Origin of the sequence: Pragia fontium DSM 5563 = ATCC 49100 (assembly GCF_900112475.1) — a bacterium.
In the GTDB taxonomy this organism is placed as follows: Bacteria; Pseudomonadota; Gammaproteobacteria; order Enterobacterales; family Enterobacteriaceae; genus Pragia; species Pragia fontium.
Genome location: NZ_FOLW01000008.1, coordinates 1 through 57,671, shown reverse-complemented (window position 1 = coordinate 57,671; position 57,671 = coordinate 1). Strand labels below are relative to the sequence as shown.

57 protein-coding genes, 2 pseudogenes and 1 other annotated feature (1 of these 60 running past the window's edge) are annotated in these 57,671 nt (G+C 45.4%); of the genes and pseudogenes, 32 read left to right on the top strand and 27 right to left on the bottom strand.

Going from position 1 to position 57,671, the window contains the following annotated elements:
- Both fabA and BMZ28_RS12245 read right to left on the bottom strand, forming a co-directional pair.
- On the bottom strand, nucleotides 1–160 hold the start of the coding sequence (gene fabA / locus BMZ28_RS12250; RefSeq protein ID WP_047781295.1) for a bifunctional 3-hydroxydecanoyl-ACP dehydratase/trans-2-decenoyl-ACP isomerase. It extends 359 nt beyond the left edge of the window; 160 of the gene's 519 nt are visible here — the first part of the coding sequence; it begins with the start codon at nucleotides 158–160; its stop codon lies off the left edge, out of view.
- 99 nt (nucleotides 161–259) lie between these two features.
- The gene (locus BMZ28_RS12245; protein ID WP_074823545.1) at nucleotides 260–2,011 is read right to left on the bottom strand and encodes an AAA family ATPase; all 1,752 of its coding nucleotides are present in this window, start codon (nucleotides 2,009–2,011) and stop codon (nucleotides 260–262) included.
- 195 nt (nucleotides 2,012–2,206) lie between these two features.
- Here BMZ28_RS12245 and matP point away from each other — a divergent pair, with 195 nt between their 5' ends.
- Nucleotides 2,207–2,662 (top strand): macrodomain Ter protein MatP, encoded by a 456-nt coding sequence (gene matP / locus BMZ28_RS12240; RefSeq protein ID WP_047781293.1) that lies wholly within the window; start codon nucleotides 2,207–2,209, stop codon nucleotides 2,660–2,662.
- A gap of 108 nt (nucleotides 2,663–2,770) precedes the next feature.
- Here matP and ompA read toward each other — a convergent pair whose 3' ends face one another.
- Nucleotides 2,771–3,847 (bottom strand): porin OmpA, encoded by a 1,077-nt coding sequence (ompA, locus tag BMZ28_RS12235; RefSeq protein ID WP_074823542.1) that lies wholly within the window; start codon nucleotides 3,845–3,847, stop codon nucleotides 2,771–2,773.
- 800 nt (nucleotides 3,848–4,647) lie between these two features.
- A complete protein-coding gene (locus BMZ28_RS12230) occupies nucleotides 4,648–5,142 on the bottom strand; it encodes a cell division inhibitor SulA (RefSeq protein WP_053007614.1) in 495 nt (164 codons plus the stop codon).
- Between the two features lie 235 nt (nucleotides 5,143–5,377).
- On the opposite strand from BMZ28_RS12230, the gene BMZ28_RS12225 reads away from it, so the two are divergent.
- Complete coding sequence (locus BMZ28_RS12225) at nucleotides 5,378–6,022, top strand: TfoX/Sxy family DNA transformation protein (protein ID WP_047781291.1); 645 nt, start codon at nucleotides 5,378–5,380, stop codon at nucleotides 6,020–6,022.
- Nucleotides 6,023–6,173: 151 nt separating this feature from the next.
- Here the strand turns inward: BMZ28_RS12225 and yccS are convergent, their stop codons facing one another.
- Both yccS and BMZ28_RS12215 read right to left on the bottom strand, forming a co-directional pair.
- Nucleotides 6,174–8,315: a YccS family putative transporter gene (gene yccS / locus BMZ28_RS12220; RefSeq protein WP_047781290.1), complete on the bottom strand. Its 2,142-nt coding sequence runs from the start codon at nucleotides 8,313–8,315 to the stop codon at nucleotides 6,174–6,176.
- Nucleotides 8,316–8,358: 43 nt separating this feature from the next.
- On the bottom strand, nucleotides 8,359–8,808 hold the full coding sequence (locus BMZ28_RS12215; RefSeq protein ID WP_047781289.1) for a YccF domain-containing protein: 450 nt from the start codon (nucleotides 8,806–8,808) through the stop codon (nucleotides 8,359–8,361).
- A 222-nt stretch (nucleotides 8,809–9,030) separates the two neighbouring features.
- Between BMZ28_RS12215 and helD the strand changes: the two genes are divergently transcribed.
- Nucleotides 9,031–11,085, top strand: a complete 2,055-nt coding sequence (gene helD / locus BMZ28_RS12210; RefSeq protein ID WP_074823540.1) for a DNA helicase IV — start codon at nucleotides 9,031–9,033, stop codon at nucleotides 11,083–11,085.
- A 51-nt stretch (nucleotides 11,086–11,136) separates the two neighbouring features.
- Here the strand turns inward: helD and BMZ28_RS12205 are convergent, their stop codons facing one another.
- Nucleotides 11,137–11,595, bottom strand: a complete 459-nt coding sequence (locus BMZ28_RS12205) for a methylglyoxal synthase (RefSeq protein WP_047781287.1) — start codon at nucleotides 11,593–11,595, stop codon at nucleotides 11,137–11,139.
- Nucleotides 11,596–11,779: 184 nt separating this feature from the next.
- On the opposite strand from BMZ28_RS12205, the gene BMZ28_RS12200 reads away from it, so the two are divergent.
- The 21 genes and pseudogenes from BMZ28_RS12200 (at nucleotide 11,780) to yeiB (ending at nucleotide 31,436) form a co-directional block, all read left to right on the top strand.
- On the top strand, nucleotides 11,780–12,196 hold the full coding sequence (locus BMZ28_RS12200; RefSeq protein ID WP_074823537.1) for a CoA-binding protein: 417 nt from the start codon (nucleotides 11,780–11,782) through the stop codon (nucleotides 12,194–12,196).
- Between the two features lie 279 nt (nucleotides 12,197–12,475).
- Nucleotides 12,476–13,081, top strand: a complete 606-nt coding sequence (locus BMZ28_RS12195) for a TetR/AcrR family transcriptional regulator (protein ID WP_114986751.1) — start codon at nucleotides 12,476–12,478, stop codon at nucleotides 13,079–13,081.
- A gap of 30 nt (nucleotides 13,082–13,111) precedes the next feature.
- Nucleotides 13,112–13,924 (top strand): winged helix-turn-helix domain-containing protein, encoded by an 813-nt coding sequence (locus BMZ28_RS12190; RefSeq protein ID WP_074823535.1) that lies wholly within the window; start codon nucleotides 13,112–13,114, stop codon nucleotides 13,922–13,924.
- Nucleotides 13,925–13,927: 3 nt separating this feature from the next.
- Entirely contained in the window at nucleotides 13,928–14,443 is a 516-nt protein-coding gene (locus BMZ28_RS12185; RefSeq protein WP_053007613.1) for a FidL-like protein, read from the top strand.
- Between the two features lie 1,381 nt (nucleotides 14,444–15,824).
- Complete coding sequence (locus BMZ28_RS12180; protein ID WP_004249182.1) at nucleotides 15,825–16,103, top strand: BMC domain-containing protein; 279 nt, start codon at nucleotides 15,825–15,827, stop codon at nucleotides 16,101–16,103.
- Between the two features lie 24 nt (nucleotides 16,104–16,127).
- A complete protein-coding gene (locus tag BMZ28_RS12175; protein WP_047781282.1) occupies nucleotides 16,128–16,412 on the top strand; it encodes a BMC domain-containing protein in 285 nt (94 codons plus the stop codon).
- Between the two features lie 12 nt (nucleotides 16,413–16,424).
- Nucleotides 16,425–16,703: a BMC domain-containing protein gene (locus tag BMZ28_RS12170; protein WP_047781281.1), complete on the top strand. Its 279-nt coding sequence runs from the start codon at nucleotides 16,425–16,427 to the stop codon at nucleotides 16,701–16,703.
- 62 nt (nucleotides 16,704–16,765) lie between these two features.
- On the top strand, nucleotides 16,766–18,385 hold the full coding sequence (locus tag BMZ28_RS12165) for an acetaldehyde dehydrogenase (acetylating) (protein ID WP_074823532.1): 1,620 nt from the start codon (nucleotides 16,766–16,768) through the stop codon (nucleotides 18,383–18,385).
- Nucleotides 18,386–18,426: 41 nt separating this feature from the next.
- Complete coding sequence (locus BMZ28_RS12160) at nucleotides 18,427–18,684, top strand: EutN/CcmL family microcompartment protein (RefSeq protein WP_047781280.1); 258 nt, start codon at nucleotides 18,427–18,429, stop codon at nucleotides 18,682–18,684.
- A 15-nt stretch (nucleotides 18,685–18,699) separates the two neighbouring features.
- Nucleotides 18,700–19,848: a 1-propanol dehydrogenase PduQ gene (locus tag BMZ28_RS12155; RefSeq protein ID WP_047781279.1), complete on the top strand. Its 1,149-nt coding sequence runs from the start codon at nucleotides 18,700–18,702 to the stop codon at nucleotides 19,846–19,848.
- A 118-nt stretch (nucleotides 19,849–19,966) separates the two neighbouring features.
- Nucleotides 19,967–20,167, top strand: a pseudogene (locus BMZ28_RS17740) (hypothetical protein); the annotation flags it as partial.
- 111 nt (nucleotides 20,168–20,278) lie between these two features.
- A pseudogene (gene cutC, locus BMZ28_RS12150) lies at nucleotides 20,279–23,395 on the top strand (choline trimethylamine-lyase); the annotation flags it as partial.
- 99 nt (nucleotides 23,396–23,494) lie between these two features.
- On the top strand, nucleotides 23,495–24,445 hold the full coding sequence (gene cutD / locus BMZ28_RS12145) for a choline TMA-lyase-activating enzyme (RefSeq protein WP_047781277.1): 951 nt from the start codon (nucleotides 23,495–23,497) through the stop codon (nucleotides 24,443–24,445).
- Between the two features lie 19 nt (nucleotides 24,446–24,464).
- A complete protein-coding gene (locus BMZ28_RS12140) occupies nucleotides 24,465–24,899 on the top strand; it encodes a BMC domain-containing protein (RefSeq protein ID WP_373876071.1) in 435 nt (144 codons plus the stop codon).
- A 49-nt stretch (nucleotides 24,900–24,948) separates the two neighbouring features.
- Nucleotides 24,949–25,590 carry a phosphate propanoyltransferase gene (pduL, locus tag BMZ28_RS12135; RefSeq protein WP_074823528.1) on the top strand — a complete coding sequence of 214 codons (642 nt, stop codon included), beginning with the start codon at nucleotides 24,949–24,951 and terminating at the stop codon, nucleotides 25,588–25,590.
- Nucleotides 25,565–26,305 carry a hypothetical protein gene (locus BMZ28_RS12130; protein ID WP_126467723.1) on the top strand — a complete coding sequence of 247 codons (741 nt, stop codon included), beginning with the start codon at nucleotides 25,565–25,567 and terminating at the stop codon, nucleotides 26,303–26,305. Before pduL ends, BMZ28_RS12130 begins: the two co-directional genes overlap by 26 nt.
- Before the next feature lie 77 nt (nucleotides 26,306–26,382).
- Entirely contained in the window at nucleotides 26,383–26,739 is a 357-nt protein-coding gene (locus BMZ28_RS12125) for a DMT family transporter (RefSeq protein ID WP_047781273.1), read from the top strand.
- A 14-nt stretch (nucleotides 26,740–26,753) separates the two neighbouring features.
- The gene (locus BMZ28_RS12120; protein ID WP_047781272.1) at nucleotides 26,754–27,083 is read left to right on the top strand and encodes a DMT family transporter; all 330 of its coding nucleotides are present in this window, start codon (nucleotides 26,754–26,756) and stop codon (nucleotides 27,081–27,083) included.
- A gap of 389 nt (nucleotides 27,084–27,472) precedes the next feature.
- Nucleotides 27,473–29,296 carry a polyurethane esterase gene (locus tag BMZ28_RS12115; RefSeq protein WP_047781271.1) on the top strand — a complete coding sequence of 608 codons (1,824 nt, stop codon included), beginning with the start codon at nucleotides 27,473–27,475 and terminating at the stop codon, nucleotides 29,294–29,296.
- A 274-nt stretch (nucleotides 29,297–29,570) separates the two neighbouring features.
- Entirely contained in the window at nucleotides 29,571–30,239 is a 669-nt protein-coding gene (folE, locus tag BMZ28_RS12110) for a GTP cyclohydrolase I FolE (RefSeq protein WP_047781270.1), read from the top strand.
- Between the two features lie 15 nt (nucleotides 30,240–30,254).
- A complete protein-coding gene (yeiB, locus tag BMZ28_RS12105) occupies nucleotides 30,255–31,436 on the top strand; it encodes a DUF418 domain-containing protein YeiB (RefSeq protein WP_232036552.1) in 1,182 nt (393 codons plus the stop codon).
- Here yeiB and sanA read toward each other — a convergent pair.
- From sanA to BMZ28_RS12085, 4 genes are all read right to left on the bottom strand, one after another.
- Nucleotides 31,420–32,187, bottom strand: a complete 768-nt coding sequence (gene sanA, locus BMZ28_RS12100; RefSeq protein WP_074823709.1) for an outer membrane permeability protein SanA — start codon at nucleotides 32,185–32,187, stop codon at nucleotides 31,420–31,422. The genes yeiB and sanA overlap by 17 nt on opposite strands.
- A 161-nt stretch (nucleotides 32,188–32,348) precedes the next feature.
- On the bottom strand, nucleotides 32,349–34,046 hold the full coding sequence (locus BMZ28_RS12095) for an NAD-dependent malic enzyme (RefSeq protein WP_047781269.1): 1,698 nt from the start codon (nucleotides 34,044–34,046) through the stop codon (nucleotides 32,349–32,351).
- Nucleotides 34,047–34,397: 351 nt separating this feature from the next.
- The gene (locus BMZ28_RS12090; RefSeq protein ID WP_047781268.1) at nucleotides 34,398–35,081 is read right to left on the bottom strand and encodes a CidB/LrgB family autolysis modulator; all 684 of its coding nucleotides are present in this window, start codon (nucleotides 35,079–35,081) and stop codon (nucleotides 34,398–34,400) included.
- Nucleotides 35,081–35,482, bottom strand: coding sequence for a CidA/LrgA family protein (locus BMZ28_RS12085; protein WP_047781267.1), 402 nt, complete (start codon nucleotides 35,480–35,482; stop codon nucleotides 35,081–35,083). Before BMZ28_RS12085 ends, BMZ28_RS12090 begins: the two co-directional genes overlap by 1 nt.
- Nucleotides 35,483–35,936: 454 nt before the next feature.
- Here BMZ28_RS12085 and BMZ28_RS17385 point away from each other — a divergent pair, with 454 nt between their 5' ends.
- Both BMZ28_RS17385 and BMZ28_RS12080 read left to right on the top strand, forming a co-directional pair.
- Entirely contained in the window at nucleotides 35,937–36,149 is a 213-nt protein-coding gene (locus tag BMZ28_RS17385; RefSeq protein ID WP_126467717.1) for a hypothetical protein, read from the top strand.
- Complete coding sequence (locus BMZ28_RS12080) at nucleotides 36,139–37,557, top strand: APC family permease (RefSeq protein ID WP_047781266.1); 1,419 nt, start codon at nucleotides 36,139–36,141, stop codon at nucleotides 37,555–37,557. Before BMZ28_RS17385 ends, BMZ28_RS12080 begins: the two co-directional genes overlap by 11 nt.
- A gap of 847 nt (nucleotides 37,558–38,404) precedes the next feature.
- Here the strand turns inward: BMZ28_RS12080 and BMZ28_RS12075 are convergent.
- From BMZ28_RS12075 to sbcB, 3 genes are all read right to left on the bottom strand, one after another.
- On the bottom strand, nucleotides 38,405–38,716 hold the full coding sequence (locus BMZ28_RS12075; RefSeq protein WP_074823525.1) for a hypothetical protein: 312 nt from the start codon (nucleotides 38,714–38,716) through the stop codon (nucleotides 38,405–38,407).
- 16 nt (nucleotides 38,717–38,732) lie between these two features.
- Nucleotides 38,733–39,638 carry an EamA family transporter RarD gene (rarD, locus tag BMZ28_RS12070; protein ID WP_047781265.1) on the bottom strand — a complete coding sequence of 302 codons (906 nt, stop codon included), beginning with the start codon at nucleotides 39,636–39,638 and terminating at the stop codon, nucleotides 38,733–38,735.
- Nucleotides 39,639–39,764: 126 nt separating this feature from the next.
- Nucleotides 39,765–41,195: an exodeoxyribonuclease I gene (gene sbcB, locus BMZ28_RS12065; RefSeq protein ID WP_074823521.1), complete on the bottom strand. Its 1,431-nt coding sequence runs from the start codon at nucleotides 41,193–41,195 to the stop codon at nucleotides 39,765–39,767.
- A 207-nt stretch (nucleotides 41,196–41,402) separates the two neighbouring features.
- Between sbcB and BMZ28_RS12060 the strand changes: the two genes are divergently transcribed.
- From BMZ28_RS12060 to BMZ28_RS12045, 4 genes are all read left to right on the top strand, one after another.
- Nucleotides 41,403–42,245, top strand: a complete 843-nt coding sequence (locus BMZ28_RS12060; RefSeq protein WP_074823520.1) for an ion transporter — start codon at nucleotides 41,403–41,405, stop codon at nucleotides 42,243–42,245.
- A gap of 29 nt (nucleotides 42,246–42,274) precedes the next feature.
- Nucleotides 42,275–42,775: a DUF3828 domain-containing protein gene (locus tag BMZ28_RS12055; protein ID WP_164720456.1), complete on the top strand. Its 501-nt coding sequence runs from the start codon at nucleotides 42,275–42,277 to the stop codon at nucleotides 42,773–42,775.
- Nucleotides 42,776–42,908: 133 nt separating this feature from the next.
- Nucleotides 42,909–43,433, top strand: a complete 525-nt coding sequence (locus BMZ28_RS12050; protein WP_074823517.1) for a GNAT family N-acetyltransferase — start codon at nucleotides 42,909–42,911, stop codon at nucleotides 43,431–43,433.
- A 117-nt stretch (nucleotides 43,434–43,550) separates the two neighbouring features.
- Nucleotides 43,551–44,303: an SDR family NAD(P)-dependent oxidoreductase gene (locus BMZ28_RS12045; protein ID WP_074823516.1), complete on the top strand. Its 753-nt coding sequence runs from the start codon at nucleotides 43,551–43,553 to the stop codon at nucleotides 44,301–44,303.
- Nucleotides 44,304–44,549: 246 nt separating this feature from the next.
- On the opposite strand, the gene hisIE is transcribed toward BMZ28_RS12045, so the two are convergent.
- Genes hisIE through hisG form a run of 8 tightly spaced genes read right to left on the bottom strand, consistent with a single transcriptional unit; the run spans nucleotide 44,550 to nucleotide 51,590 of the window.
- Entirely contained in the window at nucleotides 44,550–45,161 is a 612-nt protein-coding gene (gene hisIE / locus BMZ28_RS12040; protein WP_074823513.1) for a bifunctional phosphoribosyl-AMP cyclohydrolase/phosphoribosyl-ATP diphosphatase HisIE, read from the bottom strand.
- Entirely contained in the window at nucleotides 45,155–45,931 is a 777-nt protein-coding gene (gene hisF / locus BMZ28_RS12035) for an imidazole glycerol phosphate synthase subunit HisF (protein ID WP_047781259.1), read from the bottom strand. The genes hisIE and hisF overlap by 7 nt, the downstream gene beginning before the upstream one ends.
- Complete coding sequence (gene hisA, locus BMZ28_RS12030) at nucleotides 45,913–46,650, bottom strand: 1-(5-phosphoribosyl)-5-[(5-phosphoribosylamino)methylideneamino]imidazole-4-carboxamide isomerase (RefSeq protein ID WP_074823512.1); 738 nt, start codon at nucleotides 46,648–46,650, stop codon at nucleotides 45,913–45,915. Before hisA ends, hisF begins: the two co-directional genes overlap by 19 nt.
- A 5-nt stretch (nucleotides 46,651–46,655) precedes the next feature.
- Entirely contained in the window at nucleotides 46,656–47,243 is a 588-nt protein-coding gene (gene hisH / locus BMZ28_RS12025) for an imidazole glycerol phosphate synthase subunit HisH (RefSeq protein WP_047781257.1), read from the bottom strand.
- Nucleotides 47,243–48,310 carry a bifunctional histidinol-phosphatase/imidazoleglycerol-phosphate dehydratase HisB gene (gene hisB / locus BMZ28_RS12020; RefSeq protein ID WP_047781256.1) on the bottom strand — a complete coding sequence of 356 codons (1,068 nt, stop codon included), beginning with the start codon at nucleotides 48,308–48,310 and terminating at the stop codon, nucleotides 47,243–47,245. Before hisB ends, hisH begins: the two co-directional genes overlap by 1 nt.
- 14 nt (nucleotides 48,311–48,324) lie before the next feature.
- Complete coding sequence (gene hisC, locus BMZ28_RS12015) at nucleotides 48,325–49,380, bottom strand: histidinol-phosphate transaminase (RefSeq protein ID WP_047781255.1); 1,056 nt, start codon at nucleotides 49,378–49,380, stop codon at nucleotides 48,325–48,327.
- Nucleotides 49,381–50,685: a histidinol dehydrogenase gene (hisD, locus tag BMZ28_RS12010; RefSeq protein WP_074823509.1), complete on the bottom strand. Its 1,305-nt coding sequence runs from the start codon at nucleotides 50,683–50,685 to the stop codon at nucleotides 49,381–49,383.
- 5 nt (nucleotides 50,686–50,690) lie between these two features.
- On the bottom strand, nucleotides 50,691–51,590 hold the full coding sequence (gene hisG / locus BMZ28_RS12005) for an ATP phosphoribosyltransferase (protein WP_047781253.1): 900 nt from the start codon (nucleotides 51,588–51,590) through the stop codon (nucleotides 50,691–50,693).
- 47 nt (nucleotides 51,591–51,637) lie between these two features.
- Nucleotides 51,638–51,764: a sequence feature (His leader region), on the bottom strand.
- Between the two features lie 278 nt (nucleotides 51,765–52,042).
- Between hisG and BMZ28_RS12000 the strand changes: the two genes are divergently transcribed.
- Nucleotides 52,043–52,870, top strand: coding sequence for an SDR family oxidoreductase (locus BMZ28_RS12000; protein WP_074823506.1), 828 nt, complete (start codon nucleotides 52,043–52,045; stop codon nucleotides 52,868–52,870).
- 343 nt (nucleotides 52,871–53,213) lie between these two features.
- Here the strand turns inward: BMZ28_RS12000 and artM are convergent, their stop codons facing one another.
- From artM to BMZ28_RS11975, 5 genes are all read right to left on the bottom strand, one after another.
- Nucleotides 53,214–53,879: an arginine ABC transporter permease ArtM gene (gene artM, locus BMZ28_RS11995; RefSeq protein WP_047781251.1), complete on the bottom strand. Its 666-nt coding sequence runs from the start codon at nucleotides 53,877–53,879 to the stop codon at nucleotides 53,214–53,216.
- Complete coding sequence (artQ, locus tag BMZ28_RS11990) at nucleotides 53,879–54,583, bottom strand: arginine ABC transporter permease ArtQ (protein ID WP_074823504.1); 705 nt, start codon at nucleotides 54,581–54,583, stop codon at nucleotides 53,879–53,881. The genes artM and artQ overlap by 1 nt, the downstream gene beginning before the upstream one ends.
- Nucleotides 54,584–54,594: 11 nt before the next feature.
- Complete coding sequence (gene artJ / locus BMZ28_RS11985) at nucleotides 54,595–55,326, bottom strand: arginine ABC transporter substrate-binding protein (RefSeq protein WP_074823502.1); 732 nt, start codon at nucleotides 55,324–55,326, stop codon at nucleotides 54,595–54,597.
- Nucleotides 55,327–55,344: 18 nt separating this feature from the next.
- On the bottom strand, nucleotides 55,345–56,073 hold the full coding sequence (gene artP, locus BMZ28_RS11980; protein ID WP_047781248.1) for an arginine ABC transporter ATP-binding protein ArtP: 729 nt from the start codon (nucleotides 56,071–56,073) through the stop codon (nucleotides 55,345–55,347).
- 220 nt (nucleotides 56,074–56,293) lie between these two features.
- On the bottom strand, nucleotides 56,294–56,884 hold the full coding sequence (locus BMZ28_RS11975) for a phosphatase PAP2 family protein (protein ID WP_074823499.1): 591 nt from the start codon (nucleotides 56,882–56,884) through the stop codon (nucleotides 56,294–56,296).
- 607 nt (nucleotides 56,885–57,491) lie between these two features.
- On the opposite strand from BMZ28_RS11975, the gene BMZ28_RS11970 reads away from it, so the two are divergent.
- The coding region (locus tag BMZ28_RS11970) for a helix-turn-helix domain-containing protein (protein WP_139211638.1) at nucleotides 57,492–57,671 on the top strand (180 nt) is incomplete at its 3' end.

Here is a 57,671-nt window from a genome sequence, read left to right as displayed (position 1 = left end):
AGCCTTTGTCGTACTGTCCGCCGGTTTCGGTCATTTTTACAATGCGATCCATCATCAGCATGCTTGGTGCTGGTAGCGGTGGTCCGCCTGCACCAAATAATTCACCACGGCCTGACGCAAGCAGGTCTTCTTTCGTATAGGATTCGCGTTTTTCAAACATATTTGAACTAGCCTTATTTTTTGAAAATGTAAAATGGCGGTGTAGCCTGAAATATTATCGGGTTAGATTAGCTTACAGTTGTAAGCTGAACAAGTCCGATCAGCCACGATTAAACCAGTTGAGCCAGCGTAAAGCCCACGGTAACCGGTTACGGTCATTGCCACCAGCCTGTAAAATTCTTTCCTGAATAGCGCTAAGAATGCTTGGTTTGTTTTCATCAACGTAAGGTAAGCCTATCAATAATGGTAATGCATCGTGAACGTGCTCAATGCCCCATAGATGAAAACGCTCCTGTTTTACCGCTTCCACAATCTCACTCTTTAAACATAAGTGACGAACGTTAGTTAAGGGTAAAATTACCCCTTGGGAACCGGTTAGTTCCCGACGATTACAAACATCAAAGAAACCTTCAATTTTTTCATTGATGCCGCCGATAGTCTGAACATTGCCAAACTGGTCAACAGAGCCTGTTACGGCAATTTGTTGATTAATTGGCTGTAGTGATAGCGCGCTGATCAGGGCGCATAAACCGGCCAAAGAGGCGCTGTCACCATCAACTTCCCCGTAGGATTGCTCAAACACGATTGAACTTGAGAAAGGGAACTGTTGGTCAGAGGCTAACTCTGCGGCAATAAACGCCTGCATAATCATGATGCCTTTAGCATGAAGATTACCGCCCAACTCAGCCTTACGTTCGACATCCATAATTTCGCCATCGCCCAGATGAACCACGCAGCTAATACGTGATGGTTCACCCATGGCACGCGGATGGCCGGGATATTCTAAAACGGATAATCCGTTAATTTGGCCAATGACGAATCCATCGGTTTCAATGTGTACTTGCCCCAGGTCGATATCATCTTGCACCATTTCTGACAGATAACTTTCTCGCCACAGTTTTTCTTGCTCGGCTTGAGTAATCGCATCTGCCGTAATGCTTGGTGAGGCAAACGGTGTTGCTTCACTCAGCATTTGGCTTAACACTTGAGGGCACAGGGGAAGCTTTTCCTGATCGCCACTTTTTCTAACGGAGGCATTGATCAACGAAGGATAGGCGCTGGCATCGATAACTGGTAATTGATAGTGGCAGGCTACTGAATTTACATATTCGCACCAGGTAGCAATATCGCTTTCTTCGTTAATAAGCAGGTCGGTTTCAAATTCGGTATACAGAACCTGCTCAGTCAGTTCTGGCTCTAACTCCTGTAGTTCACCTAATCCGTAACGGTCACCGACAAGAATGACTTTTAGGTCAAGCGGCATAGCGGGAATAGATAAAGCTAAAGGACGCGTATCGTCAGCGGAGAACCATTGAAAACGTTTGCTGGTAACGGCCTGTTTTAAACGGAACCATAAATGCGGCTGCGTGAGTAAAGTCCGCACCGATAAAATAAGGATTCCACCGTTAGCTTTATGTATTAAACCCGGCTCTAAAGTATATTGATCGCCTTGTTTACGTAAGCAACCGAATAATTGCTCCGTTTCCAGCCATTCTTCATATAGACAGTGACTGGTGGCGGCGAAGTTATCATCGCGATGCTGTGCATCGGAGCGGGTAATAACGCCGTTATTGATGTCATATCGGCTGCCAATAACATCATTTTTAGGCGATATGATGCTTTGGAGTGCATCATGGATTAAAGCAAGATAGGGACGACTGTCTACGGCCTTGACCAGCATAAACGGTGAGCCGCTGGCATGTTGATGACAAAATGTTGCTAAAGACTTTTTTAAGCGAGGTTGAGTCAACGCGATATCTAACGGCTCGCGACGATATTCTCGTTCGAATAAGTTCTTATAGTCTGCGGTATTGGGCAATAATTGTTGCCATTCAAGTCGATTGATAGTCAAAGTATTCGCTGTTTTATTCAAAAAGGAAAACGAGATTATACAAGAAACGGGCAGAGTTCATACTCTCGTGTTCAGTTAGCTCTATATCTGTACAATATTATAGACAATGATAGCAAAACGATCGGGATAGGGGCTTGAGAAGGTTAAAAAAGCTGCTATGCTACAAATGTTACGCGGTCACTCATTGGGTGCATTATGAAATATCAGCAATTAGATAATCTTGAAAGCGGGTGGAAGTGGAAGTATTTAGTAAAAAAGCATCGTGAAGGTGAAGCGATAACCCGCTATCTGGAGTACAGCGCTGCTCAGGAAATGGTCGATGAATTGTTACGACTGGAAAATGAGCCACATAAAGTACAAGAGTGGATCAATGCGCATATCAATCCTGATTTATTGAATCGGTTAAAGCAAACGATTCGCGCCCGTCGTAAACGGCATTTCAACGCTGAACATCAGAGTACGCGGAAAAAATCTATCGATCTTGAGTTTCTGGTTTGGCAGCGGCTTTCCGCATTATCGCAGCGTCGAGGAAGTACGTTGTCGGAGACAATTGTTCAACTGATTGAAGATGCGGAGAGAAAAGAACAATACGCCAATCAGATGTCACTATTGAAACAGGATCTAAAAGCCATTCTTACTCAGGACAAATAGTACCAATTTGATGAAATAGTGCTGTTGTTGTTTCTTAGCTTGAGCAAATAAATTTTGAGTAAAAAAAACCCCGCTAAGCGGGGTTTTCATAATTTTTAACTCGAAGACTTACTTAACTGCTTTGATAACTTCTTTAGCAGCTTCGGTAACTTGAGTTACAACGTCTTTAGCGCCTTTAACTTCGATCTCTACACGACGATCTGGAGCCAGACAATCGATCAGAGCTGCGCCACGCTTCATACCGTCACAGGTAGAACCAGTAACTGGGTTAGATTTGCCTAAACCACGAGCAGAAATCTTATCAGCTGGAATACCTTTAGATACTAAGTAGCTAACAACGCTGTGAGCACGTTGCTCAGACAGTTTTTGGTTGTATTTTTCAGAACCGATACGGTCGGTATAACCCAGAACCACGATAGAACCGTCTTGTGGTCTGATTGAGTTTAACTCACCGTACAGTTGATCCAGAGCTTGTTGACCTTCAGCTTTCAGGTTTGATTTGTTGAAAGCAAACAGAACGTCTGATTTCAGAGTGAAACGCTTAGTTTCAACAACTGGAACCGCTACAGCTACTGGAGCTGGTTGGTTTTGACCGAAACGGTAAGCAACGCCTAAGCTCAGCATGCCGTTGTCTGGACGAGTACCAACTGAATCACCATCACCGATGTTGTTAACCCACTGGTAATCCAGACGGGTAGCGATGCTTGGAGTGATTGCATATTCAACACCAACTGCTGCCAGTGGAGAAACGCCAGTATCGTTATCTGACCAAGAACCACCGGTAGAGTAATGTACTTTAGAATCTGCACGCCATCCCATAGCACCTAAACGAGTGTAGATATCCAGATCGTTCATTACTGGATAGCTCAGTTTAGCTGATAATTGGATGCCTTGTGCTTTATAAGCACCGCTGGTGTCGCCACGGTAAGTCATACGACCTAACCAGTCATAACCAAACTCGAAGCCTAAATATTGATTAGCTTGATAACCAACATATGCACCAGCACCTAATTGGTTAGGGTGGTCATTGTTGTTGCTAGGTACGCCATCATAGAAGCCAGTGTCGTGGTAGCTAGACCAACCAACTTTAGCACCGGTGTACCAAGTGTTATCAAGAGGAGCGGCTGTCGCTGCAGTAGCGAAACCGGTTAATGCCATTGCTAAAGCAATTGCTGTCTTTTTCATTTTGCGCCTCGTTATCATCTAAAATAGTAGTGATATAAGTTAATGCTTTGCGGTTCTGGTTTTAAAGTTCGAAGATAAAGTACCCACGTCAATCCATGACTGACATCGAGAATCCGGAACCATAAAGCAACCTAATCAAGGTAAAGTTTACAACGTGTCAGGAAAGTTACAAGTCTTGAGTTCTAAAAGAACATAAAAATACCATGATTAGTATAAATATTAACATGCATTTACCTACAGATTGATACTTAATTAAGCGCGCTGTTCAAATATTAGAACAATTGAAAGATTCATTTATTAGCGAGATAAATGAAGGGTTATACGAATAGATAATTATCTCATTGAACGTGTTACGATTTTTTGAAATTGTTTTATGTAACATAAAATTACATTACCTTCCGTTATGTAATGTTATGTTAGTTTAAGTAAAGATGACGGTTTAGGTGTTATCAAGTAGGGGGGGATTGATAAAGAGTGGGGAATGGTAAAAATAAAAAGAGTGCGGGTTAGACAGAGGGATTAGAAGATAATCATTTTTAAATTAACATTGGGTGATTATTTACTAACGGTTATAAGAAATTATTTATAATGCCTCTTAATTAAGCTAGTGCTTGATTTATATTTTTCTTGGTAAGCATTACTTGTTTATTGTGATTTATTGAGTAATAACTTAACGCAAAACTAATATTTCAATTAATTGATAGAAAAGAATGTTTTCAAACAATATAGGCTTAATGTGCCTGAGCTCATTCATATCAGGATAAAGTGAAAAAGTTATATTGTCTCTATTCTATGTGGTTTTAATGCCAATGGGCTCTATTGAATAAGTCAGGCTGGTAAAATTGCCCTTGATTTGCCGATAAAGGTTGCAGAATGAAGCAGTAGCAATCCCCATCGACAGCTGCTTGGCGAAGTTTTTCTTTAACATTCGGTGCCATTGACGGTAACCAGGCTATAACAGAACTAAAATTTCCACTTTTTAACGCTTTTTCAATCATCTCCACACTCATTTCGATAGAGGTTGTATTTAAAGCAACCGTCTTTTTTTCAGGCAAACCCAGGCTGTTTATCCAATAGCGGTTTAAGCGACGTTCAGGTGAAAGCCAAAGTTGCCAGCGTGGTTGTTGGCCTAGCTGTTGCAGGAAAGGAAGCAATAAATGCAGAGTAAATGGATTTTGTGGGTCGTACACAATTTCGCTAACCAGATTCGCACCATAGCGACCGAGCGAGCTTTTATCCATTGGGTTAATCAATGTATGTAAAGCGTTACTGTAAGTTTGCTGAGTTGAGCGCATAAATTGGTGACCTCTCCATATACTGTGTTTTTATACAGTATAAGAGGCGAGGGAGAAAATCAACTATTTTCAGGGTACTTCGCATATTTTATATCAAATTATCGTTAACTAACTATTAATTATAGATATATTTTGATAATCAATTAAGTTGAGTGTGATTTAATCGAGTAAGTGTTTCTCGTTACAGGTTTCACTAATTTTTACTCACTCTTTAATCTCAAGGCGGAGAAGATGTATGAATAGAGAAGATACAAAAAGTTTAGTCAAAGATGTTATCGGGTATTTTAGTGAACTAGGTGAACTCACCTCCCGTTCGATGTTTGGTGGGTATGGTATTTGTAAAAATAAAGTCATGTTTGGTCTGGTTTCTGACGATAAATTTTATTTAAGGGCAAACAAGTATCTTGAATCGGTATTCATTAGTTATGGCATGTCACAGTTTATCTATAATAAACGCGGCGTACCGGTATTGATGAAGTATTACCATGTTAATGAGTCACTCTGGCAGAATGAAGAAATATTAAAACGATTTGTCACTTATGCTTTGTCCTCCGCGATGACGGATATGGAAGAAAGGCTGATACAGGAATATCTTCGTTTAAAAGATCTGCCAAATCTCAATATCGGAATAGAAAGATTACTCAGGCAAGTAGGCGTCAGAACTCGTGAAGATTTAATGCATTTAGGGGCGTTAAGGACTTATATAAAACTTCGTGAATTTAAGCGAGATGTTAAGTTGGATTTGCTTTTCTCTTTGGCTGGCGCAATCAAAGGTTGCCACGTTGCTGCCTTGCCTAACTCATTACGTAATGAATTGATAGAACAGCTCAGAACACACGATCAAACGAAATATAAAGAGCTGGTAAATTATTCTGTGTAACAACCTGCATATTAAAGGTGATCGCCCAGACGGTCACCAAACTTAATAATAGAATGACTTTACTTCCTGACTGTTTATTGTCTCAATCTCCACTTTGCTTAGTTTGAGCAATATCATTCAATATATTACGCGATGATGAGGTTGCTGGCGTTTATTGCTTTATATCCGTGTAAATCTTATCTGACAGTGTAATAAACTCGGGCAGTAATCCTATAATTAACGCTAACTGTTGTGTGACTAGTGGGTTTTTACTACTGGCACTGTTCATTTCGGTTATTTGTTGATTGATTTTTTCTAAGGCTAGCATTGTTGATTGAGTATCATCTGAATTAACCTGCAAAGCATCACAGATATAACAAACTGCATCATCCAATAAGGATAATATTGCAGGGCTTTCGGTCAATTTTTCACGGTGGGCACCTAAGGCCGAGATGTATCCTAATAAAGAGTGGTTTAAACACAGCAAACGAAAGCCCTGATCTAATTGTTGCGTATCTTTTCGGGGTTCTGCTGCCATGCTGGAGATAACGGAGGCTAACTCAGCATCTCGGTTATGGGCGTTACGGCGTACAATTCTATAATCTACACTATTGTTTTTACCCTGATGATATTGCTCGAGAATGGCATCAAGATAACGGCAGTTGGCATCAATGGCTTTTTTAAGTACCAGCGAAATATGTCTGAATTTCCAGTCTGGCCAGATAAAACTGACCGCAGCCCAAGCAATCCCGCAACCAATCAACGTATCAATAACGCGCGGTATTGCAACCCGGAAACCCTCTCCCAGCAAATTAAAGCAAAATAGTACCAGCAAGGTAATAAACATGGTGGCATAGGCATATCGAACGTTACGGAAGGCAAAAAACAAGACTCCGCTAATCACAATTAATATCAACTGTCCTTCCTGAGAAGGGACGAAGTAGAGAATAGGTAAGCCGAGCAGAATACCGGCAATAGTTCCTAATACTCTAAGCGTCAGGCGAGCACGAGTCGCGTTATAGTTAGGCTGGCAGACAAACAGACTGGTTAGCATAATCCAGTAGCCATTTTGTAAATGGGCCAGCTGAATAATGGCGTATCCGATAAAAAGTACGATCGACATCCTGACGGCATGACGAAATAGTTCAGACTGAGGCGTTAAGTTTTGAGCGATGCGTGACCAGATATCTTTTATTCCGGTGAGCTTATCATCCGCCAGCGTATTATCTTGGGGCGATGGGGTATTCACCGTCTGTTCTGATTCAATATTGCTCAACTGAGTATCAATACCTTTCAGATTTTTTAATAAATGATGTAAAGATTGAATCAGACTTGATGGTAAGTCTCGGTTAGCCTGTAAGTTAGATAAGCTTTTTTCCAAATGGGCTAAGGCCTGCGTCTGATAGGTATCATAAACGTATTTCTGATGAAAACGAATTGAGTAAGCAATGCTCAGACAGGCCTTCGACTGTAGCGTCATCAAGCGCTGAAAGCGGAACAGAATATCGGTATAGCGTAATTTTTTGCTTAGTTGCTGGTATTGGGCGTGGGAAGAGCTGGCTTGTTCATGAATATCTTGAGCCACAAAATAATAGCGTAACATGCGACGAGTGTTGCGCTGTCCGCGATCGCCTTTCAGTCGGGTCAGCAATGAGACTTTGGTTTGGTTAAGCGTGTTAACCAAGTTGCCATTGGCCATGGTGGCGTGAATCAACTGATCGGTAAACTGGTGTTCTTCATCGGGATCAAACAACATTGATTTGGCATCGAGATAGCGGGCCAGATCTTCAAAACAGCGGGCCAGATTGTCCTGTAAGGGACGAATAGGCAAAATCAGGTGGCCAAGTAATGTAATCAGGTTATACCAAATGGCGCCGATTAACAGTAATAACGGCTGTACATACCAGACGTCGTACATGGATACGCCCAACATGGTATAGATTGCGATAAGCAGGGCACCAAAAGCGATAGTTGCATAGCGTTGTCCTAAAGAACCAAGCAAAATAAAGCTGGCGGTGGACAATAATAAGCCAAGGGCAAACAGCCACGGATAGGGGAATAGCAGCTCAATTGAGACTGAGGCAATAAAAAAGCAGGCTAGCGTAATCACCAGATTACGCAATCGCCCGGTTAAACGGTCATCAAGATCGGTGAGCGCGGCGGCCACCACGCCTAAAGTTAGAGGAATGGTGAACAGACTTTCCCCATACCACCAGGGAACAAATACCACGCCGCTAAGCGCAATAAAAATACGGATGCTATAGAGCAAGTTGCTGTTATAAAAGTAACGGCGTAACCCTAATATAAATGACATTACATCAATACCTTATTGCGCGAATACTATGACTCAGCGAGCTTTATTGTTGAAACTGACGTTTGGCTTTGGCGATACGAGCTTGCTGAGCAACTTCAACAGGCACCACTCGGCGACCGACCGGCCATAGTGCAATAACGGCAATCTTGAAGTTAGCGATGCCGACCGGAATACCAATGATGGTAATACATTGGGCGATGCCTGCGCAGATATGGGCCAAGCATAGCCACCAGCCAAAAAATACCAGCCAAAAAACGTTCAATGCCGTTCCGCCAGCATTCATTAAAGCGTTACGTTCATTAGGATTAAGATCGTCAACGTGTATGGCTTCATTACCAAATGGAAATAGGGACAGTTTGGTAATTTCCCAGCAAGAGCGGGTTAATGGCAGCGTAAAAATCAAAACAACGGTTAAAACAGTGGCAAAAAGCCATCCTAAAGTAGTAAAAACCCCACCCAGAATAAAATTGAGTATATTTAATATACTGCGCATCAGGTTGCTCCATATAAGCGTCAAAAGGTAACGGATATAAAAGTATAGCCGGTACCTATTGTTACGGTTTATAGCACTTTACTCAATGGAAAAGAGACATTGGCATTTTTTTAGCCTATAAATACAGCGCTTTTATGCTATTCCAACTGGAGAGCAGAGTGGAATAAAAGGTAAACTGAATCATTATGGTCAGACGTACAGAAATAGGTGGTGCATAACGTGATGGAATTGAAGTCAACTTCTGTTGGTCAACATTTGGCCCAGCACCCCTATAATAAAGTCAAAATGCTCCACGCTGGCGTTGAAGTCAGCGGCCCCAAGCACACTTATACCATTCCATTTAATCAGTTAATTGCTATTCGTTGCAAAAGAGGATTGGTCTGGGGAGAGCTGGAGTTTGAGCTACCGCAGCAAAAGGTGGTGCGACTTCACGGTACGGAATGGCATGAAACTCAACGTTTTTACCATCACCTTATGCAGGTATGGCAGTTGTGGGGCTTAGAAATGAGCCAAATTGCCGCCGATGTTTTACTCAAACAGATGGAAAAGATTGATCAGCGCCTGCAGCAGGAACGATGGTTGACGCATCAGGACTTAGTCGACATTCAAGCTGAAATTCATACTTCCCTTGTTTCGCTTCCGCTACCCAAAGAACGCTTACATGAGTTCCCTAATTGTCATCCGCATTATCAACGCTGTGTGGAATGGATAGATTCAGGTACCGACATCATTGATGCGACTAACCAACGTTGGGTTCAGCGTATGTTGCAGCAACATCAGGCATTTTTCCAACATATTGAATCTCAACCGTTGAACCCAACCCAGTGTCGTGCGGTGATTAGCGGTGAAAAAAATGTTCTGGTTTTAGCTGGCGCTGGGAGCGGTAAGACCTCGGTATTGGTAGCTCGTGCCGGCTGGCTGTTATACCGTAAAGAGGCTAAAGCCGAAGATATTCTTCTGTTAGCGTTTGGGCGTAAAGCCGCCGATGAAATGAATGCGCGGATTCAACAGCGCTTGGCGACGACGGAGATACAGGCGAAAACTTTTCACGCTCTGGCGCTGTCGATTATTAGTCAATCCAGTAAAAAAGTGCCAGTTATTAGTAAACTGGAAACCAGCAGTAAAGCTCGCCAGCATTTTCTGATCGAGCAGTGGCAGTCTCAATGTGCGGAAAAGAAAAGTCAGGCGTCCGGTTGGCGAACTTGGCTGTCACAAGAAATGGGCTGGCCTCTGGATGAAGGGGCATTCTGGAAAAACAGCGGATTATCTGAACGGTTAGCGACACGGTTAGATTATTGGATCGGACTAATGCGCAATCACGGTGGGAGCCAGGCTGAAATGCTGGCGCTGGCACCGGAAGATCTACGTACAGATTTTCAGAAAAAATTGCGTTTACTGGCTCCGCTACTTAAAGCCTGGAAGAAAGCCTTAAAAGAAGAGGGAGCGGTAGATTTTGCTGGCCTGCTTCATCAGGCGGTTAATTTGATCGAGAAAGGTAAGTTTATTAGCCCGTGGCGCCATATTTTGGTGGATGAATTTCAGGATATCTCTCCTCAGCGCGCCGCGTTAGTGAATGCACTGCGTCGTCAACAACAGGATAGTAGCTTATTTGCGGTGGGGGATGACTGGCAGTCCATTTACCGTTTCAGCGGGTCTGAACAATCTCTGGTAGCCGATTTCAACCGAATTTTTGGGATGGGCGAACAGTGTGCGTTGGATCTGACTTATCGTTTTAATCAGGGGATTAACGATATCACCAGTCGTTATATCCAGCAGAACCCGGCGCAGATTAAGCGCAAAATTGGCAGCTTGTACCAAGGGGATAAAAATGCCATCACCATCTTGCCGGATAGCCAGTTAGAAGCCCTGTTGAATAAATTAAGCGGTTATGTGAGGCCGGAAGAAAAAGTCCTGATCTTAGGGCGCTACCACTATTCCAAACCGGAAGTGTTGGCGAATGCATCAACGCGTTGGCCGAAGCTGAATATGGAATTTATGACCATGCATGCCAGTAAAGGGCAGCAGGCAGAATATGTGATTATTCTTGGTTTGAGCGCCGATAGGGATGGATTTCCGGCAACGGAGAATCATTCCGTGATTGAACAGGTGCTCTTACCGGAAGTTGACGACTTTCCCTATGCGGAAGAACGTCGATTACTCTACGTGGCTCTGACCCGGGCGAAACACCAAGTTTGGCTAATGCAGGATACGGCATCGCCCTCGGTTTTTGTGAAACAGTTAGCGGATATTGGCGTAGCGGTGAAACGTAAACCTTAAAAAAGCCTGACAGGCAGGCTTTTTACATGATGCTTAATTAGCGAGGGCGTTTTATTTTAAACGTTCCTGTAAGTATTTTTGATAATCAGGAATGGCGATTTCTATCTCTTTTTCAAAGAGGCCTGAATTAATCAGCATATCTGCCGTTGAGCGGTTAGTGGCAACAGGAATATTCCAAACGGTAGCTAAACGAAGAAGCGCTTTCACATCGGGGTCGTGCGGCACGGCATTAAGGGGATCCCAAAAGAAAATCAGCACATCAATTTTACCTTCTGAAATCATCGCACCAATCTGCTGATCGCCACCCATTGGGCCGCTAAGCATACTGTGAACCGGGATTTCTGTTGCTCGTTGAATTAAATTACCGGTAGTGCCAGTGGCAAAAAGTTTATGCTTGGCTAAGGTGTTTTTATTGTCCTCAGCCCATTTTAGCAAATACTGTTTACAGTGGTCGTGAGCAACCAAGGCAATGTTTTTTTCTACTGAAATTATCCGCGTTGTCAGTTGCATATGCAGTCAAACCCCTTATTGAAATAATTATGTCCCATAGACTACTGAAACTCCGTTTCAGAAAAAAGGGATAATGGATAAAAGTGTGCATTTAGCTAATTTTAATGTTCAGATGACATGGGTTTCTGACAAATCTCGTTTATCTGAATAGCGATAGAAATAAGAACATTAGAGGGGGAGCGCGATGGAAGACCGTGACATATGGACTATTTTAAGAGAGGTGAAGACCATTGCCTTAGTGGGTGCCAGCGATAAGCCAGATCGTCCCAGCTATGTGGTTATGGAATTTTTATTATCTCAAGGTTATGACGTAATACCCGTTAGTCCCAAATTGGCTGGGCAAATGCTGTTGGGGCAACCGGTATTTGCTAACCTGAAGGATATACAGCGTCCGGTTGATATGGTGGATGTCTTTCGTCATTCGGATGCAGTTTATGAGATTGCACAGGAAGCCATTGCGATTAAGGCCAGCGTTCTGTGGATGCAGATTGGCGTGATTAATCATGAGGCGGAAGCGTTGGCACAGAGTGCCGGATTGAAAGTGGTGATGAATCTGTGCCCTAAGATTGAGATAAAGCGATTGGGGATGAATCAATCATAGTGATAGGTTTATTTTTTAAGCCCGCATTGCGTCATTGTTGTTCGCTTAGCGGGCTTTTTTATGTGCATCATTAAGCCGTCGAATAGCGCAGTCGAATTGAAAATAGAGGAAAAGCGTGGGGAGAATAGACCCAAGTGGAGATAATAAAAAGCTAATAAAATTATAGAATTGCTTTAATCCTACCGCCAATTGTGAGCCAGCTAACATATCGAGTGATTACTTTCACACGACGCCAGACAGATTGATTTCGATCAACATCAATCATACCGACCAGTCGGTATGATTCCTCGCATGAATAATAACTACCAACGCAAAAAAGATCCTGAACGTATGCAGGAGCAATTACTTCAAGCGGCGAGCGTTATTGCCGCCCGAGATGGTATTGCTGCGCTTTCTCTGAATGCTGTTGCGCTGCAAGCTGGCGTCAGTAAAGGAGGGTTATTACACCACTTTCCTGGAAAACAGGAATTGATTCATGCTTTATTCTCTAATCTTCTTGCCCGAATGGAAAAGAAAATTGTCGCCCTTGAGCAAGAGGATCCACTACCGGAAGGGCGCTTTAGTCGAGCCTATCTGATGTACATTGCTGGCTTGGGCGAGACGGATGAGAGTAGAGAGTTAGCCTTACTTTCACTCGCTATGCCAAAAGAAACGGTGCTGCGTAAGTGCTGGAGAGACTGGATGCTGGAACATCTCAGGCACGGTGATGAAATTGATCGGAGCTATATCGGTAATCTGGTGCGCTATGCCGCAGATGGGCTGTGGCTTTCTGAATTGACCGAGGGGCCCACCATGACACCCATTGAACGTCAGGCTCTGGTTAGCAGATTGGCGGATATGACGCGGGGGGGCAATGAAAACATCGTTCTCCCCGACCACAAGTAGGCGTTGGTAACATAAGCAAAGGGGGCTGTAATGAAATATAAAATTAATGCCTTTCTCTATTATGACGCTACTGAAGGTTCACTAAAGTTAGACGATGACGGTACATCCGATACTACGCTGTCAATTACGGCCAACGCTCTGCTGTATGTGTTAATCCAAAATCCGGGCGTCATGACGCGCGATAGCGTTATGAAGCAAGTCTGGGATGATAATGGATTGGTTTCTTCAAATAGTAATTTAAATCAATACATTAGCCTGCTACGTAAAACATTTCGTAATTATGGTATTGAGAACATTATTGTGACAATACCGAAAGGCCGTCTGGAAATTAATCCGACTCTGACGATTGAAGTAATTGATAACAATATCCTTCACCCGGTTTTACAACAGCAATTAATTCATGATGAATTGGCCGATAAACAGCAAGAAACATCAGATAAAGCGAAACAAGAAAAGAGTACGGAAATTTCTGTTGATAAAAACTGGGGTTATGCCGGGCTATTCATTTTTATTTTTGCCTGTGTGATGTTTTTTATATCCCACCTTTCAGAAAGCGCTTCGCCCCAAGGTATCAAATTGACGGCGGTTGATCATGACAGATGCGAGTTATTGTCGATAGAAAAGATGATCAATACGGCCGTTAAAGAAGGGTTTATTAAGAGTTTCGACGCGGTGCGAACCCGGCTTTCTATTAACTGTGGGGAAGATGAACGGTTTTTATTTTATTACGGTGACAAGTTACAAACCAACGGACTAGGGCGAACTTTTTTGGCGCACTGTGCCAAGCATGAAGACAATCCCTTTAGTTACTGTGAGAACTACTTTTATTATGCATGGAAGTAAAGGATGAGCGTAAAACATCATTGTGGAAAATTATTCTTTTTTGCCGCGCTTTTTATGCTGATATTTACTTCATTGCCGATAGCATGGCGTATGTTACCGATACGCGATGGCGCGATGAGCTGTTCAACTAAAGCGATCATGCATTTTGAAGATACAAAAATGCAATCGGTAAACGCCAATATCCATTTCAGCTTTTTTGGCAAAGGGAAAGGCTCAATTGTGGTTGAAGGGTATACCACTTCCACTGAAGGTTATCTCTATTTGCAACGGTATGTTCAGTTTGATTATACCTCCGAGCGAATTTCTCCACTGGAACGTTATTACCGAGTGAAAAGTTGGCAGGCCAGTAAATCCTCTATCGATCAGTCACCTGACGTTGTTTTTGATTATTTTATGCGCGAGATGTCGGATAGCCATGATGGTTTATTGCTTAAAGCGCAAAAGATGAATGATAAAACGCTGTTGCTCAGTTCTTTGAACTCTCCGCTCTATATCTGTGCATTAAAACCCATTAGATAATTTATTGAATATTTTTTTGGTGAATGGTAATCATTGGGTTGATGCTGGTTCGTTCAACTCAATGACCGCGAAAATGTCGTCCACTATCAGCACGAGAATAAATCAGTATCAATATATGTGGCCGAGTAGAGGGCGTTAGGGTGAACGCCCTCTGCATTGAAGGCTTTCCAGAAAAATAAACACGAATTCTTAACTATTATTTATATTGTCATTCCCGCATTTATACCGTCATCCCTGCGAAAGCGCTGAGGAATCCCCAGAAAAATAAACATGAATTCTTAACTATTATTTATATTGTCATTCCCACATTTATACCGTCATCCCCGCGAAAGCGGGGACCTCGTTCTTAAGCCAAGCGTGGACATTAAGCTAAAACCTAGATTCCGGTTTTCACCGGAATGACGATAAATCTATGCCGCCATCCCAGCAAAAGCAGGGGGCTCGACCTTAGGCCAATCATGGGCATTAAGTTAAAACCTGGATTCCGGTTTTCACCAGAATGACGGAGGGGGGATCCCTCAGTTCCTAGGGCCTTCTCTTGGGTTAACGCACCCGCGCTGATTTGTATTTCATAAGGCTCTCCCTAACGGGCCAGCATAAGTGTTGTTCAAAATGGCTAATACCATTTAGTCAGACGAAGCAGCGCCTCACTCAACTGTCGGCTGAATTCTAGCGCTCCATAGAAAGGGCAAAAGATAAAATTCAACGATCGCATTTTCAGTATTACAACTATTCGACGACTTTTTATCATGCCTCGTGTCGTTGTTTCTACGATTTCACCCTTGGGAATGATGGTCACTGCATGATTTTTCACGATACCGCGCCCAGTTTGCCAACGGTTTCCCCTCAGTAAGCCCAGCACTGCCTATTTGATACATTCGAATCAGCATTTGGCCATTTCTTCATGTATTGGATAACCGTATCAATTTAGCGTTATTTCTCGTCTTTTGATCTGCCTCATTTTTGGTGAAAAACAGGCTTAATTGTTTTTTATCAAACTTGATCTGGTTAGGGTAAAAATCGACGAAAAAAATGCACCTTCCACTGGTATTTTTCATCTTTGATACATTCCATTAACAATGATTTTTAGCGTTTTTTTTAATCAATAACTGCGCTTTAAGTGCGAGGCTGGTAGTGCTGTTTTTATTTGTTTTTTAGAGAGATTAAATAAATGGCTGGGGGTGGTTAGGTAAATAACAAAATTAAACTCTATTTATTGCAATTTGTTGAATTTAAATTTCGTTTCAGGGGGCGCTGGGTATAGTGGGTTTTGAACGGCTCGCGAGTGAATTGAATCATGTTTATGAACGGGTCAAATCGAGTCGGGAGATGCCGACTGAATATAGTGAAGTCATAAACCTGCTCTACGGAGGAAATGAAAATGGGTGATGCATTAGGGTTAATTGAAACAAAAGGTCTGGTTGCCTGTATTGAAGCAGCCGATGCCATGTGTAAAGCCGCCAACGTTGAATTGATTGGTTATGAAAATGTGGGCTCAGGTCTGGTAACCGCAATGGTTAAGGGTGATGTCGGCGCAGTGAAGGCCGCAGTGGATTCTGGCGTAGAGTCTGCACAGCGCGTTGGTGAAGTTGTGACGTCGCTGGTGATTGCCCGTCCGCATAACGATATTAACAAGATTGTGATTAAGCATAAGGCTTAAACCTGTCTTCTGGAGGATGAAAGTATGGGTGATGCATTAGGGTTGATTGAAACAAAAGGTTTGGTTGCCTGTATTGAAGCGGCCGATGCCATGTGTAAAGCCGCCAATGTTGAATTAATTGGTTATGAAAATGTGGGCTCAGGTCTGGTAACGGCGATGGTTAAGGGTGATGTCGGCGCGGTAAAAGCGGCGGTAGAGTCTGGTACCGAGTCAGCCAAACGAGTAGGTGAGGTGGTCACTTCACTGGTTATTGCTCGTCCTCATAACGATATTCAGAAAATCGTTTCCCAGTACAAAGTGATTGAATAAAAGGTATCACTGATGAAAGAAGCGCTAGGACTTATCGAAACCAAAGGGCTGGTACCTGCAATTGAAGCCGCAGACTCAATGTGTAAAGCCGCCAATATACAGCTTATTGGCTATGAGAATGTGGGATCGGGTCTGGTTACCGTCATGGTTAAAGGGGACGTTGGCGCAGTGAATGCTGCTGTCGAATCCGGGGTTGAAGCCGCAGGCAAAATTGGTGTGGTGGTGTCATCCAGGGTTATCGCCCGTCCGCATAATGATATCGAGAAAATCGCCTCGCAGCATAAGGCTTAATCTCAACAATCAATAACCGGGCTGATTAAGCCCGCATTTAATGTCTGTATGGGGGATGATTAATGATCGCATTAGATAACGATCTGCAATCGGTACAAAATGCCCGTGAGCTGATTAGAAACGCTAAAAAAGCTCAGTCCATTTATGCAAAGTTTTCGCAGGAAAAAATAGACAGTATCGTTAAACATATTGCTCGTGAAGCCTATCTGCACGCAGAAGAATTGGCTAAGTTAGCCAATGAAGAAACGGGTTTTGGTAACTGGCAGGATAAGGTACTGAAAAACGTGTTTGCTTCCAGTCGGGTCTATGAGCATATCAAAAACCTGAAAACGGTTGGTATCATCAACGATGATCGGGTTAATAAAGTGATGGAAGTTGGTGTGCCGCTGGGTATTGTGACCGCGCTGGTACCTTCAACTAACCCGACTTCTACTATTTTTTATAAAACGCTCATTGCTTTAAAAGCGGGCAACGCCATCATTTTTTCCCCCCATCCTAATGCTCAGCAATGTAGTCGCCGGGCGATCGATATTGTGAGAAAAGCGGCAGAAGAAGCCGGAGCGCCAGCAGGTATTGTTGATGGGTTATCGCTACTGACCCTGGAAGCGACCAAGGCACTGATGCACAGTAAAGATGTCTCGTTGATTCTGGCAACCGGTGGTGAAGGTATGGTTCGGGCAGCCTATAGCTCGGGCACACCAACCATCAGTGGTGGTCCAGGTAATGGTCCGGCGTTTATTGAAAGAAGTGCCGATATTAAGCAGGCCGTCAACGACATTATTACCAGTAAGACCTTCGACAACGGCGTTATTTGCGCATCAGAGCAATCGATTATTGTCGAACGCTGTATTTATAACGATGTTCATCGTGAGCTACTCAGTCAGGGTGCTTACTTTATGAATGACGATGAGTCGAACAAACTTGCCGGCATTCTTCTCCGTCCGAACGGCATGATTAACCCAGCGATCGTCGGTAAAACAGCGATCTCTCTAAGTGAACGGGCTGGTTTTTCCGTTCCGGCAGATACTCGAGTGCTGATCTCCCTGCAAGATAGCGTATCGCATAAAAATCCTTACTCCAGAGAGAAACTGTGTCCGGTTCTCGGACTGTATATCGAAGAGGATTGGATGAAGGCTTGCGAGCGTGTGGTAGAGCTTCTGACCAATGAAGGACTGGGGCACACGCTGGTTATTCATACTCAGAATCAGGACGTCATCCGTCAGTTCGCGCTGGAAAAACCGGTTCACCGTATTTTGATCAATACCCCGGCTGCATTGGGCGGCATTGGTGCAACAACCAACCTCATACCTGCATTAACCCTTGGGTGTGGCGCGGTTGGCGGCGGTTCTACTTCAGACAACGTCGGGCCATTAAACCTGATTAACGTCCGTAAAGTGGGATATGGCGTCAGAAGCATCAACGATCTGAGACATCCGGTGGTGGAATCGGCTAATGAGCCAGTGGTTGCGACGGCAGCAGCCTGCAGCAGCAATACCAGTATCTTTGACGATCATCGCTTTACCTCCGGTGCGGCCATACCTGCAACGTCCCAGCCGGCAGCGTTATATGCCAACGGTGACGATCGCTTTGGTGCATGTGCCATCAGTGAAGCAAAAGGTGAAATTACCGAAGAGAGCGTCGAGCGGATTATTAAAGAGGTTTTAGGCCGGATAGGGCGATAACCGCGGTTTCAGGCAGCATTGATTATATTGGGATAAAAACCATGATTCTCGCAAAGGTAACAGGGCATGTTGTGGCAACGCAAAAAAGTGATGAACTGAGAGGTTGTAATTTACTTTTAGTGACGGCCATCGGGGACGATCAGACGTTAATTAAAGATAAGACTTACGTAGCGGTAGACAGTGTAGGTGCAGGGACTGGCGATCTGGTTCTGGTCGAGGAGTATTTCGCACTGAACAAAGATCGTTATAAAGCGATGTCGATTGTCGCCATCGTAGAAAAGGTCCAGCGGGACTGTTAAGGAGTTGATGCTGATATGAATGAATTTCTGATCAAACCTAAAATTTATTTTGGCGCCAATGCACTTGAATGTATTGAAACGCTGGATGGCCGCAATGCTTTTATCGTGACGGATAAAGCGATGGTGAAATTTGGCCTGACGGACAAAGTCTGTGCCATTTTGCAAAGAAAGCAGATTAACTATCGCCTTTATGATGATGTGGCCTCCGATCCGGATATTTCAGCCATCGTAAAAGGGATGAAATTGATGGATGAAAACTTCCCTGACCTAGTGATTGCTTTGGGTGGTGGTTCGGTGATTGATGCTGCAAAAGCCGTTATCTATGCCTTATGGCATTGCCGCAAGGACACCGGCCTGACCAAGCCTTGCTTCATTGCTATTCCCACTACCAGTGGCACCGGTTCTGAAGTGACGTCCTTCTCGGTGATTAAATCCCGCACCGAAAAGCTGGTCATTGTTGATGAGTTTATGCTGCCTGATATTGCCATTCTCGACCCTTCATTGGTGCAATCTGTTCCTCCGGCCATCACGGCAGATACCGGAATGGATGTGTTATGCCATGCGCTTGAGGCTTATGTCTCTCGACAGGCTAATGACTTTACCGATGCGCTGGCCGAGAAAACCGTCAAGTTGGTATTTGGTCATCTGATTGATTGCTACAACAACGGTAACAATGCGCTAGCCAGAGAGAAGATGCATAACGCTTCATGTATCGCTGGCATGTCATTTACGAATGCATCGCTAGGCATTACCCATAGTTTGGCTCACGCATTAGGTGGCATGTTCGCGATTCCTCACGGCAAAGCGAATGCTTTATTAATGTCTTATGTGGTTGCGTTTAATGCCGATTTTTACGGCAGTTGCGATAACCAAGCGGCACGAAAATATGCCGAACTGGCACGTATGCTGGCTTTACCCGCCGAGACAACCCGACAGGGAGTCAACAGCCTTATTGTGGCCATTAACGTGCTGAAAGAAGAAATGAATATTCCAACCAGTATCAGGGCGGTCGGGATTAGTGAGTCGGCGTTCTCTGAGCGTCTGAGCAGCTTAGTACACCAAGCGCTAAAGGATAACTGTACGCCAACGAATCCACGTGACGTCAGCGCCTGGGATATGGAAACACTTTACCAACAAGCCTATGCCGGTGTTGCCATGTCCTAAGCGGATTAACGGACAACACATACAGAATATAAACGTTATTAGCGCTGCTGAGTTGAAATGTGACAGGTTCATAGCTTGATAAAAACGGCGCAAAAAGAATATCAGGAGAGGTTCTATTATGGCTACATTTTCACTCACGCCTCGGGTAAAACTGCTGGCAGAAAGATTACTAACTAAAAATAGTTCTATCAGTACTGAACGGGCGAGTGTTATTGCTGCGTTAGCAAATGAAATTTCTGGTATGCCGCAGGTGATAAAAAATGCCAGATTATTAAATGAATTTGTCAAAAAATTCCCGACCTACATTGGTCAGGATGAATTGATTGTGGGTAGTCAATCTTCCAATCCGCGCGGCGTGATTTTCCACAGTGAAGCAGAGCTGAAAAATCCTTCGGTATTTAACTTTCTCTGCCATAACGCCAGCGTGATATCGCCGGATTATATGGAAGTGATCACCAAAGGTTTTTTGGCGATTGAAGCCCGTATGGAAGACCGCGTTCGCAGCTTGGGCAGCGCGGTTAGCCGTAGTGCGCTGGATGAAGTTAATCAGTGTAAAGCTGCTATCTATGCTTGTAGTGCCGCAATGAATCTGGCTCTGGCTTTTGCGAATAAAGCCGCTAGCCAAGCCACCATGGAAAGTAATCCTTATCGTAAAGCTGAACTGCTGGAAACTGCTGAAATTCTTAATAAAGTACCGGCCAATCCGGCGGGAAGTTTTAAGGAAGCCTGTCAGGCATTCTATTTATTCCAACTGGTATTACATTTGGAGAACGGCAGCTTTGCGGTAAACCCAATGGGGTTTGATAAAGCGCTATATCCGCTGTACCAACAGGATATTAACTCCGGTAAGTTAACACCACAGCAGGCTTATGAAATTATTGAGTGCTTATGGCTAAAACTGTGTGAACTATCAGAAGTCAGAGCAACTCGCGAAGTGGATGGCTATCCAATGTTTGATTGGCTATTACACGGTGGTAGCCTCAATGATAAAGAAGTGGTGCAAAACGAACTATCGGCGATGCTACTTGCAGCGCGTCAGAACATTGCATCTTACAACAACGGACTACAGGTCAGACTCTTTAGCAGTCACCAGTCCGGGCAGCCACAGTTCGTTGAATCAATGTCTCAGTCAGCCCCAGCGGCAACTTATCAAAGTTCTACTTCCGCAATGGAAGGGCTGACGCCAAGAATGAAGCGTCTGCGCGACAACTATTTACAGGCTCGTCCTAGCGTTTCTATCTATCGTGCAGTGACGTTTACTGAAGTAACGAAAAAGAACTTGGGTTTACCACCTATTCTGCTACGGGCCAAGGCCTTCAGAGCATCGTGTGAAACGGCACCTATCCTGATTCAAAATGAAGAGCTGATCGTCGGCCATCCGTGTGGTAAGCCTAGAGCGGGTGCGTTCTCTCCAGATATTGCCTGGCGTTGGGTGAAAGATGAGCTGGATACCATGGGGACTCGCCCTCAGGATCCGTTTGTCATCTCGGAAGAAGATAAAAAAGTGATCAGAGAGGAAATTGTACCTTTCTGGGAAGGTCGCTCACTGGATGAAATTTGTGAAGCGCAGTATCGCGAAGCCGGAATTTGGGCATTCAGCGGTGAAACCTATGTCAGTGACCTGTCATATCACCAAATTAACGGTGGTGGCGATACCTGTCCTGGCTATGACGTGCTGTTGTTCACTAAAGGGATGAATGGCATTAAAGCCGACGCGCAAGAACGACTGGCGGCCTTGAGCATGGAAAATCCGGGCGATATCGAGAAGATCTATTTCTATAAAGCCGCCATTGAAACCTGTGAAGGGGTGGTTGCCTATGCTAAGCGCATCGCTGACCGAGCCAGAGAATTAGCGGCTGTTGAGAATGATCCGGTTCGTCGGGCTGAACTGCTAACCATCGCGCAAACTAACGAAAATGTGCCGGCTAACCCACCGAAAACCTTACAGGAAGCGCTGCAAAGCGTTTGGACGGTAGAGTCGCTGTTTGAAGTGGAAGAAAACCAGACCGGATTGTCCTTAGGTCGTTTAGACCAATATTGTTATCCAATGTATCAGGCCGATATTGAATCCGGTCGTATTACACAAGATCAGGCACTAGAACTGCTACAGGCATTTATCCTGAAGTGTGCAGAGTTAATGTGGATGTCCAGCGAACTGGGGGCGAAATACTTTGCGGGTTACCAGCCGTTTATCAACCTGACGGTTGGCGGACAGAAGAGAACCGGTGGCGACGCAACGAACGATTTAACCTATCTGATTATGGATGCGGTTCGCTTCGTTAAAGTGTATCAGCCATCGCTGGCATGTCGTATTCATAACCAATCACCACAACAGTACATGGAAAAAATTGTTGATGTGGTGAAAGCGGGTATGGGATTCCCAGCCTGTCACTTTGATGACTCGCATATCAAGATGATGTTAGGTAAAGGCTTCAGCTTTGAGGATGCCAGAGACTACTGTCTGATGGGCTGTGTTGAACCGCAGAAGTCTGGGCGAATCTACCAGTGGACATCAACCGGCTATACCCAATGGCCAATTGCAATTGAGTTCGTGCTTAACCGTGGTCGGATGATTCTGTTTGATAGCCATCAGGGTATTGATACGGGTGAACTGAGTTCACTGAAAACCTTTGAAGATTTCGAGCGTGCGGTCAAAACTCAGATTTCCCATATCGTTAAGTTGTCCGCTATCGGTACGGTAATCAGTCAGCGAGTTCACAAAGAAGTCGCACCAAAACCGCTGATGTCCCTGTTAGTGGAAGGCTGTATGGAGAAAGGGCTGGATGTGGCCGCGGGTGGCGCGGTAAGAAACTATGGTCCAGGTCTAATCTTCTCCGGTTTGGCAACTTATGTCGACTCCATGGCGGCGATTCGTAAGCTGGTATACGAAGATAAGAAGTACACGCTGGAATATATCCGTGATGGTTTGCTGGCTAACTTTGAAGGCTATGATGAGCTGAAAAGAGACTGCTTGAACGCACCGAAATACGGTAATGACGATGATACTGTCGACCTGTTCGCGCTGGATATTACCGAGTGGACGGAGAAGGAGTGCGGCAAATATCAGATGCTTTATTCCAAGCTTAGCCACGGCACCTTGTCCATTTCCAATAATACACCGATTGGTGAATTAACCGCCGCTACGCCAAATGGTCGTTTGGCCTGGATGCCATTATCCGATGGTATTAGTCCAACGCAGGGTGCGGATAAGCAAGGGCCTACGGCCATTATCAAGTCGGTCAGTAAAATGAACGTTGAAACCATGAATATCGGTATGGTTCATAACTTCAAATTCCTGAAAGGCTTGCTGGATACGCCAGAAGGTAGAAACGGTTTGATTACTCTGTTGAGAACCGCTTCGATTTTGGGGAATGGCCAGATGCAATTTAGCTATGTTGATAATGAAGTATTAAAGCAAGCACAGAAGGAACCAGAGAAATACCGCGACCTGATTGTGCGAGTTGCCGGCTATAGCGCCTATTTCGTTGAATTATGTAAAGAAGTACAGAACGAAATTATCAGCCGTACGGTCATTGAGAAGTTCTAACGCTGTTGCCGGTAAGACTTCGGTTTTACCGGCCAATAAACACTTAATGACGATTGAAATTGATTTTTTGTCAGCTGATTTTTTTGAGGAGAAAGAGCAATGGATGACATCCTGGAGAAAAAAGGACGAATTTTTAATGTCCAAAAATACTCTATCTATGATGGTGACGGCATTCGTACGCTGATTTTTTTAAAGGGATGTAATATCCGTTGTGACTGGTGTGCCAACCCTGAAGGGCTTAGCAGCGCTTTTCAAGTGATGTTCTCACAGGATAGATGTGTGAACTGTGGTAAATGCGTTGAGGTATGTCCTACCGGAGTGCACTACCGTCAGTCCGATGCAGCAGGTAATCCGGTTCATCGTATCGATCGCACGGCAGAGTGTATTGGCTGCCGTAAATGTGAAGAAGTTTGTATCACCAACGCACTGGATATCGTCGGTAAGGACGTTACGGTACGGGAAATGATGGATGTCATTATGCAAGATTATGACTTTTATCAGGCCTCCGGCGGTGGCGTGACGTTAGGCGGTGGTGAATTGAGCCTACAGGCAGATTTTGCCGCGGCACTGCTGACCCAATGTAAAAAAATGATGATTAACACCGCCATTGAAACCAATGGCACTACGAACCTGGCTAATTATGAAAAATTGGCTGAGTGTACCGACCTTTTTCTTTTCGATGTTAAGCATATTGATACCGAACAACATAAAGCGTTATTTGGTGTTGGTAACGAAGGGGTGATAAGGAATCTGGAACGGTTGGTGGAACTTAACGCCAATATCGTGGTGAGAATGCCTTTAGTCAGAGGCTACAACGATTCTTATGATGCCATTACCGGCGCTATTCACTATGTCATGGAGCTGGCGAAGAGAGGCAAAATCCAGCGTATTGATATTCTGCCTTTTCATCAGCTGGGTAAAACCAAGTATGAAAAGCTGGACATGATTTATCCGGTCAAAGGCGATCCGAGCTACAGCGATGAAGAGTTAGATCGATTAGCGGATTTCTTTACCCAGTTCGATTTTGATATCAGATTGGTCAGGCACTAATCAGGAGATGATGATGAATATGAGTCTTGGACTTATTGAAACACGCGGCCTTACGGCCACCATTAGCGCGGCTGATGCAGCTTGTAAGTCTGCCAGCGTAGAGATTATCGGCTATAAAAAAGTAGGTTCTGGATTAGTGACCGTTTGCTTCCAGGGGGAAGTGAGCGCGGTGCAGGCCGCAATAGAAAACGGGGTTGCTGCCGTTAGACCAGCAGATTTGGTGGTTTCTTCATTAGTGATTGCTCGACCGGATAGTAGCGTTGTAAAGCTGCTTAATCAGTTTGGTCGTAAAAAAGGGAGTATGGACGTTGAAAAAAAACCGGTCGCCGTTAAGGCACCGGTTGAGGTGGCACCGGTAATTGAGCCTGTTTTGGCCAGCCAACCCGTTGAACCTCCGGTTGTTAATCATCCCGTTAAGGATAAAAAGCCGGAAGGTAAGAAAAGCAAAAAATAGGGTTAAGTGATTATTTTTGAATAGCTAATTTATTCAAGAGGTTAAATTAATGATAAATCAGTCTTTACTGGCCAAGATTCATCAAAAACTGCCCGGCGGTACGGCAAATGTAAATAGTGCATCAGCCTCAATTCCGATTGGTGTGTCTAATCGTCATGTGCATCTTTCTGCGGGTGATATTGAGGCATTGTTTGGCCCGGGCTATCAACTGACACCGTTTAAAGAGCTAAAACAACCGGGTCAATATGCGGCAAAAGAGTGCGTGATGATCGTCGGGCCAAAAGGCAATATCACCAATGTCCGAGTACTCGGCCCGGCACGGGATAAAACCCAATTGGAAATCTCTAAAGCCGATTGTTTTGTGCTGGGGGTGAAAGCACCGGTGCGTGAGTCTGGTGATTTACCGGATTCTGCCGATGCGTTATTGGTTGGTCCCGCTGGGCATGTTCATCTTAAATCTCAGGTTATTTGTGCTCAAAGACATATTCATATGAATGAGCGAGATGCCCAAATGTTGAATGTTACTAATGGGCAAACGGTACGGGTAAAAACCGCAGGGCAGCGCAGTCTGATATTTGATGAGGTGGTGGTTCGCGTTAAGCCGAGCTTTGCTTTGGAGTTTCATATTGATACCGATGAAGCCAATGCAGCAGGGCTAAAATCCAATGACAGCGTATTTATCGTTGCATGATGTTGAAGCAGGTGGGGATATGGATGAGAAAGTCATAGACGGTTTGGTTGATGAGGTCCTGAAAAGGCTCAGAAAAAAAGTGCTGATAGTGCTGACCAATGCCGGCGGTTATAAAGACGAGATATATACCCGCCTTAGCCAGTGCGAGCGTTTCTCTTTCTCCGTCATGATTACCGATGATGCCCATATTTATCACGGTGAAGAGAAATGGAGCCGGATCGGCGAGATCATTAAGCCGAGTGCTGATTTATTGCCCGCGATATTGGCAAAATATGATGGGGTGTTGGTACCTTTCATGGATTTTGCCACCATGGGTGAGATTGCGAATGGCCTGTTTTGTCGTGATGGTGCTAAAACGATTAACTATGCGTTGATGCGCGCCATGACGGTGGTGGCTTTGGATTATAACTGTAATCCGCAAAGTGAGCTGAATCAGATATTGGGCATGGCGTCAGATGCGCCTCACTTGGCTCAGATTGAGAATAATCGAAAAATATTGATCGCTTCCGGTATTCAATTTTGTTCGGCAAATGAAATGGAGCAGCGGCTATTAATACCTTCAGTTGATGAGCAAGAGCAAGGTAATAATGACGCTTTATCTTATCGGTATATTACATTAAATGATGTGATGAATAATCATGGAGGATACGATATTCATTCGGATACCAGATTAACGGATTTGGCGATAGAGTATTTAAAATCAAATAAAAAATAATTTTAATACAGGTTAGATAACATTTTTAAAATTTACAATTCTATTAATATTATCAATAAATGATAAGGGGTGTATTTATGTCATCAAAGGCTAAGTCATGGCTATGGTTACTCTTGGTTATTGCGTCAGAAACCTCGGCAACATCAACGTTAAAAATGTTTGATAATAGTGAAGGGACGACCAAAATATTATTATTAGCATTGATCGTTGTATTGTATTGCATTTGTTATTATTCCTTATCTAACGTTGTTAAATATCTACCGGTTGGATTGGCTTATGCTACCTGGTCGGGTACCGGTATTTTAATGGTTTCGACATTAGGGATGGTTTTTTACGGCCAGCATCCTGATCTTCCGGCGATTATTGGTATGGTTGTTATTGCCAGTGGCATTATTATTATGAATCTCTGTTCTAAAATGGGAACGGAAGAATAAGGAAGGAGTGAATTATGCTTAGCGTCGGATTTTTATGGTTGGCTTTATCGATTGGCTCGGAAATTACCGGTACTTCAATGATTAAGAAGACGAATAATTTTCGTAAATTAGCTCCTTCTGTGCTGGTTATTTTTTCTTATTGCTTATGTTATTTTGCTTTAACTAAAGCGATGGGATATGTGCCGGTCGGTATCGCTTATTCACTATGGTGTGGATTTGGTATCGTTGGTGTGACAATTGTCTCCATGATTTTGTATAAGCAAAAGCCTGACTTCCCGGCAATATTTGCCATGGGGCTGATCATCTCTGGCGGCATTATTATGAATGTATTCTCAGAGATGTAATGTAATTATCAGTTAATCAATAAATGGCAGGGTGATTTCATAAGAAACTCACTCTGCTTTTATTGATCTATAGTCATGTATAATGGCTATGCTGAGTTGGTGTTTTATCGGTAAGTGTAATCGTTTTAATTTTTTAGCCTGAAAGTATTATTTTAGTTGTCTTATAAGTGTGGATTTAAACTATTATCCAAGGTGGTTAATCTTGATGCTATGAGCGATTGCTTGGAAATGGTAAGTGGAGGGGAGGAGCGTTTAGGTCAGGAAGAAGGTTGTATATTCATTTGTTTTATTTTCTCTTAAAATCAATTTAATTATTCCCAATAAAAAAGTAACAGTTTAAACAATATAATGTAATCCTTTTTATCCGGTTAAACATAAAAGGAATTACTATGGGAATGTTCAACTCGCTGAATATGACAAATCAAGAATCCAAGTCGCTATTTCTTGATAGTCTGGCTATCACAACGTATACCTATCATAACCTTGATCATGGGTTAAAAGAGGGATATCAAAAACATGGTTTTAATATCGGACTGCCTTTAACGTTAGTTGATGCAGTTTTTGGTAGTAGTACTTCACAAGGCATATTACCTAATTTCCCCGGAAATCCTGATTCAGAACGTTTATCTCTGCAAAAAATAAATGATGCGGGTTGGTCAAATATTAGTGCGGCACAGTTAAATTATAGTGGCAAGACCAATAGCGCAGGCACTTTTCTCGGTGAAAAATTTGGTTTCCGCGCAGCCCAAGCTGAAGTGATGGGTAAATACGACGATGAAGGAAACTTGATCAAAATAGGTATTGGTATTAGAGGGACAACTGGCCCAAGAGAGTCGTTAATTACCGATACCATTAGCGATGCAGTTGCCGATATATTAACCGGATTAAGTCCAGAATATTCGCTTAATTACCCGAAGAATGCGTTTAATCAACTGCTGACCGATATTGCTGAATTTGCGACTAAGCAAGGATTAACCGGCGAAGATATTATTATTACCGGCCACAGTTTAGGTGGCGCGGCAACCAACAGCATTGCTCAATTGAGCCCCGATAACTGGGGCGGATTTTATCAGGGATCTAAGTATGTTGCTTTTGCCTCGCCTACTCAGTATGAATCCGCCGGTAATGTGATTAATGTAGGTTATGAAAACGATCCGGTTTTCCGCGTGTTAAACGGTAAGCAACTGGAACTCTCCTCATTCTTGATACACGATGCAGATAAAGTCTCAGCGACAAACAATATTGTTAATTTCAATGATTATTATGCCTCTGACTTTTGGAAATTTATTCCGACCTCACTCGTTAATCTTTTCTCTTGGATCTCGCATATGCCATATGCTTATGACGAGGGTATGCAGCGTATTGTCGAGTCGCAGTGGTACAACCTAACCGAAAAAGATTCGACCGTGGTGGTGGCTAATCTCTCGGATAATATGCAAGAGAAAACCTGGGTAGAGGATTTAAATCGTTATGCTCAGCCCCACGTCGGCGAAACCTTTATCATCGGTAGCGAGGGTAACGATCTGATTAGAACCAAGTCAGGCATCAACTATTTAGACGGCGCTGGTGGTGATGATATTTTCTCCATAGATAAGGGATTTAATATTATCTACGGTGGTACCGGGCAGAATACCCTCGAACTGCATCAGCCATTAGATCAATTTGATGTGGTTCGTGCGCCAGATGACTCGCTATATTTCTACGATGGCGATGGAAATATGACGGTAGCTAAGCAGATATCGACGGTTAAAATGAGTAATGAGCAATCTCTGACGGTTAGCGATGATGGCCTATTAACACCGGATGGATTGTTAGCCCCTTGGACTGAATCCTTGTTTAGCGATGACCAGCATATGCTCGAAACGGATCTCTCCGGCGTATGGCTATTTGGTCAGCAGGGAGATGATGTGCTGACCAGCACTCAAGGTGGCAATACCTTTGTAGCGGGACAGGGCAATGATGAGTTATTTATTAACGGTGGTGGCAACACGCTGATATTTGAAGGGGAGTTTGGTCAGGATGTTATTCACGGTCTTCAGGGGGATGACAAGCTGATCTTTATCGCCCAGGAGGAAGCACGCAGCGATGCGGACTATACCAAACATATCTCTGTCTCTGATGAAGGGGTATTGCTCACTTTTGGTCATAATTCTGTACTGCTGAATAACATCTCATTTGATATGTTTAGCGCGGATCAGATTGTTATTGCATAACGACCTGCTCAGTATTTGAAATATTTATCTTGAGGCCTGTAAGCATAAAAAATGCAGGCCTTAATTATCACATGATGAATCCCGATAACTCCTCTGATACAGGCAGTGACGTCTCTCGCTATGGGGAAATCTTGCTGAGCGGTAACAACAACAAAAGTTAGTTTTCTTAACATTATTTCGATAGACCACTGGATAAACATCGTTCGCTAAATTACAGTGTCTGACTTAAGGTGTGATCCTTATCAAAGATATTGAACCAGGTTGGAGAGAGACGATGTCATCGCTGAGTAAAGAAGCAATATTAGTTCATGCAGCATTAGAGGCCAGAGGGCTAGAAACGCCTTTGCGCGGTCCGGTGCTGGATGCCACAACACGGAAAACGCAAATTCAGGAACACATGACATCGATTATGCAGTTGCTGAATCTGGACCTGTCCGATGATAGTCTGATGGAAACGCCAAAGCGCATTGCCAAAATGTATGTGGACGAAATTTTTTCCGGGCTGGATTACGCGAATTTCCCAAAAATCACGCTAATTGAAAATAAAATGAAAGTGGATGAAATGGTGACCGTACGGGACATTACCCTGACCAGTACCTGTGAGCATCATTTTGTGACTATTGATGGTAAAGCCAGCGTTGCCTATATCCCGAAAGACTATGTTATTGGCCTGTCTAAAATTAACCGTATTGTGCAGTTTTTCTCCCAGCGCCCTCAAGTGCAAGAACGACTGACTCAGCAAATTTTGTTGGCGCTACAAACGTTGTTGGGAACCACCAATGTCGCGGTTTCCATTGACGCTACCCATTACTGTGTCAAATCACGCGGTGTATGTGATGCCACCAGTTCAACCAGTACTACATCTTTGGGCGGAATTTTCAAAAGTAATCCAAGTACCCGTCAGGAGTTTCTGCGCGCGGTTCGTTACTCCTCCCATCTATAAGATATTCGATTTCTGATGCCACATCATGGTTCAGCGTCAATGCTGGCGGGAGGAATGCCTTCCCGTCGCATTACTCAGTTGGACAGCGTCCGTGGTTTAGCCCTGTTGGGCATACTGATTATGAATATAGGTGGCTTTGGCTTGCCCAAAGCGGCTTATATGAATCCGGCGTATGCCGGTGTCCCTTCCTTTAGTGATGGTTTAGTCTGGTCTTTACTGAGCGTATTTGCTCAGGGGACTTTTCTGACCATGTTTGCCATCCTATTTGGCGCAAGCCTGCAACTGCTACACCAATACAGCATGAGATGGAACTTATCGCGTTTGTTCTGGCTGGCGCTACTGGGTTTCTGCCACAGCGTTTACTTGTGGGACGGCGATATTTTGCTGACCTACGGTATGGTGGGTATTGGCGCAGCGATTATTATTCGATCGTCTTCCTCTTATGATGGCCTCATGCGCACCGGTATTTTGCTCTATTTTATTGGTCTGGCGATTTTACTGTGGTTTGGTTGGATAACGGATAATAGCATGAACGCCTACTGGGCACCGGATGCCCAAAGTTTAGCCGCAGAGGCTAAATGGAAGCTGGCTGGCGGTGAAGTAGCAAGACAAGCGCGTCTGGCGGCGACGTTACAGATTCAATTCTCAGTGATAGTCCAGTACGGCTGGGAACTGTTGGGATTGATGTTGCTGGGAGCCGCTTTGATAGAAAACGGCTGGCTGAAAGGGCAAATAGCGCCTGCGGTTTATCGACGACAGGGCTGGATATTGTTGGCTATTTCTTTGCTGATTCAGATTCCGGTAGTGTTACTGCAATGGCAGTCTAACTGGGATTTTGTGATAGCCGGCTATTACCTTTTGGCACCTAAAGAACTCGGCTCAGCCATTCAAGGGTTAGCCTATTTGGCTTTATGGTATGGCTATGGGCAAGGAATAAAAATGTCAGCCATGGCTGCCGGTTTATCGGTGGTGGGGCGTATGACGCTTACCAATTATCTGTTACAGACGTTGGTTTGTATTACGCTGTTTTATCAGTTTGGCTGGTATCAGCAATGGGATCGCCTAAGCCTGCTGGCACTGGTACCGTTTATCTGGTGTATCAATATTGGATTTTCTTTGCTGTGGCTGCGCTTCTTTCGGCAGGGGCCGATGGAGTGGCTATGGCGGCGCTTGACGGATATTATTTCGATAAGGTAACCGACGCAGCGGCTCTGGCGTGGGGAACCTGTGGCGTATTGTTTAACTCTTCCAGCTCAAATAGCTGCTCGGGTGAAATCGCCGGATACTCTTGTTCATCCCCCTCAAGGCTGTAAGGGGTAGGGATTGGCACCATAGGTCCGAGAAAACGCGGCTCACGCTTCAGAATATATAAGTCGGTTAAGGCACCCAAACGGGCGACCACTTCTCTGGCACGCACCATAAACATATTTTTAGGTGAAGGAACCGCATAGCATTGGGCTTTAATGCCGCTGTGCATAGCGATAAATAGCGCCCGCTCGCAGTGAAAACGTTGAGTAATAATCGTAAACCCATTGGTATCGAATACTTTTCGAGTACGGATAATGGAGTCTAATGTTCTGAAACCAGCATAGTCGAGCACAATATCGGAGGCAGGAACGCCAGCCTTCATAAAGTCTTTACGCATGGTGATGGGTTCGTTATAGCTTAACAGCGCGTTATCACCGCTTAATAATAAATAGTTGATTTTCCCGCTGTTATACAGATTTAACGCCCCCTGAATCCGGAAGCGATAATATTGGTTAATCACGCCAGTGCGGACATATTTAGAGGTGCCGAGCACCACACCAACTTGGCTGGCGGGTAGCTCTTCAATATTCTCATAAACGTAAGGGGCAGTACGCCAACTGATCCAACGATCGAGCAGCAAAGCCGTGCCGAGCAATAAAGCCAGCACCGCTAATAAGCTATAGATCAATCGTTTTAATATCATGGTTGGATACTTCTATTTTACCCGGACCTTCCAAGGCTACTTGACGAAAGTCGCGAAAACAAGATGGCATAAACGAAAAAAATGGGATGGCTGTCGAAAAATTAATCAGATGAAAGCAATACGGCACCGTATTGGTGCCGTATTAAACAATGATTAAATCAGAACGAAGTACGTCTGTAACGGCGATATTCCGGGTTCCAGAAATTATTATCAATCTCTTTCTGCAACGCTTCATCTGATGTAACAACGGCAACGGATTCCAGTTGAGCCATTTTTGCTACTTTCAGCGCGATATAGCGAGAAACTTGCTGAATATCGTCCACTTCCGGTAATAGCGCACCTTCACCGTGTTTAGCCAGCGGCGAATAATCTGCCAAGGCACGGCTGGCCGCCATTAGCATACCATCGGTGACCCGCGTTGCTTTAGCTGCCAGTACTCCGAGGCCAATCCCAGGGAAGATATAGGAGTTATTACACTGGGCAATCGGATACACTTTTTCTTTATACATCACCGGCGCGAATGGGCTGCCGGTGGCAACCAGCGCAGCACCGTCGGTCCAATTGATAATATCTTCCGGACGGCCTTCAACCCGCGAAGTAGGGTTAGACAGCGGCATGATAATGGGACGCGCACAATGACGGTGCATTTCGCGGACGATTTCTTCGGTAAATAAACCGGACTGACCGGAAACGCCAATCATCACGGTTGGTTTAGCGTTGCGAACGACATCCAGCAGCGAGATAGCTTCATTTTCCGTATGCCAGTGGCTCAGAGACTCATGCTTTTGCACCAGCTTAGCCTGGAAATCGAGCAGCGTTGGCATTTGATCGGTTAATAAACCAAAGCGATCCACCATAAAGACGCGCTCTCTGGCTTCACTTTCGCTCAGGCCTTCGCTGATCATTTGGGCGATGATTTGTTCGGCAATACCGCAACCAGCAGAACCCGCACCGAGGAAAACCACGGTCTGATCTTTTAACTGGCTGTTGGCGGCACGGCTAGCGGCAATCAGACTACCGAGCGTTACGGCGGCGGTGCCTTGAATATCATCGTTAAAGCAGCACAGCTCATTACGATAGCGGTTAAGCAGTGGCGTCGCGGTTTTCTGGGCGAAGTCTTCAAACTGCAACAGCACATTTGGCCAACGACGTTTTACTGCATTGATAAAGGCTTCAACGAATTCAAAATATTCATCACCGGTGATACGCGGGTGACGCCAGCCCATATACAGCGGATCGTTCAGACATTGTTGGTTATTGGTACCTACATCCAGCACTACCGGTAGGGTGTAGGCTGGGCTGATGCCGCCACAGGCGCAGTACAGCGACAATTTTCCAATAGGAATACCCATACCACCGATACCTTGGTCGCCAAGACCAAGAATACGTTCGCCATCGGTGACCACAATCACTTTTACGTTTTGTTTGGTGGCGTTTTGCAGCATGTCATCAATATTGTCTTTATTTGGATAGGAGATGAACAGACCACGGTGGCGGCGATAGATATCGGAGAAGTGTTCGCAGGCTTCCCCAACGGTTGGGGTATAAATCACCGGCATCATTTCGCTCATGTGATTTTCAATCAGGCGGTAAAACAGGGTTTCGTTAGTGTCCTGAATATTACGCAGATAAATATGTTTATCGATATTGGTTTTAAACCCCTGAAACTGTCGATAGGCGCGTTCAGCTTGTTCTTCTATCGTCTCAATAGCTTCCGGTAACAGGCCTTGCAGGTTAAAGGCTGCACGTTCTTCTTCGGTGAAGGCGCTGCCTTTGTTCAGTAATGGGGTTTCAAGCAGGGCAGGACCCGCATAAGGAATATAAAGCGGACGTTTACTCTCGTGTTCCAGTTCCATGAAATTGGCTCTTTAGATCAGGTGTAATGGACAATTGGGGCATCCCGTAAATAGCTCGCCAATTCTAGGAAACTCAATACAAATGTACAGTCAATGTTATTAATATATGGCTATTTTGTTGAATATTGAGATCTAAGCGACATTATTATTGGCTGACGGCTACGGAACTTGGCTGTATAGCTTACCTGAAAAATTTCTTTTTGCTTGTTCTCTCCTGTAAGGAAATGCAAATAGTGGCGCAAAATAGATATTTCTGGGGAATTTTATTTTATCAAAGAAGGTGCGGCGATATTTCGCGGTATTCTCCGCTGGTCAGGATTGGATTAATGCATGACCAGCGAATGATCTGCGCTAACTAAACATTTGTACCAGCACCGGAAAGACAAACGGAGCGGTCAGTGACGTGATAATGCCACAAATGACCAACGCCAGTGAACTGTAAGCCCCTTCCTGATAATCTTCTTCGACACAGCGTGCTGTTCCTAGTGCGTGAGCGGTGGAACCGATAGATAAGCCTCTGGCGGCTGGAGTGGTGATTTTCAGCATATTCAGAATGGGATAGCCAAATACCGCACCAAACACCCCGACAAACATCACACAGATCGCGCTAATGGCCGGTACCCCGTGAATAGACTCCGCCGTCGCCATGGCAATCGGCGTGGTGACGGATTTCGGTAATATCGATGCTGCCAACTCCGGTGAGGCCCCCAGTAACAGCGCCAGAGCGGTGCCGCTTATCATGGCTGCCAAACTACCAATAAAACAAATGGTAATAATGGATTTCCAGCGCGCTCGAATTTGGTGTAGTTGCTCATACAGCGGCAAGGCTAGTGCCACAACCGCGGGCTGTAGCAATGAGTTAAGCAGTTCACTGCCTTCAAAATAGCTGTCATAACTGGTATGGGTCAGCAACAGCAGAGGAATAATGATAAACAGCGAGATCAACAGCGGATTCAGCAACGGCTTTTTAAATTTGATGGCCAGATGGCGTGCCGAATAGAACACGATCAGCGTTAGGGGAATGGCCCACCACATTATAAGGGCTCCTTATCACTGTCCGGTTTTAGTCTTTTAATACCGTGAATGTAATGGGATGAGTAGCCGACAATCAGCATCGTCACCAAACTACTCACCAAACAGGAGATCGCCAGCGGTCCAAACTGGTTAACCAGCGATTGGTAATATTTCATGATCCCCACGCTGATAGGAACAAACAGCAGCGCCATATGGCGAATAAATAGATAGCAGCCGGGTTTTATCCATGCAACGGGAAGCAACTGAGAACAGAGCAAAGCAAACAGAACCAACATACCGATGATGCTACCGGGAATTTTTAGCGGAAGAATGGCAGCAATGGCGTTACCCGCCAGTAGACAAAGGTAGATGAGAATAAAGGCTCGTAGGTATTGCCAACAAAGCCTCAAAAACGGCAGCATAAAATAGTCCTCTGCGCTGAAATTTAATTTATCATACAATTATTTTTTAGAATTGTGCTACTGATCACACAATAAAGGCAATGAAATATCGTTTCAAATCTTTTCTGTAGCCTGTGCAATCAATTAGCCTGTGAACCAGTTTAATACAGCTATAATAAGAGAATGTTTCAATATTTTTAATAATCCTTACTTATTGTTTAATAATAGCTTTTTAAATAATTTTTTAATAGATGAAAATTATTTTTTACACACGCTTGGCAAGGGGATACTTGTGGTGCAGAATGCATTCAAAGCTGAATAACCGACGTAATATGGCGTCGGTTATTTTTTTATATTCGGCCAGAGAAAAATGGTTATAAATCTGTCAGTTGCAGATTTATAGGGCTTATTCCGAGGTTAATAAATATTCACGTATACCGCTTAAAATCGGTAACCTATTGAATAAGGAATAAAAATGAAAGATTCCATCCTGAAACCACCTCTCTGCGTCGGTAATCAATACCGCCGCAGCGATTATGGCGCACCACAAGCCTTAAACTCTGCCAGTCGATGTTATATACCCCTTATTTCCAGCCGCTTATCGTGTTGTTCCCCTGCGGCCTCTCTACTTTATGTTGTATCGCGTCAACAGGTTGAGAGTACGGGGGAACACGGTCATGTCTATTAGTTCTTCTGCTGCATCCGTATCCAATCGCGTTCAACTTAAACGTTCACTGAAATTGTGGCAAATCGTGATTATTGGTCTGGCTTATTTAACGCCAATGACCGTATTTGACTCGTTTGTCATTGTTTCAGGTAAGACAGAAGGTCACGTACCCAGCGCCTATATTTTGGCTTTGGTGGCGGTACTGTTTACTGCCCTGAGCTATGGCAAACTGGTGCGCCAGTTTCCAGAGGCTGGCTCGGCTTATACCTATTCGCAAAAAGCGATAAATCCGTACGTCGGGTTTATGGTGGGCTGGCTATCTCTGATGGACTATATGTTTCTACCCATGATTAACACGCTGCTGGCTAAAATTTACCTGTCGGCATTGTTCCCTGACGTGGCGTCATGGATTTGGGTGGTGGCGTTTGTCTTTGTGATGACGGTGATTAACCTGCGGAGTGTCAACTGGGTTGCTAACCTGAATATGGTACTGGTATTTTTCCAGATCGCTATTTTGGTGGCTTTCGTTTACCTGGTCTGGCAAGGTTTACATTTAGGAGAGGCCGAGCGGCAGGTTGAGATGACTCGCCCGTTTTTCTCTAATGAAGCCCATTTGGTGCCAATCATTGCCGGTGCGACCGTGTTGTGTTTCTCGTTTCTTGGTTTTGATGCGGTAAGTACCCTGTCAGAGGAAACGGAAGATCCGAAGAAAGTGATTCCGCGAGCCATCTTTTTAACGGCGCTGTACGGCGGGATTATCTTTGTCGCGGTGTCGTATTTTATCCAACTCTACTTTCCGGATTTAACCATATTGAACGATCCGGATAATGCGACGCCAGAGATTGCGTTGTACGTTGGCGGCAAGATGTTTCAGTTTATTCTGCTGTGTTGTACCGTGGTTGGGGCATTGGCTTCTGGCTTGGCATCTCACGCCAGTATCGCGCGATTACTGTATGTGATGGGGCGTGATAACGTTTTGCCGGAAAAAGTATTTGGCTATATTCACCCTAAATGGAAAACGCCGGTAACCAATATTCTTATCGTTGGGGCAGTGGCTTTAGTGGCGATGTTCCTTGATCTGGAAAGCGCCATTTCACTGATTAACTTCGGTGCGCTGGTGGCGTTCAGCTTTGTGAATATTTCAGTGATTTGGTTTTTCTTTGTTCGCCAAAAGCGCAATAAAACTGCCAAAGATATCTTCAGCTTTTTTATCCTGCCGCTGATTGGTACGGTGATGATCGTGGTTCTGTGGCTGAATTTGGAAGTTGACTCACTGCGTTTAGGACTAACCTGGGGCGCTTTGGGACTGCTCTACCTGGTGTACATTACCCGCGGTTTTCGCCGCCCGGTACCAACACTGGGGGCTAACCGAGGTAAAGTCGCGGTTATTGAACCTAACGTAGCAGAGATGCCGATAAAAGCCGATTAAGGTCAATCTAAAACGGTTAAAGCGTAACGGAACCCGCCGGTTGATATCGGCGGGTTTTTTTATGCTTAGCTGCAATCTCAATAGACCCTTTTTTTATTGGCTATTTTATTCTCATGATTTTAAAGGGGTTTTTATCATCGAAATAAAAAAGGGTATTAATGGCTTTAGATAAAAAAAGTGATTAACAACAGAGAGATAGTAGGGTATGGTTCTAGTTCACCGCCGCATAGGCGGCTTAGAAAACGCAAACCAACCATAAAAATTAAGTACGAAAGTTCACCGCCGCATAGGCGGCTTAGAAAATGTACAGTACCTTTCAATCCACCGCGGATAAGTTCACCGCAGCATAGGCTAATACTCCCAGCTTAAGCATTTTTATGCCACCCACCCGTCATTCCGGCGAAAGCCGGAATCCAGGTTTTAGCTTAATGATAACGTTTAGCTTTAAATCCCCCTGATTTTAGCAATGCTGGATATTAGCTCTTAGACAACAAATTGATTGATGAAATCTAGATGATTCACTATACCTGCGGTTTTCACCGGAATAGCGGGGTGTTGTTCACTGAGTGAAAATGCTTAAGCAAACAACATTAACCCCATAAACCGTTTGCAAGATAATAATAACCAAAGAAATTATTTGCATCCAAAGCGTTGTATGATGCAGAATGTAAACCGCAGTACGGCGGCTTAGTAATTTAACGATTTCACTAGGTCTTTCGCTCTCAGATGAACCGCTGCATAGGCGGCTTAGAAATGAAGCACTGGAAGAGAGTAATGACTGAAATTGTTAACCGCCGCATAGGCGGATTAAAACGTGATAAACACGCTTTTATGATAATCTTCAGTCTTACTCCTGCCACAGCCCAATCACTTTTCCCTGACCGACAATAGCCGCTCCTTCAGCAATAAAAAACGCGCAGCCGGGTTGTAATAACGTTTGGTAATTTACCCCATCATAGAGGGTTTCAACCAGAGCCTGTACGGGTTTGCCTAATTCCAATGCATCACCGTCAATAAAACAGACGCCGAGATAATCAGCGGTGTCTTTAACGATAAAGTGTGGCCGATAGCATCCGCCAGTCAGATTTGGTGCCGTTTGGCGACATGATTGACCATGGGAATAGAAACATACTTCAGCGATAAATTTTTGCCTGTCCAATTTGCTTTCCGTTCGATTAAGGTCGTGCCATCAATACGGTTTTTCGGCGCTGCATCCACCAATGTCTTAACAGTCCCGACATACAAAACAACAGGCCTATCCAGATTAGGGTAAAACTAACCCCTTTAACGCGGTCAAACGCTTCATTGAACAGAAATATCGCCAGCAGAAACTGAATAGTGGGCTCGATATATTGTGACAGGCCAACAACTGTCAGGGTGGTGCGTTTAATGGCCGCAGCAAAGAATAACAGTGGTAGCAGGGTAACCGGGGCGGTCAGAGCATAATAGATGCGCAGCGTAAGATCGGCATTCGTCAAAGCGCTTTCGCCATGTGCCGGTAGCCAGAACATTAAGCCGATAGCCAACGGAACCAACCACAGGGTTTCCACCGTTAATGCAGTCAGAATATCGAAGCGAATAAATTTACGGATTAACCCATACAGGGCAAAAGCGCTGCCCATAATCAGAGCCAGAACCGGTAACTGACCATATTGCCATAGCTGATAACTGACACCGGCAAAGGCAAACAAGACCGCCAGCTTTTGTGACAGCGTCAGGCGCTCATGCAGGAAAATCATACCGAGCAGAATCGAAAATAGCGGATTAATAAAGTAGCCAAGGCTGGCGGCTAACACCTGATCGTGAGTCATGGCATAAGTGAAGGTACACCATGAGATCGCCATAATACAGGTGCCCAGCAGGCAAAATAATAGCGAACGTTTATCCTGCCAGACCTTCTGCCAACTGGTGCGCTGTTTTATACACAGACGAACTAACAATAATAGCGGTATTGACCACAAAACACGTTGTGATAACAGTTCCAGCGGTGAGGCATCGGGGAGTAAACGATAGAAGAGAGGGGTGATGCCCCACAGCACAAAAGAGAAGATCGCCAGAGCAGGACCGGAACTGAACGCCATTTCTTTTTGCCTAAAATTCAATGAAATCTGGTGATTATCATACACCCGCGAACGGGGAATAGACAGGCGGGAAAGGAGAGCTATGCCATATAACGGGAAGTTTATGGCATAGCGGCAAGAAGGCCATTAGCCGACTAATTCTTCGGCATAGCGGAACAGGGACTTTAATAGGGCAACTTTTTCCGGATTATCGCCGTGTATTTGCGCCAACTGCTCAAGCTTGGCGGCATATTTCTCCAGCCGATCTTGGGTAAGCATCGCTTGTCGGTGAGCCAGCCAACGGCGTTGTTCGCTGTCATCCAGCGTTGCCGGATAGTTGCGGGCACGATAGCGAAACAGCAGCGTTTCCAGACGATTGTCGTTAAAGGTCAAATCTAGCGCAGGGAGGTTCTCTGGCTTGGTTTGTTGGATAATGCGGATAGCGGCACGGTCAGCATCGCTAAAGAACCCATCATACAAGCGACCATCAACGTCGGTGGGTGGAGTAAACGGTGTTGCATCGGCAAATATTGCGATCACTTTCTCGCGCAGGTCTGGGCTTTGACGTAAAAGCTGTAGATTGGCCAAACAACGTTGGCGGTCAATGCCTAAACGGTCAGCGTTTTCCGGCAACAAGGTTTTGGCGGGGGCCAAGACCGGACATTTATTGGTATGCACCAGCTTTAGCGGCACCGGCGACTGGTCTTCGCCTAATTCATCGCGACGGGTATACAGACGTTCGCGTAGCGTATCGGCATCCAGTTCCAGCAGTGGTGTCATATCGCCGGCTAAATCGCAGACAATCACCGCATTACTGTTTTCTGGATGCCAGGCCAACGGCGCAATCCAACTGGTATTGCCGCGCAGGGCGCCAAACATACCGGACACGTGAACCAACGGTGTCATTTCTGCAATATCGATCAGGTTGGCAACTTTACGCTTATTTCTTAACTGGTATAGGTAATCAAACAGTTTAGGCTGTGCCTGCTTAACCAGTTTAGCCATGGCGATGGTGGCATAAACGTCTGACATGGCATCGTGAGCGTGGGTGTGTTCTACGCCGTTGGCTTTAGTCAGATGCTCCAGCTTAAAGCTGGGTAGGCCATCATCATTTAGCGGCCATTCAATACCGTCTGGGCGTAGGGCATAGCAGGCACGCATTACATCCAGTAAATCCCAGCGGGAATTGCCGTTTTGCCAGCTATAAGCGTAAGGATCAAAGAAGTTACGATAGAAGATATTGCGGCTAACTTCATCATCAAAGCGAATATTGTTGTAACCCAGAATACAGGTATTGGCTGCGCTGAAATCATCATGAATTTGTCGGGCAAACTCAGCTTCAATAACCCCCTTGCTGCGGGCTTCCTGAGGGGTAATACCGGTAATCATTACCGCTTCAGGCTCAGGCAAATAATCGTCGTTAGGTTTACAATAAATGACTAATGGTTCAGCGATAATATTGAAATCGCTATCGGTGCGCACGCCGGCAAATTGCGCCGGGCGATCATAAGCCGGACTGATACCGAAGGTTTCATAATCGTGCACATAGAAGGTCGGTTGCTCTGATGAATTTTTCATTTTTCTGGCTATTTTCTGCTATCGACTGTCTGATTTTATGCCGATAAGAATACCATCAAATAGGGGTGATAGGATTTTGATTTCATCATAAAAATTGATTAAACAATCGAAAGAAGATGATTGATAGTTAAATCGGAGTAATCTACGCATCGCAATAGATTGTCTTGGTTTCATCGGTAAACGGATCACTACAGGGCTTTAAATCGTATGTCTAAAAGCGTTGATTTTCACAATCTGACTAAACGCCGCATTTATTTATTATTTTTCAGTATGCAAACGCCAATTGGTAGAGCGATGTCCCTGTTTTGGGGCGGGGTAGCGTTGCTTAGCGTACTGATGGTGTTTATGTATATGGGCGGCTTGGGTTTTCGCTACGATAATCCAGGATTTTATTACTGGATGGACATCCTATTCCTGTTCTTGTTTACCCTTGAGTATCTGATGCGTTTATGGGTGACGCCGCGCGCGCAACATTACGCTTCCTCCATCATGGGAATTATCGATTTATTCACCACCATCAGCATGTATCTGGTGATTCTGTTGCCGAACGTGGTTATCCAATATGAATCGATCATACGTTTGTGGCGTATTCTGTGTATTTTACGCATATTCCGGTTATTGGGCTTTGTTGATGACCTGCGTTTTTTTCATCACTGTATTGCCCAAGCCAAAAGCAAGCTGCTGTTATTTTTAACCAGTATTGTGGTGTTGGTATTTATTGTCGGTGGAATCATGTTTGTTGTAGAAGGTCCTGGCAACGGTTTTACCAGCCTGTGGGCTTCTATTTATTGGGCTGTGGTGACGTTAACTACCGTGGGTTATGGGGATATTACTCCCGATACGCCGGTGGGCAGGATGATTGCATCCGGGCTGATTATTCTGGGGTATCTGTCTTTAGCTATCCCCACCAGTATTCTGTCGGCGTACGTTATCGCTGAACGAAAACGTCGCGGTTCTCATCCGTGCCCAACCTGTCATCATATCGGTCATGATAGTGATGCGAAATACTGTAAGTATTGCGGTGGGGCTTTAAGGAATAATGCTGCTTGATGTTTATTCACGGAAGAGGGAAAGGTGCTATGCCATATTTAAAATGGGTCGGGTGTTTTTGTTTACTGATGATTTCTGGCCACGCTTTCGCCGCTCAATCATCAGGACCGGAGGCTTTTTTAGCGGAAATATATAACAGCTACCGGGAAGGTACTGAGCCCGTCAGGTACAGTGAAACAGGCAATAAACAGATTATATCCGAGCGGTTTATGCTGGCGGTTAATGAAGATCAGGAACTGGCTGAGGGTGAGGTTGGCTTTTTCGATTATGACCCTATATGCCAGTGTCAGGATTGGGAAACCATGAATATTGATGATATCAAGGTTATTAGCTTAAACGATGGTGAAGCCATCGGTATTGTTCACTATTCGCTGTGGAAAAGCGGGACGCCTAAACAAAGCCAAAGTTTCAAGCTTATCCTGCAAAATAAACGCTGGTATATCGCCGATATTATCACTGAAGATGGCAGCTTGCTTAATGCACTGGAAGAGAGCAACAGGAAAGGTAAGCAGCAATTAACTCAGCCATAACAGTGAGATAAAAGCGGGTGCTTTTCTGAATTAGCGGGATAGTGCGGTTGGCAATTTTAGTTGGATTCGGTATGTTTGCTTCTTTGTACTCTCCAACAAAATCGACCATATTGATAAGAGCCGCTAACGTATTATGAATATCATCCGCTTACACAGCACCAACGATCCTCTTTTTCCCGTTTTTGAACGGCTTTACCGTTCTTCCTTTCCCGAGTTTGAACAGCGAACCGTTGAGCATCAGGCGAAGGGGTTAACCGCGGATAATTATTTTCTACAGTGCTATATGGAAAATGAGCTGTTTGTCGGTTTTGTGGCTTATTGGGCGTTTGATGACTATCTGTATATTGAACACTATGCCATCAGCGATAAAGTGCGCGGTCAGGGATATGGAACTCGTTTACTGGGGGAGTTCATTGCCGGAACGGATAAAACGGTGATTCTGGAAATTGACCCGGTCGTGGATGAGATTTCACAAAAGCGTTTACGGTTCTACCGTGCTCTGGGTTTTGTTGAAAACGATTATGTTCACGTTCATCCTCCTTATCAGCATAAGTTTCATGGCCATACTTTAAAGGTTTTGAGCAGCGGTAGCGCTATTTCAGAAGCGGAATACCAAAACTTTAACCATGATTTACACCATGTGGTGATGGTGAAATAGTTTTTCCACCAACATTCTCTTTTGGGTCTGAGGCTACTGACAGAAATTGGCAGTCGCTCAGCGCAGTATGTGGTTAGCCAAGAAATTAATCACATACGGACAATCAAAGGAGAATATATGACATCGTTTATTGGCAAAATCGCCATTGTTACCGGCGCATCAACCGGGGTTGGCGAAGGTATTGCACAAGAACTATTTTCTCGTGGCGCGACGGTTATTATCACTGCTCGCCATCAACAGGAAATACAGCAAACTGCCCGGCGTATCGATCCCTCTCTTCAACGAGTGATTCCATTGGTCACCGATATCAGACAACCAGACTCGGTCAAACAGATGGTTGAGCAAACCCTGTCACGCTGCGGTGCTTTACACTATCTGGTTAATAATGCTGGCATTACTGGACCTCATAATGTGTCACTTTGTCAGTATGAGTTTGATGACTGGTGTGATGTGATTGAAACCGATCTGGGGGGCACGTTTTTAGCCATGAAGTATGGTTTACCGGCCATTGTGAATAGCGGTGGCGGAGCGGTGGTCAATTTATCCTCTTCTAACGGTATTGTTGGCATTGCTGGCATTGCGCCTTATACCGCAGCGAAACACGGCGTACTTGGTCTAACTCGAGCAGCGGCGCTGGAGTTTGCTGACAAAGGGGTGAGAATCAATGCGATTGGACCCGGCTATGTCGACACGCCGCGTATGCAGCAACTCTCGGAAGATGTTCGGCAGTGGATGGCGAACAGCCAGCCGATGAAACGCATGGCAACCCGCGAGGAAGTGGCAAAAACCGTCGCATTCTTACTGTCGGATGACAGCTCTTTCACCACCGGGGCTTTCTATGCGGTGGACGGTGGCTATACGGCACAGTAGTTAACTGACCCGTCGTAAACGAGGGGGAAGATAGTCCCTCCCAATGTTAATCGGGAGAGACGGGCGTGGGGGCCGTAGCAGCTTTAGCTGCCGGAGTGCCCGTAGCGTGGCTAGGCCCGACACGCATTCAAGCTAAATACTGGTGCTCTTCCGGCCGAGCAAGGGGGCGATATGAAGATATTGCTTTTATGGCCGGAATATCCACTACAGTTGATTTAAAAAAGAGTGCTAGCAGCAGCCTATAAGTTACTTATGCCGCTCTCTCAGACGATTAATCACCGTGCTTAAGTCTAAATCCTGATCCTGTAGCAGAACCAGCAGGTGATAAATCAAATCCGAGGCTTCATTGGTTAACTCTTCCCGATCATTTACCGTAGCCGCCAGCGCTGTTTCTACGCCTTCTTCACCGACCTTTTGTGCGATGCGTTTAGTGCCGCTGGCATAGAGTTTGGCGGTATAGGAGGTTTGCGGATCGGCGTGTTTACGCGATGCCAGCAACTGCTCCAGTTGATATAAGAAAGTCCAGTCGGTTTCTGCCGGTGCGAAACAGCTATTGGTACCGTTATGGCAGGTTGGCCCCTGTGGATTAGCCATAATCAGCAGGCTATCGTTATCGCAGTCCGGCGTGATGCTAACCACGTTAAGAAAATTGCCGGAGCTTTCCCCTTTGGTCCACAAACGCTGTTTAGTACGGGAAAAGAAGGTCACTTTGCCGCTTTGCTCGGTGGCATGTAAGGCTTCCGGATTCATATAGCCCAACATTAAAACTTCACCAGAGATCGCATGTTGAACAATGGCCGGTATCATGCCGTCGACTTTTTCCCAGTCCAATTGGTTTTGCTGCTGTTGCGTTAACATGTTCTGATCTCCAACTGATTATCGGCCAGATAGCGTTTTAGCTCGCCGATATTAATAATTTGTTTGTGAAATACTGATGCGGCCAGCGCACCGTCAACGTTAGCAATTTTGAACGCATCGAGGAAATGTTCCATGGTACCGGCTCCGCCGGAAGCAATTAGCGGTACCTTACAGACTTTACGCACCTGCTTAAGCTGTTTAAGGTCATAGCCGTTGCGTACACCATCCTGATTCATCATATTCAGGACAATCTCTCCGGCACCGCGCTGCTGGACTTCCTGCACCCAATCTAAGGTATTCCATGCGGTAGCTTTAGTGCGGGCTTCGTCACCGGTAAATTGATACACCTGATAAGTGCCTTCTTGCTCGTTGTACCAGGTATCGATACCGATCACGATACACTGTACGCCAAACCGATCCGCCAACTGGGTGATCAACGCCGGATTAGCCAGCGCCGGGGAGTTAATAGAAATTTTGTCAGCGCCAAAAGAGAGGATCTGAGAAGCATCTTCAATGCTTTTAATTCCGCCTGCGACACAGAAGGGAATATCAATCACTTCGGCCACTTTGGCAACCCAGCTTTTATCCACCACTCGACCATCGGATGAGGCGGTAATATCATAGAAAACCAGTTCATCTGCGCCTTCTTGCGCATAGCGTTGCGCCAGAGGAACGATATCACCAATGATTTCATGATTGCGGAACTGAACGCCTTTAACCACTTGTCCATCACGTACATCCAGACAAGGAATTATCCGTTTTGCCAGCATGAGATAGCCTCCTCTACGTTAAATTTTCCGTCCAGCAGGGCGCGTCCAACAATAACGCCTTTGACACCGCTGCTGCGCAGGGCGGCAATATCATCCAGACTGCCAATACCGCCTGAAGCCTGAAAAGCAATTTCCGGATAAAGACGGGTAATCTCACAATACAGATCAACGTTAGAACCTGCCAAGGTGCCATCACGTGAAATATCAGTACACAGCACGTGTTTCAAACCATAAGGGCGGTAGCGTTCCACTACCTGTTCCAGCGTTTGGCTGGAGTTCTCTTGCCAGCCGCTGATCGCCACATTTTTATTGCCGTTTTCGTCAATACGCACATCCAGCGCTAATACCAGCGCATCAGCACCAAAGCGGGAAAACCATTTTTCCACCATTTCTGGCTGACGTACCGCGGTAGAACCGATGACGACTCGGCTAGCGCCGGCATCAATCAAATCTCTAACGTCTTGTTCGCTGCGGATTCCGCCACCGATCTGTACCGGTATCGAAACGCCGGCCAATAGCTTTCTCAACAGAGGAAGCTGACGCGCCTGCGGATCTTTAGCGCCGGTTAAATCGACCAAGTGCAGTATCTGTGCACCTTGTTGTTGATATTGTTGAAGACGCGGTAGCGGCTCATTGCCGTAATCGCGCTGTTGTCCATAATCTCCCTGATGCAGGCGCACAACGCTACCGTCAATCAGGTCTAATGCGGGAATAATCATTTCAGTTACATCTCCAGAAAGTTTTTCAGCAATTGTGCACCGGCTTGCCCAGAACGTTCGGGATGAAACTGTACGCCGAAGAAATTGTCTTGTTGTACTGCGGCGCTGAAGGGCTCGCCGTAGGTGGAGTGAGCGATAGTGGCTGAACATACGGGCATAGCATATCCATGAACGAAATAGAAATAGGCACCATCCTCGATGCCACGGAATAAATGATGACCCGCCAGCGGATTAACTCTGTTCCAGCCCATATGTGGTAAGGGCAGACCATGATCTTTCATCTGCTTAATGGGGGCGTCAATAATGCCCAGTGTGTTGATATGGCCTTCTTCACTGCTTTTTGCCATCAGTTGCATGCCCAAACAAATACCCAGAACTGGCTGGGTACAGGCTTTAATCAGGTCGATTAACTCCCTCTGTTGTAACATTTTCATCGCGGCGGGGGCCGAGCCCACCCCCGGTAGAAACAGCTTATCGGAGCGCAAAACGACATCGGCATCGCGGCTGATAACCGGATCGTAGCCCAGTCGCTTAATGGCGTAACTGACCGAAGCCAGATTGGCGCAGCCCGTGTCTAAAATTACCACTTCCATCACAGCACCCCTTTTGAACTCGGTAAGGTATTTCCTTCGACGCGGATCGCCTGACGCAGCGTACGTCCAAACACTTTAAACAGGCTTTCCACTCTGTGGTGGTCGTTTTTGCCTTTGGTTTTTAAGTGCAGAGTTACTGCCATGGAATAAGCCAGTGATTGGAAGAAGTGCTCGACCATTTCAGTGCTCATATCACCAACGCGCTGGTGATTGAATTCGGCTTTATACTCCAGAAACGGGCGACCGGAAATATCCAGTGCACAGCGGGCTAAGCACTCATCCATTGGTAACACGAAGCCAAAACGACCAATGCCGCGCTTATCCCCCAGCGCTTTTCTCAATGCTTCACCTAACGCCAGTCCGGTATCTTCAATGGTATGGTGATCGTCAATAAACAGATCGCCTTTAACGTTGATGTTCATACGGAAACCGCCGTGCGTGGCGATTTGATCCAGCATATGGTCAAAGAAGCCGATACCGGTGTGAATTTTGCTGCCGCCTTCGCGATCCAGCCAGACTTCGACATCAATCGTGGTTTCTTTGGTGGTGCGAGTCACATGGGCATGACGATCGGACTGGGTTAATTGTTCAACGATTTGATTCCAGCCCAAGGTATCACGCTGATAGCGAATGCCCTGAATAGCCATGTTGTTGGCCAGTTGAAGATCGGTTTCGCGATCGCCAATTACCCAAGAATTCTCATAATCCATGACCGCTTTATGCAGATAGGCGCTGACCATTTTGGTTTTAGGCTTACGGCAGTCGCAGTTATCTTCAGGCATATGCGGACAAATCAGCACTTCTTTAAAGTTAATTCCCTGTGACTCAAGAATTTGCATCATCAGGTTGTGTGGTGGATCGAAATCCTGCTGTGGGAAACTGGCGGTTCCCAGCCCATCCTGATTGGTGATCATCACCAGTTCAAAGCCAGCATCCTGTAATTTTAACAGGGCAGGGATAACTTGTGGCTCTAAGGCCAGCTTATCCAGTCGATCTACCTGAAAGTCTTCTGGTGGTTCGGCAATAATGGTACCGTCGCGGTCAATAAAAAGGTATTTTTGGCTCATGGCGGCTAAGGTCCTTAAAGAGTTTTCAGGGCGTCGGTGACTGCGTCACACTCGCGTTGAGTACCGATAGAGATGCGCAGACATCCCGTCAGTCCCGGTTGTTTATTCTGATCTCTGAGTATAATGCCCTTATCCCAAAGCGCTTTAAAGGCTTGCTCGGAATTGGTCAGGTTAAACAGCAGATAGTTGGTTTCGCTTGGATAGACTCGGGTGACGGTGTTGCACTGAGCCAATGCGATGCTCAACTGGTCGCGACGGGCATTGAGCTCGGCTACGCGCTTACGCATGGTTGAAATTCCCTGCTCGCTTAATGCTTGTGCGGCGATATCGGCAACCGGCGTCGATAGCGGATAGGGGGCAATCACTTTCAGCAGTAAGTTAATAATCTCTTCACTGGCTAAGGTAAAGCCACAGCGTAATCCGGCCAGCGCAAAGGCTTTGGATAAGGTGCGCAAGACCACCAGATTAGGGTATTGGTTTAACCAAGACACCACACTGGCTTCAGGGCAAAACTCAATATAGGCCTCATCAACCACCACTAAAGCACGTCCGGCGGTCATCGTTAATAGTTCGCGGATATCATCTGGATTGATCAGATTGCCCGTTGGGTTGTTTGGACTGCAAACGTAAACCAGCTTTACGCGATCCAGTGAAGCTTTAATCGCCGGCAGATCCAACTGCCAGTCGCTTTTACTGGCGACGGTACGCCGTTCTACACCCAGTGTTTCAGCGCTGACGCTATACATCCCGTAAGTGGGAGGGCAATAGAGCACAGCATCTTTACCCGGTTCACAGAAAGCACGCATCAGCAGCTCAATGCCTTCATCGGCTCCGCGGCTGACGATCACTTGCTCAGGTTTAACACCGGCATAGGTGGCATAGCGTTGAATAACCTGAGTCGGCTGACATTCAGGATAACGGTTAAGATTCTGCTGAGTAAGCTGATATTGAGTGGCTTCCGGATACTCATTGGCGTTTAGCCAGACATCTCCATTACCGCCGATACGACGCGCTGACTGATAAGGCGTTAATTGTCTTACGTTGTCGCGGGCTAATTGTTCAATGCTCATTTACGCCTCCGGATTCAGTTGTTTCAGCTTGGCTACGCGCAGCGTAACGGCTTGTTTGTGGGCGGTCAGTTGTTCGGCTTGCGCCAGCGTCTCAATGGTGGGTGCCAGCGCCAGAAAACCGGTAGCGGACAGCTGTTGTACCGTCATCCGTTTTTGAAAATCTGCCATACCAAGGCTGGAATAGGTTGCGGTATAACCGTAGGTCGGCAACACGTGGTTAGTTCCGGAAGCGTAATCACCGGCCGATTCCGGTGACCAGTCTCCCAGAAAAACCGAACCAGCGCTGGTGATGCGTTCCATCAGCTCTTCCGGCTGGCGAGTCTGGATAATTAAGTGTTCTGGACCATATTGATTACTGATCTCAATACACTGCGCGATATCTCGGGTAACGATCAATCGACTTTCAGCCAGTGCCTGAAGAGCAATCTCTTTACGGGACAGTGTCGCCAATTGTTTTTCCAGCTCTTCGGATACTGCCTGAGCAATACCTTGATCCGGGGTTAAGAGAATAACCTGAGAGTCTGGGCCGTGTTCTGCCTGAGAAAGCAGGTCAGCAGCGATAAAAGCCGGGGTTGAGTCGCTATCTGCTATTACCAATACTTCTGATGGGCCAGCAGGCATATCAATCGCTGCACCGCCAATGGCCTGACTGACCTGACGCTTAGCTTCAGTAACGTAAGCATTGCCCGGTCCAAAAATCTTATCCACTTTAGGAATACTTTCACTGCCGAATGCCATTGCAGCAATGGCTTGCGCACCGCCTAATTGGAACACGTTATTGATGCCACAGAGTTTGGCGGCATACAGAATTTCATCGGCAATCGGCGGCGGTGAACACAGTATGACTTCACTACATCCGGCCAAGCGAGATGGAATACCTAACATCAGCACAGTGGACAACAGCGGAGCGGTACCGCCGGGAATATACAGACCAACGGATCTAATCGGACGAGTCACCTGTTGGCAGCGTACGCCGGGCTGGGTTTCAATATCAACAGCAGGAATAACCTGAGCCTGATGAAATGTTTCTATATTGCGAGCGGCAATGGCCATGGCCTGCTTAATATCATCATTCAGGCGACCACAGGCAGCGTCAATTTCTTCAGTGCTAACGCGAAGCTGTGTGGTTTGTACCTTATCAAATTTGGCGTTGAGTAATTGCAGAGCGTTATCGCCACCGGCTTTGACCTGTTCGATAATGTCACTGACCGCGGAGCTGATGCGATCGGAAGCATTAATGGCCGGGCGAGAGAGCAGCGCTGTTTGCTGCTCTTTGGTGCTTTTTTCCCAATAAGTCAGTTGCATGGCGATTACTCCATCATTTTTTCGATTGGTAACACCAGAATGGAACTGGCACCCAGCGATTTCAGCCTTTCCATGGTTTCCCAGAACAGGGTTTCGCTGCTGACCATGTGCATAGCGACGCGGTTTTTATCTCCTGCCAGTGGCAGAATGGTTGGGCGTTCAGCACCGGGCAGGAGGGCAATAATCTCTTCCAGACGCTCGCTGGGCGCGTGTAGCATAATGTATTTGGATTCACGCGCCTGAATGACGCCCTGCATGCGGGTCAGCAGTTTGTTAATCAGTTCCTGCTTATCGTCAGACATTTCGCCATCGCGCTGGATCAGAGAGGCTTTAGAGCGATAAATCACTTCAACTTCACGTAATCCGTTAGCCTCAAGGGTGGCGCCGGTAGAAACCAGATCGCAGATGGCATCGGATAAACCGGCGCGTGGGGCAACTTCAACCGAGCCGTTTAACAGACAGGATTTGAAGCGAACTTTTTGTTCATCCAGATAGCGTTTTAACAAGTGAGGATAAGAGGTGGCGATACGGCTATTTTGCAGGCTTTGTGGCCCGGTATATTCTGCGTCCAGTGGCATAGCGATGGAGAGACGACATCCACCAAAATCTAAACGGCGCAGGGTAATGTAACGCGGATCTTCACCTTGTGCCCGGCGGTTTAACAGCTCTTCTTCCAGCACGTTTTCGCCAATAATACCGAGGTCTACTACGCCGTCCATCACCAGACCGGGAATATCGTCATCGCGCACTCGTAAAATGTCGATAGGCATATTTTCAGCAAAGGCGATCAGGCGCTGCTGCTGAAGATTAATTTTGATACCGCAGCTGGCAAACAGTTTTTGTGACTCTTCACTTAAGCGGCCTGACTTCTGCATAGCGATGCGTAAACGGCTTCTATCTAACATGGTAATCCTCTTATTCTTTTAAAATTATTCTTATTAAGTCGGGGGCATTAAAAAAGCCCTCGGAAGGATTCTTCCGAGGGCTCTCTTTAAACTTTCTGTTTGCCACTGGAAGAATCGTAGATCGTCTTCCAGCACCAAAGGCCTGAAGACTAATCAGGGTGATGGTGATGATGGTGGTTAAACAGAACGTTATTCATGATGTATTGTGCCTTGAATCAGATAGTTTAATTTTTTGCTGCTGAGAGATAACCTACTCATTGTTCGAGGGAATGGCAACCCCTTTTTTAAATTATTATTGAATAATGATAGGCAGGATAAAAAACAGAGAAGATGATATTTCTCGAAGCCGTTTTATTCTGGAATTAAACGGGTGACAGGGCAGAATTTGGCTTATATTGTATATCGATAAGCGGGTAAACGAAGTTATATATTTTTAAATGGATTGAACGCATATGAAAAAGGTTTCGATCATCGGTTTAGGTTGGTTAGGTATGCCTCTGGCACTGTCTCTGATCAATCGGGGATATCAGGTAACGGGAAGTAAGACTACACCAGACGGTCTGGAAGCCGCCAGAATGTCAGGAATTGATGCTTATCAGTTGGTGATGAAGCCGATGCCGGAATGCGAAGCCGATGACTGGCAACAGTTGCTTGACTGTGATGTCTTGGTGATTACCTTACCCGCCAGCCGTCAACCTGAGCAGGCAGAAATCTATCGCCAATCGGTACAACTGTTGGTGGATAGTGTGCTTACCCAACACATTCCAAGGCTGATATTTATCAGCTCCACCTCCGTTTACGGTGAGGGAGAAGGGGAAGTGACTGAAGACGCCCCTCGTATGCCTGCGCGGGCTTCTGGCAAAGTGCTGGTGGATTTAGAGGATTGGCTGCATAACTTACCGAACCTACAGGTGGATATTTTGCGCCCGGCGGGATTGGTCGGGCCGGAACGCCATCCGGGACGTTTTCTTGCGGGAAAACAGGATTTACCGGGGGGGAATTGTGCGGTGAATTTAGTCCACCAAGAGGATGTGATCACCGCCATTGAATTGCTCTTGGCTCAGCCACAGGGTGGTCATATCTATAATTTATGTGCTCAGGTTCATCCACGTAAGCGGGATTACTATCCGGCCATGGCTAAAAAACTGGGCGTTGATGCACCGCAGTTTCTCGCAACCGATAATGATTCATTAGGCCGGGTGATTAATGGACAGCGGATTTGTCAGGAGCTAGGGTTTGAGTATCAGTTCAGGGATCCGATGTTAATGCCGTTTATATGATCTTAGTTTGAAGATTAGACAATATTTAATAATGTTAGTCAGTTAAGTTTAATAACAGCGAAAATTTCGTCCACTATCAGTACAGAGAATAAAATAGCATTAGCGAAAGTGGCCGAGCAAAGGGCGTTAGGGCGAACGCCCTCTGCACTCCCGCGCCTTCGCCCCCGAATTCAGGCCGCCTACCGGCGACTTCCCTCCGCTTTCGTTCGGGTTAACGCACCGGCGCTGATTCGTTCCCGACGAAGCAGCGCCTCGTCCAGCATCCTTGCTGGACGTGCTCCCTCACTCAGTTGTCGGCTGAATTCCAGCGCTCAATAAGCAGGGCAAAGATAAAACTTCTTTATCAACGTTGCTCAAACGCCAGCGCTTTTCTCTCAATCATACGCATCATCAGCGTTAGCAAGCCATTAACGCACAGATAGATGATCCCCGCAGCGCCATACACCATCACATCATAGGTACGACCGTACATCAGTTGGCTGTAGCCCATAACTTCCATTAGGGTAATGGTATAGGCCAATGAGGTACTCTTAAACACCAGAACCACTTCATTGGAATAGGATGACAGCGCGCGTTTAAAGGCATAAGGCAACAGGATCCGCAGGGTTTGGCCTTTGGACATACCCAATGCGGCGCAGGATTGCCATTGTCCGGAAGGAATAGCGCGTACCGCCCCGTGAAATAGCAAGGTGGAGTAAGCCGCACTGTTTAATGCCAGCGCTATCATGGCGCAGAGCCAAGGCTGCGACAGTAAATCCCACAATATGGGGAATTGCTTAATGCTATCGAATTGACCGGGCCCGTAGTAAATCAGGAAGATTTGTACCAGTAATGGGGTGCCGGTAAACAAGGTGATATAGCCTTTAACTATCCAGTTTATCACTGGGGTTTTCAGGGTCAGAATCACGGTGAATAGCAGTGCCAGCACCAGAGCAACAATGAGCGATACGGCGGTGAGGCTCAGGCTGGTATGCAGCCCTTTCAGAACGTCAGGCAAATACTGAAACATTATGATGCCTCCCGTTCAAAGCGCGTCGTATGTCGTTCAATGCGGGAGAGGATATATTGGCTTATTAGCGTAATTGCCAGATAAACCAGCGCCGCAATCATAAACCAGGTAAAGGGTTCCTGCGTACGGATGGCAATGCTTTTAGTTTGTAGCATCAGATCGTTTACGCTGATTAAAGAGACCAGTGCGGTATCTTTTAGTAACACTAACCACTGATTTCCCAAGCCCGGAAGAGCATGACGCCACATTTGAGGCATGATCAGGCGAAAGAAAATGGCGGATTTGCTAATACCAAGCGCCTGACCCGCTTCCCATTGACCACGCGGTACTGCTTTTAAGGCACCGCGTAGGGTTTGAGAACCATAAGCGGCATAAAGCAGAGAAAGGGCTATCACACCGCACAGGAATGGGCTGACGTCAAAGTTATCAATTTGCAACTGAATGGTCAGGCCGAAAAGGGTGAAGCCATCCGCCAGCGTCATCAATAATTGTGAAGCGCCGAAATAGATAAATAACACCACCAGAATTTCCGGCAAGCCACGAAATATCATGACGATAAGCGTGGCGATATAGCTGAAAAGCTTTAGGCGAGATGACTCCCAGACAGCAAACAGCATAGCCAGTATCAGGCCAAGTATCAGAGAGCAAACGGCAAGGCCGACGGTCATACCGGCGGCGCTTGCTAAAGGTAGAATTTCATTCATTGCTGATAGGATTATTTCTGGAACCATTTATCGTAGATAGCTTTGTAAGTGCCATCTTGTTTGATTTTTTCCAGCGCGGCGTTCATTTTATCGCGCAGGTCAGTATTCTTCTGGTTCAAAGCAATGGCAAAACCGGTACCGAAGTAGGCATTGTCAGTGACTTTCTCGCCAACGCTGGCTAAATCGTCATTCTTCTTCAACCATTCAGCGACGACAGCGGTATCGCCAAATACTGCGTTGATGCGGCCGCTTTTTAGATCAAGAATCGCATTTTGATAGCTGTCATAAGCTACTGGTTTAATGTCAGTATGCTTTTCCAGCAGATATTTCTGATGGGTGCTACCGTTCTGCATTCCCACTTTTTGGCCTTTCAGCGCAGCAAGATCGGCAACCTTACCTTTCATAGCGATAAACTGAGCGGAGTTATCATAATAGGTATTGGTAAAGGTAACCTGTTGCTGACGCTCAGGGGTGACATCCATCGCGGCAATGGCAGCCTCAAAACGACGGAATTTCAGTCCTGGGACTAAACTGTCAAAGCTCTGATTTGAAAAAGTACATTCAGCTTTGATCTCTTTACAGAGGGCGTTAGCCAGATCGATATCAAATCCTTGAATTTGGTTATTCGCATCAATAAATTCAAACGGAGGATAGGATGCTTCAGTAGCAAAACGGATTTTTTCTGCCGCCGCTGCAGAAAGACTGATGCTAGCAAGCAAAGTAGCGACCAATAGTTTTTTCATGTCTAACTCCGGACAAATTTAATGAGAAAGGTAACCAGCAAACGCTTGGGTTTGGGGTTGAGTAAACGACTGAGCATCGCCGTATTCTACTACGCGCCCTTGTTCCATATAAACCACACGACTGGCGGTCTTTTTGGCAAATTCGACTTCATGCGTCACGATAACCTGAGTAATACCGGTATCGGAGAGTTCATGAATAATATTTACCACTTGAGCAGTAATTTCTGGATCCAATGCTGCGGTAGGTTCATCAAACAGCAGAATTTTCGGCTCCATCATCAACGCTCTGGCAATCGCCACACGCTGCTGCTGGCCACCGGAAAGATGCAGAGGAAAACGCGAGTGAAACTCTTTGAGGCGCAAACGGGTTAACAGTTTTTCGGCTCTGGCGATCGCTTCTTCTTTGGATAGACCTAAGACTCGGCAAGGCGCTTCAATAAGATTCTGCATCACCGTTAAATGAGGCCACAGATTATATTGCTGAAAGACCATACCAACATTGCGGCGCAGTTCACGGATCGCATCTTCTGCTGGTGGATGACTAAAATCAAAGGTATTGCCTGCAATGGCAAGCTGACCCGAACGGGGCATTTCCAACAGGTTCAATACTCTGATTAGGGAACTTTTACCCGCGCCGCTAGGGCCGAGTAATACTAGGGTTTCTCCATCCGGGCAGTCTAATGTGATATCAAACAGTGCCTGATGGTTACCGTAGAAGCAATTTATAGCGTTTAAATGAATACTCATGCGTCATTATTGAATAGTAATGAATGCGGTAATGGTAACGTCGACCGGATAGGGATGCAATCAAAGCCTTATAAATTTTACAATAACTTCGTCGTTAGACGATAAAGATCAAACGCATTGTTTAGCTTAATCGGGTGAGTTTAGTGAATATGACTTAGGGAGAGGGAAAGCTAGCAAAGCGATAGCCGACCACTTAAGTGGTCGGTTATAAGCTGAAATATCAAAGAATTGCGCAGTAAACTTCGTAAGCCGCCCAGCCTAATGCCGCGCCGGCAGGTAAATCGATAATGTAGTGCTGCTTGGTAAACATACAGGAAAGCGCAATCAGTACCGGGAATGCGAATACCCAAGGTCCCAGAGTGCTATAAGCCAGCAGTGCGGTCAGTGTGGCAACGGAAACGTGCATGCTCGGGAAACAGTTGGATGAGTCATCAAACTTCTGGACATATTGCAGGAATTTTTCAGACCAGGTTTTACCGGTATTCATGGTACGCCAATGGGTTGGGGTCGATACCGGAAACAGCATAAAAAACATCATTTGCATGACTAACAGCACGATGTAGCTAAAAACAATCATGATGAAGTGACGGGAATCTTCAACAATCCAATTGATATAAAGGATTGCTGGATAATAGAGAAAGCTATATATCCATGACCAGGAAGGCCAGAAGGGGATTTTTTCATCAACAGGTGATTTGAACTCGCGAACTTTGGTAAGCGTATTGCGTTGGGTAAAGAAGTAAAACTGATAAACTCCGACAATCAGAATACCGCTTAAAATAAGATTGATAACGTAATCTATAGGACTCACAGGTTATTCCCTTAACTGATTAAATATTTAACATCGTTGTATTGATTAATAATTCGGGAAGATAATATATAAATAACCAAGATTTGTGTATCGATCTGCCGGGATAAAATGCAAAAAGAAGAGGTTATTTGTATCAAACTGTGAAAAATATTTATATTAACAAATGGTTAATAACTTGTTTTCATTGTCAGCAGACTGTTTTATTTCCTACGGTGAGATTTTAAATTCTCAATATATAAATACCCTTTTGCGCGGAGAAAAATAATAGATTCGCCATTCTACTTGTGTGGGGGATCAATTTATTGATTGTTTTCACCAAATCGGTGTTTAGGTTTATGGCGGTAGAATGATGAAGATGTTGGTGTTAAAAACGTTTAGTTAAGGTTAATAGCGGCGAAAGTTTCGTCCACTATCAGTACGGAGAATAAATTAACGTTGGTGCACGTGGCCGAGCAAAGGGCGTTAGGGCGAACGCTGTATGGACTGGGGACATAGGTAACAGGTGTTCAGGGACATAGGTAACACTTTTTAGAACGTAATCGCTGGTGCTTTTACGTTTTGTTGTTCCATTATCGGCATATCACTATTCCATACTAAGGAGAGTTATATGCCGTGGAATGAGGTTACCATCATGTCTTTAAAAGAAGAGTTTGTTACTCTGGCCACTTTACCCGGGGCGAATATCTCTGAGTTGGCACGGCGATTCTCTATTAGTCGGAAGACGGCTTATAAATGGCTCTCTCGTTACCAGCAACAAGGTCTCCCGGGATTAGCTGAACGTTCACGT

Coding starts and splice junctions, on each gene's coding strand:
- BMZ28_RS12055 (WP_164720456.1), top strand. CDS start 42,275: ATGCCATATTTAAAATGGGTCGGGTGTTTTTGTTTACTGATGATTTCT.
- hisF (WP_047781259.1), bottom strand. CDS start 45,931: ATGCTGGCAAAACGGATAATTCCTTGTCTGGATGTACGTGATGGACAA.
- artQ (WP_074823504.1), bottom strand. CDS start 54,583: ATGAATGAAATTCTACCTTTAGCAAGCGCCGCCGGTATGACCGTCGGC.
- BMZ28_RS12080 (WP_047781266.1), top strand. CDS start 36,139: ATGTCTATTAGTTCTTCTGCTGCATCCGTATCCAATCGCGTTCAACTT.
- BMZ28_RS12000 (WP_074823506.1), top strand. CDS start 52,043: ATGAAAAAGGTTTCGATCATCGGTTTAGGTTGGTTAGGTATGCCTCTG.
- hisG (WP_047781253.1), bottom strand. CDS start 51,590: ATGTTAGATAGAAGCCGTTTACGCATCGCTATGCAGAAGTCAGGCCGC.
- BMZ28_RS12095 (WP_047781269.1), bottom strand. CDS start 34,046: ATGGAACTGGAACACGAGAGTAAACGTCCGCTTTATATTCCTTATGCG.
- helD (WP_074823540.1), top strand. CDS start 9,031: ATGGAATTGAAGTCAACTTCTGTTGGTCAACATTTGGCCCAGCACCCC.
- BMZ28_RS12130 (WP_126467723.1), top strand. CDS start 25,565: ATGACAGCGTATTTATCGTTGCATGATGTTGAAGCAGGTGGGGATATG.
- BMZ28_RS12160 (WP_047781280.1), top strand. CDS start 18,427: ATGATTCTCGCAAAGGTAACAGGGCATGTTGTGGCAACGCAAAAAAGT.
- BMZ28_RS12170 (WP_047781281.1), top strand. CDS start 16,425: ATGAAAGAAGCGCTAGGACTTATCGAAACCAAAGGGCTGGTACCTGCA.
- folE (WP_047781270.1), top strand. CDS start 29,571: ATGTCATCGCTGAGTAAAGAAGCAATATTAGTTCATGCAGCATTAGAG.
- BMZ28_RS12090 (WP_047781268.1), bottom strand. CDS start 35,081: ATGTGGTGGGCCATTCCCCTAACGCTGATCGTGTTCTATTCGGCACGC.
- hisA (WP_074823512.1), bottom strand. CDS start 46,650: ATGATTATTCCCGCATTAGACCTGATTGACGGTAGCGTTGTGCGCCTG.
- pduL (WP_074823528.1), top strand. CDS start 24,949: ATGATAAATCAGTCTTTACTGGCCAAGATTCATCAAAAACTGCCCGGC.
- artP (WP_047781248.1), bottom strand. CDS start 56,073: ATGAGTATTCATTTAAACGCTATAAATTGCTTCTACGGTAACCATCAG.
- BMZ28_RS12155 (WP_047781279.1), top strand. CDS start 18,700: ATGAATGAATTTCTGATCAAACCTAAAATTTATTTTGGCGCCAATGCA.
- BMZ28_RS12125 (WP_047781273.1), top strand. CDS start 26,383: ATGTCATCAAAGGCTAAGTCATGGCTATGGTTACTCTTGGTTATTGCG.
- hisC (WP_047781255.1), bottom strand. CDS start 49,380: ATGAGCATTGAACAATTAGCCCGCGACAACGTAAGACAATTAACGCCT.
- BMZ28_RS12060 (WP_074823520.1), top strand. CDS start 41,403: ATGTCTAAAAGCGTTGATTTTCACAATCTGACTAAACGCCGCATTTAT.
- matP (WP_047781293.1), top strand. CDS start 2,207: ATGAAATATCAGCAATTAGATAATCTTGAAAGCGGGTGGAAGTGGAAG.
- ompA (WP_074823542.1), bottom strand. CDS start 3,847: ATGAAAAAGACAGCAATTGCTTTAGCAATGGCATTAACCGGTTTCGCT.
- BMZ28_RS12085 (WP_047781267.1), bottom strand. CDS start 35,482: ATGCTGCCGTTTTTGAGGCTTTGTTGGCAATACCTACGAGCCTTTATT.
- BMZ28_RS12140 (WP_373876071.1), top strand. CDS start 24,465: ATGAGTCTTGGACTTATTGAAACACGCGGCCTTACGGCCACCATTAGC.
- BMZ28_RS12230 (WP_053007614.1), bottom strand. CDS start 5,142: ATGCGCTCAACTCAGCAAACTTACAGTAACGCTTTACATACATTGATT.
- sbcB (WP_074823521.1), bottom strand. CDS start 41,195: ATGAAAAATTCATCAGAGCAACCGACCTTCTATGTGCACGATTATGAA.
- cutD (WP_047781277.1), top strand. CDS start 23,495: ATGGATGACATCCTGGAGAAAAAAGGACGAATTTTTAATGTCCAAAAA.
- BMZ28_RS12195 (WP_114986751.1), top strand. CDS start 12,476: ATGATTCCTCGCATGAATAATAACTACCAACGCAAAAAAGATCCTGAA.
- BMZ28_RS12175 (WP_047781282.1), top strand. CDS start 16,128: ATGGGTGATGCATTAGGGTTGATTGAAACAAAAGGTTTGGTTGCCTGT.
- hisH (WP_047781257.1), bottom strand. CDS start 47,243: ATGGAAGTGGTAATTTTAGACACGGGCTGCGCCAATCTGGCTTCGGTC.
- BMZ28_RS12225 (WP_047781291.1), top strand. CDS start 5,378: ATGAATAGAGAAGATACAAAAAGTTTAGTCAAAGATGTTATCGGGTAT.
- artM (WP_047781251.1), bottom strand. CDS start 53,879: ATGTTTCAGTATTTGCCTGACGTTCTGAAAGGGCTGCATACCAGCCTG.
- BMZ28_RS12205 (WP_047781287.1), bottom strand. CDS start 11,595: ATGCAACTGACAACGCGGATAATTTCAGTAGAAAAAAACATTGCCTTG.
- BMZ28_RS12200 (WP_074823537.1), top strand. CDS start 11,780: ATGGAAGACCGTGACATATGGACTATTTTAAGAGAGGTGAAGACCATT.
- BMZ28_RS12050 (WP_074823517.1), top strand. CDS start 42,909: ATGAATATCATCCGCTTACACAGCACCAACGATCCTCTTTTTCCCGTT.
- hisD (WP_074823509.1), bottom strand. CDS start 50,685: ATGCAACTGACTTATTGGGAAAAAAGCACCAAAGAGCAGCAAACAGCG.
- hisB (WP_047781256.1), bottom strand. CDS start 48,310: ATGAGCCAAAAATACCTTTTTATTGACCGCGACGGTACCATTATTGCC.
- BMZ28_RS17385 (WP_126467717.1), top strand. CDS start 35,937: ATGAAAGATTCCATCCTGAAACCACCTCTCTGCGTCGGTAATCAATAC.
- yccS (WP_047781290.1), bottom strand. CDS start 8,315: ATGTCATTTATATTAGGGTTACGCCGTTACTTTTATAACAGCAACTTG.
- BMZ28_RS12190 (WP_074823535.1), top strand. CDS start 13,112: ATGAAATATAAAATTAATGCCTTTCTCTATTATGACGCTACTGAAGGT.
- rarD (WP_047781265.1), bottom strand. CDS start 39,638: ATGGCGTTCAGTTCCGGTCCTGCTCTGGCGATCTTCTCTTTTGTGCTG.
- BMZ28_RS12115 (WP_047781271.1), top strand. CDS start 27,473: ATGGGAATGTTCAACTCGCTGAATATGACAAATCAAGAATCCAAGTCG.
- BMZ28_RS12180 (WP_004249182.1), top strand. CDS start 15,825: ATGGGTGATGCATTAGGGTTAATTGAAACAAAAGGTCTGGTTGCCTGT.
- BMZ28_RS12045 (WP_074823516.1), top strand. CDS start 43,551: ATGACATCGTTTATTGGCAAAATCGCCATTGTTACCGGCGCATCAACC.
- yeiB (WP_232036552.1), top strand. CDS start 30,255: ATGCCACATCATGGTTCAGCGTCAATGCTGGCGGGAGGAATGCCTTCC.
- BMZ28_RS12185 (WP_053007613.1), top strand. CDS start 13,928: ATGAGCGTAAAACATCATTGTGGAAAATTATTCTTTTTTGCCGCGCTT.
- hisIE (WP_074823513.1), bottom strand. CDS start 45,161: ATGTTAACGCAACAGCAGCAAAACCAATTGGACTGGGAAAAAGTCGAC.
- BMZ28_RS12120 (WP_047781272.1), top strand. CDS start 26,754: ATGCTTAGCGTCGGATTTTTATGGTTGGCTTTATCGATTGGCTCGGAA.
- BMZ28_RS12165 (WP_074823532.1), top strand. CDS start 16,766: ATGATCGCATTAGATAACGATCTGCAATCGGTACAAAATGCCCGTGAG.
- artJ (WP_074823502.1), bottom strand. CDS start 55,326: ATGAAAAAACTATTGGTCGCTACTTTGCTTGCTAGCATCAGTCTTTCT.
- BMZ28_RS12215 (WP_047781289.1), bottom strand. CDS start 8,808: ATGCGCAGTATATTAAATATACTCAATTTTATTCTGGGTGGGGTTTTT.